Genomic DNA, 57,671 nt, shown 5'->3' with positions numbered 1-57,671 from the left:
TTGATACGTTGTCCCAAAGGGTTCTTCTTGTACCTTTCGCAATATCGCATGGCAAGCATCCTCGTGGCCAACTTCAAGCGCCCTTACTTTTTTCATTCCCGCCACCACTATGCGTTCCCTCAGACTGGAATCAGTCAAGAGCCTTTTGCAATGAAATGCACATTCGTCAACGTTCTCCCAAAAAACTGCCTCCTCTCCCTCCCGATAGAGAAAGGTATGTTCACTAGTACGTTCTGCACAGAGCAAACCGCCGGCGAACGGTATTTCCATAGTTCTGGTCGTATGCAGATCCCGGTTTCCTTTCGATAACATACCTAAGCAAACCTTGGCACCTTGAATGGCAGCCACGTAATCGCGTCCTCTGATGGCGCCACCACGATAAAATGGCCGCAATTCCTTCCAGACAGGTGATCGATGCCAGCGCGCTCCCCATATAGCGATATTTATTCCCTTGCTAGCTAAGTCGAGCAAGAATCGATCTCGCCCTTCGTGACGCATCCATGTTCCGATAAACGCGACATCTGATCGATAATCACTACCCAGTGATGCCAAATCTTCTAATGGTGCGTGCTCAATCTCGTCATAGCCCATCCAGATCTTGACGACATTTCTCGCGCCCCGCTCCAGGAATTCCTGTACGTTTGCCTCACGCACAACTGCACAAACGTCATATAGGCTGATGGAATTTAGTAAGGACGCAAATCGATTTCCATCCCGTTTTCCGGTGGGATCATCATGGTTATATAGCACAACCTTTCCGCCCTTCGAAGACATCAGACGCACACTTTCCTTCCCAAACAGCTCGCCATTGTCAACCCAGATGACGTCTGCGTGTTCGTTCTCTAAAATTATCTTAGAGATCCATTTAAGCATCACGGTTTGAAGAAGACGATACCCGGTCCGATAATGGAATACCCGTCCAAGCCTTCCAAAAATATGAAAGGAAGCCGCAACGTAGGGGTCCACCATGGTCACACCATGGCCGATACGTTGCAGTGCCCTCGCGCGCTGCAAGCTTGTACTTCCTTGTGCAAGAGATCCTAAATAGAGAATTTTTAACATGATCGATCACCCCCTCACGTACTTGACACGAGCACGCAACCGCTTACGTTTCACAACCACGTATAGACAATACAGAGACGCCACAACGAGTAACTGATTTCTAATCGCTGCCAAGTACGATGTCACGCTCGCCTCGACGTTGAGCAAGAGGAATAACACAGCAAACCATGCATATAGAATCATCCATTGAACGCGTAAAACCATCACGACTTTAAGAAAGAGTCGAAGCCCTGTAACTACTAAAAGTGGGTAGAAAATGGCACCGAATAACCCAAAGTCCGCCAGCCCTGTCGTGATAACGCTGTTCGCCTGATCGACAACAGGTAGGCCGAGGGCGGGATTAACGAGTTCTTCGTCAACCGGGAAATCCTTCTTTCCGACAATCAGGGATGGTAGAATCATCTTTATTGACGCCCATAGTGCCTCGCCATCCAGCCATCTATGTGACGACGCTCGCTCATTAATATCGGCAAGATACCCAATGACAAACGACCTTTGCGTAACATTATTCCCTAGATCAGTGACCAAGCCCCCCCCATTGTCCTGAGATAGTATTGCCATACCCCCAGTCAGGAGCTCACTTACACCGCTGCCAGCGGCACTGTCATAGGACGCGATGCGCATGGCGAAAAATAGAAATACTCCAATGCAGCCCACGGAAATAAGCAAAAAGTAAAAAATAACCATCTTATTTTTTACTCGCGCCCCTAAATTTCCAAAACGAAGGGCCAGTACACAGAGAATTACCATATAGACGATCATTCGTCTGCCTTGAGAGACCATTAACACAGCCATGACGATGGAGACGATATAGAGAACTATGCTACCCCGCTTGTTAAGTACACTTCTCGCAGCTATCAAATAGAAGCCGAGCGTCCCAGCCGGGGCTAGAAGTTGACTGGCTACCGCACCAAAAACGGATATCTCATTCGATTCATCACTCAGACGCAAATTAGCTTGAAATCCAATCGAGCCAGTAGCAAAGGCAAGGGAAACGAAGAAAAACGCAGCCAAAACAAAATATTCGGCATGGCTACGGTGCCGCAGCCCCCATGCCGACGGATTATCCAGTCGGAATGGAAAAAAAATTCCATACAACATCAAAACGGATGATGAGCACAAAACGACAGCGAGTGCCAGAGATAGAGAATCCTGGTCGTACCCGAAATATGATGCCGCTCCACCGATAAATCCATCTATAACGAGATTGCCCTCAGCAAGGAAAGTACTCATGCCGTAAGCCGACAGAATCGAAACCGCAAAAAAATCACTCAACTCCAATTTAGCCGGCTTCCGTAGATAGGTGATCCACTTTGCTGCTACAGCCGCGGCAACGCCGCCGGAGATGACAAAAAACAGAAGTTCACTTTCCGAGAATAAGGCTACCGTGCATGCGGCCGTAATCAGAGAAATAGGCCACATCAGATCAGCGAAAGTTGAATAACTCTTCTTTAATAATTTCATTCTGAGCGGCAGACTCAACGTCTGCGGAGAGGGCCATCCCCAGGTTATCGCGTCACACGCACCAGTTGGCGCGACGCTTCGAGCGAGCTAGAATTAGTTAGCAACTTCCAAAAGTCTTCTCCTTACCTCCCACAAACAAACGCACAACGAGGCGACTTCTCCCATTGCCATTGCCACAGCAAAGCCAACGGTTCCGTTGCTTTTTCCAAGCACCGTTGCAATAAATAGAGATCCAATGGTTATCAAAAGAACGCTTACCCCTAATTTCGAGTGGGAATTAATCGCCATCAAGGAAACGCGAGGAATGTGAGCCATACCCGCGATCGCAGCGTATGCCAAAAACGCTCCCATTAACGAATGAAAATAGAGCAAACGCCCTTTAGTCCATGCGTCAATAAGATATGGTGCGGATATGTACAGCATAATGCTGAGCGCGACCGAGCCTACGGCACTCAGGAGAGATGAGCGCACAAGGAGCTTCCGTAGTTTTATCCTTTCCCCACGTCCATATAGGCGGGTGAACTCAGGCCACAAAGCCCAACTCAAAACCGCTGTGGCCTGAACTGTTACTCTAGCTATCGTCCGATAGGAATTGAAAATTGCTACTGCCGCAGGGCCGAAAGTGTGAGCGGTCAGCAGTGTAAAGCCCTGCAAACTGAGCACATTCGATATCGGAAACATCATAAATCCGAAGGACGGTCGTATCATCTCTCTTATTTCCGCCCAATTAGCTTGAGTCATGCCCCATGACAGGTGACGTTGGCCCCTAGTACTAATGAATCCCATAACCACTACAGAAACCAGTTTTACGGCTATCATACCTATGGCCACCGCGGTATATGAACCTAGTAAGATCAGGCCAATTATTCCGCCGCTCCACTCCGCCAACCTAGCCGTAACCTCCAGAGCCATTCCCTTAGGATAACGCCCAGTGGCCTTGAAAACCGCGCCGGATAAGCCAGATGTAAATGAGACAAGGACGCCGGCGACCAAGATGATTAGAGCGCAAATCTGATCACTTCCAGAAATACCTGCCGTTGGGATAAAATAGACAACCGGCACAACTATTGCAAATAGCATTAAGCAAATTAGAAAGACGAATAGCTGAGCACTTTGAAACACCCGATTCGCGCTATGCTGCTCTCCGCTACTCATCATCATGTTCATCTTATTTCCTGCAACCGTAACCATGCCAACGTCCGCCATCGAAAAGTATGCCGGTATCGCTGAGATCATCAGCCAGATACCGTACTGCTCGAGTGACCAATGGCTCAAATAGAGAGGAAGCGAGCAAAGTTGTATCGCAACGTTAGCTACCTGGCCATATATATTGGCTCCCAATCCATTTATGATCCGTCCAACTAAGGGCGACGCTCGAGTCCGCCTTAGAATATCGGCTACAATCAGCATCGACTTCCCTCTTTCACGACGATTACTTCTATAAGAATGAAATACCGCGGTCCCTTTACGAACAGAAGAGAATCCGCGACGGTTCGAGAGCGAATGACTAGCCTATTCTTCGGCTTGCCTCACGAGAAATAAAATCATTGTAGGTGGCTTTGATCCCATCGATCAGACTCACCGACGCTGACCAGCCCATTCTTTCGAGCAGGGAAACATCCAGCAATTTTTGCGGCGCACCGTCGGGCTTAGACGAGTCATACGTCAGCTCACCCTTATAATCCACAACCTCCTTTAGGAGCTCAGCAAGTTCACCGATCGATATGTCACTGCCCGTCCCGACATTTATATGGCTTCCCATCTCGCCGGTATTCTGCTGGTAAACTGTCTTATCCAAATTCATTACGTGTATGCACGCATCCGCCATATCATCGACGTAAAGGAATTCACGGCGAGGCTTACCACTTCCCCAGATTGGTATGGACTGTGCATTATTATTTTTTGCCATATGCAGACGTCGAAGCAGAGCCGGTAGAACGTGACTGTAGTCTGGGTGGTAGTTATCGCCTGGCCCATAGAGATTGGTTGGCATCACGCTACGAAAATCTGTTCCATGTTGACGGTTATAACTTTCCGAGAGCTTTATGCCGGCAATCTTAGCTATTGCATAAGGCTCGTTCGTGGGTTCCAACCTGCCAGTTAAAAGTGAATCCTCTGCCATTGGTTGAGGCGCGTGCTTCGGATAGATACAACTACTTCCAAGAAAAAGTAGTTTCTTGACGCCAGCTCGCCAAGCCTCATGAATTATATTTGCCTGAATCATGAGGTTCTGGTATATAAAGTCAGCGGGATACTCGTTATTCGCATAAATTCCCCCGACTTTCGCGGCTGCGAGATATACCTCGTCGATCTTCTCCGTCGCAAAGAACTCCCTTACGGCACTCTGATCGGTAAGGTTCAGCTCATTGCGACTGCGCGTAATTAGATGCTCGAATCCTTTTTTTCGTAAAGCTCTTTGAATAGCGCTACCAACCATTCCTCGATGACCCGCAATATAGATCCTTGAGCTATTCGCCATGATTGAGTTACTCCAAACTGACCGCGACTTCGTAGCCGTGGTCCTTCAGCAGTGCATGGCGACGAGCCTGATCCAGATCTTGGGCGACCATCTCCTGGATCATCTCCTCAAGAGTGATTTCGGGCTCCCAGCCAAGCTTAAGCTTTGCCTTTGCTGGATCACCAAGAAGTGTGTCGACTTCTGCAGGTCTGAAATATCGCGGATCCACCTTGACGATAACATCGCCCACAGCCACAGCCGGGGCCATATCGCCATGGATTGACTCGACCATGGCGACTTCATCGACACCGGTACCTTCAAAGCGGAGCGCCATGCCCAGTTGATTGGCACTAGATTGGATGAACTCGCGGACACTGGCTTGCTTACCAGTCGCAATGACATAATCCTCCGCCTGCTCTTGCTGCAGCATTAACCATTGCATACGAACATAGTCGCGGGCGTGACCCCAGTCGCGCAGGGAATCCATATTACCCATGTAAAGGCAGTTTTCGAGGCCTTGTGCGATATTGGCAAGTCCTCGCGTAACCTTGCGTGTGACGAAGGTTTCGCCGCGACGGGGACTTTCGTGGTTGAAAAGTATCCCGTTGCAGGCATACATACCGTAGGATTCGCGATAGTTCACGGTAATCCAGTAAGCGTAGAGCTTGGCGGCAGCGTATGGACTGCGTGGATAAAACGGCGTGGTTTCCGTCTGGGGTATTTCTTGCACTAAGCCGTACAACTCAGAAGTGGACGCCTGGTAAAAGCGGGTCTTCTTTTCAAGACCAAGGATGCGAATGGCCTCCAGCAAGCGCAGCGTGCCAATTGCATCCACGTCTGCCGTGTATTCCGGAGATTCGAAGCTGACGGCCACGTGGCTTTGCGCGCCGAGGTTATAGATTTCATCCGGCTGCGTTTGCTGCACGATGCGGATCAGGTTGGTGCTATCGCTCAGGTCGCCGTAGTGCAGCACAAAGTTCCGGTGGCTAACATGGGGGTCCTGGTAGATGTGATCCACGCGCGAGGTATTGAACGAGCTGGCCCGGCGCTTGATGCCGTGGACGATATAGCCCTTCTCAAGCAGGAATTCAGCAAGGTAAGACCCGTCCTGGCCGGTAATGCCGGTGATAAGAGCGGTCTTTTGAGTCGTGTTGGTCATTGTCGGTACTCAGTTCCGAGATTCGGTCAATTAGGCCAGCTCAGCCTTGGATCCGGCAGCGGGCGCGCGGCCATAGGCATCGTCAAAGCGGACGATGTCGTCCTCGCCCAGATAGCTGCCGCTCTGCACTTCGATCAGCTCGAGGGGTACGCTGCCGGGGTTCTCGAGACGGTGGATGGTGCCCAGCGGGATATAGCTGGACTGGTTCTCGCTGAGCAGGAAGGTCTCATTGCCACAAGTCACGCGGGCGGTGCCCTTCACCACAATCCAGTGTTCCGCACGGTGATAGTGCATTTGCATGGAGAGCTTGGCACCCGGCTTGACCGTGATGCGCTTAACCTGGTAGCGCTGGCCTTCATCAACCGAGTCATAGCTGCCCCACGGGCGGTAGACCTTACGATGGTCCGCTGCTTCACTGCGGCCTTGCTTGCGGACCATGTCTACTAGCGCCTTGACATCCTGGCACTGGTCCTTGTGCACCACGAGTACCGCGTCGGGTGTTTCCACCACCATCACGTCCTCCACGCCAGCAATGGCAACGAGGCGATGCGACGCATGGACCAGGCAGTCCTTCGCGTTGTGCGTGAGAACATCGCCCGTCGTGACATTCCCGTCAGCCTGCTTGGTGCCGAGTTCCCATACAGCGTCCCATGCGCCAACGTCGCTCCACTCGGTGAAAAAGGGCACCATCTGCGCACGCGTGGTATGCTCCATGACGGCGTAGTCGATGGAATTGCTCGGGCAGCGCGCGAATGCGGCTTCATCGAGACGGAAGAAATCGAGGTCTTTCTGGCCGAGGCTGACGGACTCCTCGACCGCGCGCAGAATCTCAGGCGAGTACGCCTCCAGCTCGGCAATGAACGACGAGGCACGGAACAGGAAAATACCGCTGTTCCAGAAGTAGCCACCCTCCGCCAGGAACTGGTTCGCGCGCTGCAGCGATGGCTTTTCTTCGAAGCAGGCCACCTCGAAGCTCGATTCCGTGCAGCGCGCGCCGGCTTTGATATAGCCGTACCCGGTAGCGGGCGCGGTGGGCGCGATACCAAAGGTGACAAGTGCTCCGGCTTGTGCGGCTGCAACGCCTTGCGTCACGATGCTTGCGAACGCGGACGCGTCCCGGATCAGGTGATCCGACGGCAGCACCAGCATCAGCGGATCCTGCCCCGCGGCCAGCGCATGCAAAGCAGCCGCAGCCAAGGCAGGGGCAGTATTCCTGGCATGCGGTTCCAGCATGAATTCGGCGTCGCTGATGCCGATCTCGCGGGCTTGTTCCGCCACCATGAACCGATGCGCATGACTGGTGACGAGCAATGGTGCGCCAATGCCCGGGATCTCCTGCACACGCAGCAACGTATCCTGCAGCAGCGAGCGGTCACCCAAGAGCTTGAGGAACTGCTTCGGATAGCCCTCGCGTGACAGCGGCCACAGGCGTGTTCCGGAGCCACCACAAAGAACGACGGGAATAATCACGGCTGGCTCTTGCATCGGCTTCTCCTTTGCCAAATCAAATGTCAGTCAGCCTCTCAGCGTAAGCAAGACGTGAGAGGACGCGCCGCCAGGTGGCGACGGCTTTTCCCTGTAATGGAGAATTCCCTCCGGACAGCTCGATTGCCGCTTCAGCAGCCGATCCTGCTGTCCGGATGGTCGGTGGGAAGGCGGTAGCCAGATGCGCTCAACGACTGTGCTTACCACCCATCACTCAAACTCGCCCGCTTCCTTGAGCTGGCTGATATATGGCCGGTCTCAATGCCGGCTCAACCGTCGATACATGCGTCCGACGTGGACCCGATCCCTACCTGTGCTGTTCAACCGGTCACGGCCCTTCATTTGCTCTCGACCGTCAACGGCTTTGTCGTGGTATCCGCTGCATAGCCGTAGTACGCATACCGATACCGTCCATACTTCGATCCATATCCATATCGATACGCATTCGGATCCAGACCGTTGAACACGACGCCATTCACATCGGCATTTGTCTGGCGCAGTTGCTTGGCGGATTCAGTCACTTCGCCGATAGTGGTCTTCTCGAACCGCGTCACCAGGAGCACCGTGCCGCACCGGGCGGCGAGGATCGCGGTATCGGACACGGCAAGAACGGGCGGCGTATCGATCAGGACAAGGTCGTACTGGTGATCCAACTCATCAAGAAGCTTCACCATGCGCGAGTTGAGCAGCAACTCAGCCGGATTCGGAGGCAAGCCGCCGGTACTGAGAAAGTCCAGGTTCTCCAGTACTTCGCGATGTACCGCCTGGTCAAAACTCACTTTGCCGATCAGCACGTCCGCCAGCCCGTTATTTCGGGACTTGCCAAAATACTGGTTCAGGTGGCCCTTACGCATGTCGGCATCAATCAGCAGCACGCGCTTGCCGCCCGAGGCCATCACCGCGGCGAGGTTGGCCGAGATAAATGACTTGCCGACGCCCGGCGTGGGACCCGTGAGCAGCGCCCGCTTGTTGTCTGCGTCGAGCATGGCAAACTGCAGAGCCGTGCGCAGGCTGCGCAGACTTTCAATCGCTGGCTCATTAGGATTACGTTCCGCGAGCACGAAATTGCCACGCTTGCGCTGATGGATTTCTTCGGTAAGGAAAGCCTGGGCGGTCGACAAAGGTACGGTTGCATAGACGCTCAGACCGGTGTGCTGTTCAATATCCTGGGAATCCGTGATGCCGCCATACAACGCATTGCGCACGAAAGCCACCACCACACCAATCAGCACACCAAGAATAGCCGCAAGCGCGATGACCAGGCCCTTCTTGGGCTTAATGGGCTCCTCGGGAATCGGAGCACTGTCGAGCAGACGGACGTTGCCAACCTTACCCGCCTTGACGAGCCTGAGCTGCTGCATATTATTCAGTAGGCCTACGTACAGATCATTGTTGACCTGCACGTCGCGCATCAGGCGCAGGGTGTCCTGTTCTACATTGGGAAAGGCCTTCATGCGGGAAGCCATACCTGACACCTTCGCACTCAGCGTTGCAATCTGCTGATCGAGCGCCTGCACGCCTGGGTGACCCACCGCAAAGCGGGTCAGCAATTCTGTGCGTTTTTGCTTCAGCTCGAGGAGGCTGGTCTCGGCGGTCACGCTCTCCTGCAGGAATGCCTTTCCTTCTTCGCTGAGGTTGAACGTATTGCGCTTATTGCGCATGTCGTTGTACTTCACCTCGGCCCGTTCCAGTTCGCTCTTGAGCTGGGGCAACAAGTCACCCAGGAAGGTCAGCGATTTCTCAGCCTCAGCGGCTTTGCGCTTGATGTTCTGTGCGACGTACTCCTCACCAATCTCATTCAGAATACTTGCCGTAAGCTTCGGGTCGGTGCCGTCGAGCGAAGCACTGATGATGCCGCTCTGCTTCCCTTTTTCGGCGATCTTGAGTCGGTCCTGGAGCCTTTCTAGGGTCTGTAGGTGCGAGTTCCGTACGAGCTTGAAGACAATGCCCGGCTTTGCCTTCATTTCGCTTACTAGCAGGGTGAAGCTACCCACGCTCTGTTCTGCCGTCAGCGGCTGCCCCACCCGTCCCTCGATCGGCGCATCCAGACTGGAATTCTCCAGACGGTAGCGCCCCTCGCCCAAGGCAATCAGGTTGAATCTCTCGCCCTCCAAGGATTCGGGTACGCCAAATTTTTCGACGTCAATCGACTCCTTGGCCCATGCGAAACCACCGAACCCGAGCAGTCCTGGCTCGGACAAGCCCTTGGCGCGGCTGGCGATCCACGCGCCAACAAAAGGGAAATAGTTCGGCCCTGCGGAAATGTATAGTCGCAGGTTGTCTACCGCCTTTCCTACGACCATGCGAGAACGAAGAATTTCGATCTCGGCTGTGGCTTCCGCCTTGACGTCAAAGATGCTGGACACGTCCCCCAACAGGCTTTTTGCACTATTGGGACTGTCCTCCACCTGCACCAAAATATCTGCCTGATAAACCGGCCGCGCCAGGAATGCATAGGCAACCCCCAGCGCCAGCACCACGCCTGCAATGGATGCAATCAGCCAACGGCTGGCAATCAGCACATCAAGGTACCGGACGAGGTCAATCTCGTCGTCCGGAGGCGCAGCGACAACAACTGGAGGGGGAGTCTGGTTCATCTGCATTGCTGAATCGGTTATCGAAGCGCCTGGATGCGCGGCACCCAGGCTTCCACGCCGCGTTGGATCAACTGCAGCACGTTTTCGAAGGCGGGACGAGCCTCGCGATAGGGATCTGGCACGTCGAACCCGGCAAGCTCACCGATGCGGAAGACACGACCGGTGGTGGCCGGGTGCAAGTGCTGGATGTCTTGCCGCTGCGCGTTGTCCATCACGAGAATGAGGTCCGCACGCGTCGTCATGGCTCGACTCAGTTGCTGGGCCCGATGGCCGGTGATATCCACGCCAATCTCGTGCATGACTGCGATGGCGTGCGCGTCGGCCGGCTTGCCAGTGAGCGCACCAAGGCCCGCGGAGATGACGTTGGCATCCGGCAATGCCTGCTTGAGAAGCCCCTGCGCCATAGGACTCCTGCAAATATTGCCGATGCAGACCACGAGTACAGTCTTGATCATTTGACCGCGTTCGCCGTGGACGTGAAGAAGTTGCCGCTCGGCAGCAGTTGGTTGATCACGCGGCTCCAGCGGACCACACCTGCGGCGTCGACGTAGACGACGTCCCTCGGCTTCAGCTCGAACGATTCGGCCAGGGCAAAGGAGACAGGAGACTTGCCGTCGAGGTGGAACACCTCGGCTTCGCCATCGTTGCTCTTGCGGATAACGTAAAGTTCCTTGGCGTTGGCCGAGAGGGGGTTGACGCCGCCGGCTTCACCAATGGCCTCGCTGAGCGTCAGGCGGCCGTTGCGCGGCAGAACGGCAACAGGACGCACGACTTCGCCGGTCACGAATACCTTGCTGTCCTCGCGTTGTTCCACGCGAACGATGTCGCCGTTGCGCAGCAGAATCTGGGCGGGGTCGATGCCTTGCTGCAGAAGCGCAGGCAGGTTGACGACGTAGGTCTTGCCCTCGCGCGAAACGCGAATGCGGCTGTTGTCGCCCGTCAGGACGTTGATACCCCCGGCGCGGTTGAGCGCTTCGACCAGGGTCATGGGTACGTCGTCGACGTTCTGGGGGCCGGGCGTCTTGACTTCGCCGTCCATGTAGACGCGCTTGCTGCGGAAGGCGAGCACGCGTACGGTGACCTGCGGCATGTTGACGACAGGCTTGAGCTGGGTGCTCAACTGTCCGCGAATCTCGTCCGGCGTGCGACCGAGAACCTTGACCACACCGGCATAAGGAAACTGGATGGTGCCCGCGGGACTTACGACGTAGCCCGGCACGTTGGCCGCGCCGCTGTAGTTCGGGATCTCGTACGCAGTGCCAATCGAGTACGTTTGCGTGGGAAACACCAGTTCCGGGTGGTCCCACACAACGATCGAGAGAATGTCGCCCACGCCCACGGTATAGGGCCTCGGGTCTGCGAACAGCTCCTCCACCCCAGCGTTCGCTGGCTGTGTGGAGGCCTTCAGCGTGCGCACCAGCGCCGGCGTGATGAGCGTGATTTTGGGCACCGATTCCGGGTCCTCCGGATCGAGCGGTCGCTGCGGGTCGAAGCGCATCCCTGGTGCGAGTGCACAGGAAGCCAGCAACGGAACGATCCCCAGGTACATTACCGCCCTGCCAAACGTCAGCCTGCTTGAAAGCTTTAGCACGTCTCGATTATTCCCTTGTTACAAGAAGGCCCGCATTGTCCGCCGTCTCCTGAGCGGGCTGTGTTGCGGGGATTCCGCTTGTCCGACATGGCACACGCTGGTGCCTTTCCGCTTGTTTGCGCTGCCTGCGGATTTGAACCTGGCGGTGTTGGCTTCGTGTTGCCCGGCGCGGTGGCGCGCTCTTTTTGCACTGCGTCATTACGCGAATGACCGGCGAAGTGTATGGCTCCAGCGGCTACATCTTCAAGGCACAAATGGCGTTTTTAGCGAGTTATCTATCCCCACGTAAGAGTGGACCCGCAAAAAGGAGGGATGTGCGCGAAGCGATTTCGAGCAAGAATGCGTGCCTCGTCGAGCGTGGGAAATTCCGTCATGCCGCTGCGCATTTCGTCCCGGGCCAGCCAGCTTGCTGCTGTTCTTTCGGCAGTGTTCCTGGCCTGCAAGATCGTCTGATCCGGCGCATCTTGCCCACCGGATTTCCGGACGCCTCTATACTCGCGCCCTTCTTCCCGTAATTTGCCAAAGCGAAAAAAAAGAAGGGTGTAGGCACAGGGAGGCCTACACCCTAACGGGTCAGGCAAGGGGTCAGGCTTGCCGGGGTTGATTATTGATTGGGGGTGGGACCGGGTCTTACCCTGCTTTAGTGGGCCCCACGCTTAGGTGGGGAAAGTCATGAATTGGAGCATTGACGGTTGAAGATGGGGGAAGGAGACACTCAGACAAGCGAACTCCGAAAGACTGTCGTCGCAACGTCTCTCGTCAGTGGACTGGAAACGTTTGACTTCACCGTGTTCGGATTCTTCGCGGCGATGATCGGAGACCAGTTCTTCCCGGCGGAAGATCCTCTGACTTCGTTGCTGTTGGCAGTGGGCACGTTTGGCGTTGGCTTTCTCATCCGGCCGCTTGGCGCGATGATGATCGGTGCCTATGCCGACCGTTTCGGACGCCGCGCGGCAATGACGAGAACCATCGTCCTGATGACCATCGGGACGGCGGCCATCGCCCTCTGCCCGCCGTTTGCAATGATCGGTGCGGCTGCGCCGCTCATCGTCATCACCGGTCGGGCGCTGCAAGGTTTTGCCGTCGGCGGCGAAATCGGCGTTGCCGCGACATACGTGATGGAAGCTGGACCGGCTTCGAGCCGTGGCCGCGTGGTCAGCTGGCAGTTCGTGAGCCAGGGCGCGGCTGCGTTGCTGGGAGCATCCCTGGGCGCCCTTCTCACGAAGGTGATGTCGCCGGAGGATCTGGCTTCCTGGGGCTGGCGTGTTCCGTTCCTGATCGGACTTCTGATCGCGCCCGTCGGCATCTACGTTCGCCGCCAGCTTCGCGAGGCGCCGGTCGCCGACACAAGGGGCAGAGCTGCCGCCACGCCGCTCGTCGAGCTGTGGCGCGAGCATCGCAGCACCATGCTCCTGGCGATCCTGATCAGGATGGGGTCAACGATCCCGGTCTACGTCATCGTCTACTACATGCCAAGCTACCTGCATCGCGTGATGCACGTACCTGCCAGCACAGGATTTTTGGCAGCAACGTTGTCCGCGCTGCTACTGACTGTCATCCCGCCGCTGTCCGGCCTGCTCATCGACCGACTGCCCCGCCGCAAGCCACTGGCCCTCTTCACGGCGGGATGCAAAGTGCTTCTGGTCTTCCCGGTCTTCCTGATGATTGTGCGTGCAGACGGCACGCTGCCAGTCCTAGTTGGCGTCGGGCTTATCAGCGCAATGGTGGCACTTGGCGCTGCCGTTGGCACCCTGCTTGTGCTCGAAGCATTTCCTGCACGGGTGCGCGCCAGCGGCGCCGCGATTTCGCATGCGCTGAACGTTGCGCTGTTTGGCGGCACCGCGCAGTTCATCGTGACGGGCATGATTAAGTTGAGTGGCAATCCCATGTCGGCGGCCTGGTATATGGCAGCGACATGCCTGCTGAGTTTCGGTGCGGTCGTGCTGATCAAGGAGCAGTGTCCACAAGCCTGAACCGCCCTCTCGGGGCAGATCCAGTCAGAATTCCCCAACGCCTCAGGCAGGCCGAGCACTTCTTTACGCTGCACTCGTGCTTCCCATCGCTTGAGGGGTACCGCTGATGGTGCGATGCAGCACAATGCCAAGCGGCGACCCCGTTGCCAACTTAAGGGTGTAGGCGCATCCCTGTGGCGCCTACACCCTCTTTCTTTCGCCCTCAGCCCAAACGAGCTGTACACAGTCGTTCGCCATGGCAGGTTCCATGGGGGAACAGAAGGGCGGCAGGACCATGTGTCCTGCCGCCGCTCAAGCGCGCGTCTGCCCCCCGGCCCAGACGCGCGCCGCCATCCAACGTGCCTACTTGATGCAGGCGAGGTTGACGGCGAGGCCGCCCCAATCGGTGGCCTGGTTGTTGTCGACCTGTACCTGCAGCTTGTCGTTGTGGTTGACGATACCGGCCGGCACCTCCTCACTGCAGTTCTGCAGGCCGTTGGTGACTTTGCAGCTCAGATCATTGAGGGGCGTGATGGTCGCTGAAGCGCCGGACCCTGTCACCCTGTGCACCGAGATGTCCAGCGTTCCCTGCACCTTGCCGAGTGTGGTGGCAGTGAGCGTGACCTTGCTGCAATCGTAGGGGATCACGACACCGAAGTCCGTCGGCAACGGCACCGCCCCGCCGGCGCCGGTCATGGCATAGCTGCCGCGGCTGAGCGTGTCTGGCACGTTGAAGTTGCCGTTGTAGACGGTGCCTGTCCCTGCGGTCACGCCCGAGGTCGGCCACTTGCCGCCCGCCTTGGGACCGTACAGCGTCCCGGTCGTGGTGTCGAAATAGAAGTCGCCATCGACGCCGATGTCGTCGGTCGGCGCACCGCTGCCGTACAGGATGTGACCGCCATTGCCTGCAGTGCCGCCACCAGTGCCGCCGGTGCCGCCGCTGCCGCCCGGCTGAGTGACCAGCGTGACCCCTGCCGGCCACACGTCATTGGCCTTGGGCCCATACAGCGTCCAGGTGTTGGTGTCGAGGTAGTAGTCGCCATTGTTGCCGACACTGTTGGCTGGCGCCCCCGCGCCCGTCAGGACGACGCCGCCGCCGGTGCCCGACCCGGTGCCGCCACCCATCTGGACGCCCGGCGGCCACGTGCCGTTTGCCTTGGGCCCGAACAGGGTCGAGGTGGTGGTATTGATGTAGTAGTCGCCATTGTTGCCGACGCTGTCGGTCGGATCGACCGAGCCGGACAGGATGGTGTTCCCGGCCGTCCCGGTATTGCCGGTACCCGCTACCGAAACCCCTGCCGGCCACACGCCGTTTGCCTTGGGCCCGAACAGCATCCAGGTCACGGTATTCAGGTAGAAGTCCCCGTCTTTACCGATCTCGGGCCCGGGATCGGTAGTACCCGACAGCATGGCGCTGCTGGCCGCGGTCTGCGTTGTTGGCGACGTGGGTGACGTGGGTGACGTCGGCGTTGACGTTGACGTTCCGGTGCCTGGTGCTGTGGTGGCGGCAGTGGTAGACGTCGAGTCGCCTCCGCCTCCCCCGCAACCGGCGACCGTGATGACGAGACAGGCGAGCGGCAAGGCCGCCAGCTTCATATGGATGCGTTTCATGGATGAACCCCCTTTCCCCGGCTTTTAAGCACATAGAAGTCGATGGCTTTGGCGAGCGCCAACGCTGAGGTCAATCTAGCTGGCGGAATTGGAATGGAAAATCAGCTCTATGGACAAGGTGCGCACGTGCCGCGCCGCTGGTGCTCAGGAAGATGCCGGTAATCGCGTTTCGCTTTCGCCTCGGGGCTTCGGGACTCTCGCAAAGCCTTGAGGGACAAGGCATTGCCGACCATGGAGGGTAGTTTTTGGAGGCTCCGGCAGGCACTGCGGCCACCGGTATCCAGCGCCCTGAAAATGCTATCAATCCCCACTGGAGCGGGGTGCGGCGCGCTAAACAGCTAGTGAAAAAGTATTAGGCCAAAACGACCGGCAAAAGTATGTATAGCAAATGAAACGTCGTCGAGTATGCCGACTCACCGCGATTGAATCGCATATGCAGGTCGCGGCGAAGCTCCACGTTGCTGAAATAGCCGCACAGGCACAGCGGGCGCGACCGCTTGCCATGTTGTGCCGCCGCCGGATACTGAGGAATTGAGTCAGCCAGGGCTCGCCCGTGGCATAAGTTTGTTCCCGCCTGGCGGGACAGCCCCGACCGATGGTGGACCGGTAGAAACCAGAAATTCTGAAAACTGACGGCGTAGGTCGAGGCGCCAGTCACACCACCGCTGTGATGTGGTGCCAGGCGTTCAGATATTGAGCCACGCTTGCATGGATCGCAGAGCGCACTACGTTCAGGCGTCCGCATTTTTATCCCCTCCGTGGAGGGGATAAAAAGCAGGCAACCTCAGAAATATCGCAGCGCAGCAAAGCCACTTATGTCAGACCTTAAAAGATTGGAATTCCTATTTCCGGCAGGTTTGGTTAAATTGACCTCAATTGCAGAGGAATCGGGGATAAGAATGCAGCCGGGCTGGAATACCGCATGGTTGCGCGTTTCGAGAGATCTTGATTTTGCCTCCTTGGCGCGTGCTATCGATATGCGGGTAATGCTCAGGCAATACAAAAGTAGTATCAGTTTGCGTCAGTGACAACAATCACATAAGAACGGATATAGCCTGGACCCACGAAAGGGCCACCTTGCATTTTCTTATTCAGTCGACATTGCTTTTCATCATCGGAAGCGACGCGGCTGCATTTCTGGCAGCGCGGCATGCGGGTACTGGCCTGGCCCTGTGATTACGCAGGCGACCAGATATCGCCGGTATTAAGGAACGACTAGCAATTACCGGTGACATGGCAGCGGGCGGGCCATTATACCGAGATCCCGTCGGCACAAGGATGCCGCCCGCGAGGGCGCACTGATCCCGTTCGTACCCCGCCCGCAGAAAGAGTTTTTAAACGACCACAGTGGCACGCACGCCCCAGAGGCGGCGGCATGCTGCGGCATTGGATGTATGGGGTCCCACCAGGCAGCAAGGGATAATATGCGGCATTCAGGGGTATTCGCGCGTCAGGAACTGGATCGTTATTTTGCATCGTACGTGGGGATGGAAGGAGGCAACCCAGGAGCTCCCGTCTGGATATGCGACAGAAGCCCGCGCGCCTGGTCGGAGCCCCTTGTCGCGCCGCTGCAGCCGCGTGTGGCGCCGCCCGCCTGGGACGCCGTGTTCCGCCACCAGCAGCGGGAAAACATGGGCAAGTGGCTCAGCCATCAGTACATTGCCCGCATCATGGCCGCCGCGCGGGCTGAAGCACTGCGCGTTCGGCTCGCGGACAACGACTGGGAACAATACTACTGGCGCCATCTGTACGCGCCCGGGGGCGCCGAGTTCAGGCTCAGCTTGTTTCCACTGCCTGCCCAACTCGATGGACGAACGCCTTGGTCCAAAGCGTTCCGAGGCCAGCCCGAACTCGTCCCACAGACGCGCTACGAGGATCTGTGCCGGCATGGCGAACGCTTCCGGTTTCTCGCGAAGACCTGCGCCCGCTGGCGACCGAAGGTGGTCGTTTGCCTGGGCCATCGCCATACCGACGAATACCTCGAAGCCTTCTCGCTAGGCGGGCTCGCCGGCGAAGAGCTCGCAATCCAGCCGGCCGACCAAGTCAGGCGCTTGCGCATCTTCGCCAAGGACGGCACGACGTGGATCATCTGCCCAGCGCTCGGCGGCAGCGCAGGACTGATCTCGCAGGTCCAGCTCGATGCGTTTGGCAAGCTTCTAGGCACGCGCCTGGCAGCGAGCGACTTCAAACACTGCCTCGATCTCGATCCCGTCGACAACGCCCCGTGGGCGCAACTGGAGGTCTTGCCCGATCCATACCGGAGGAGCCAGCTGCCTGCCGACGCGGCTGGTTGCCATACGGAGGAACGTGCTCGGCCAGTGTTTCCCAGGAGCGAACACGCTCAGGCGGGCACTCGTGAATCCTTCGCCTAGTATGGGTGTATGCCAAGGGAATCCGCCATCACGAGTCGCGATAAAGGACCCCGTTATCGTGGCCTATCTTGGGCCCCGGCAACGCTGGCCTCACGCTCTTCCTGGTCTTACGTGCTGCCGGCATCCGTTGCTAGCCAAGCCTGGACGAAGGGCAACGGCGGTTGCCGGCCACGAAGTGTCGTTGGTCCCGGCGTTCCCTCGGACGTTCGAACGTCGGCTCCCGCCAAGCTAGCGGACTTTCATACCCCGATTGGCAAGCACGCTGTCCAACTTGTCCCCACATAGTCGCGGCTCCGCCTTTTCGTCGCGAAGCTCACGATGCTTAGCGGCTGCGAACGTGTAGTTCGCAGCCCCTAATATCGCGCACGCTAGTTCATGATCGGTGCCATCGCAGTTTCGATTCTGGATAGCTGGCTCCCGGTGATCATGCCACTGAGAGCCTGACTGAAGCGGGGCTCCTGCACTCCGGAAATGATGTATTGCCACCTGTATGCGGCAAGCAGGCCGATGCGCACGGAATCTTTGTCAGCCATCGACAGCGATCGTGGGCAGATCATCGCAAAGTAGTCTGCGTCCGCATTAGCCTGAGTTTGCAGAATGCCATCCACGGCGGCGACCAATTCGATCAGATCGTTGACAGCTGCGTCACGTTCTTCAGGCGAAAGCCTCGCATCTTCGCGTTGCCATTCCATTTCATCGAGAATCGCATGCTGTGATTCCTCGCGCCAGTGATAGAGAAAGACGTCTTTCCATAGTTCAGAGGAATTCATGTCGCCGTCGATGCTGCCTCGATAGTGCGCCAGCACGAAGAGTTCGATGTGACAGGTTAGAGCGAGCACTGCCCAGGTGGACTTTGCCAGGACGAACGAGGCCACACTATTTGCGTCCGGCAAGAACGAATAACCAGCTGGCATGCCTTCGGCGCACATGCGCTCGATGCGGCGGAATAGCTCCTGATGCTTGATTTCCTCATCACTGAACCGGATAAGTGCTTCAAGCGCGCTCTGATCGCCGAGTCGGTATGGGCCGCTCATCTCCAGTACCTTCGCCGCGATGAAGCGTTCGACGAGACCGAACATGTTCGAGTACGTACGGCCCTGAATCTGGCTGAGCAGACGCTGCTCGTCGTGACCGAGAAAGGCGAGAGAATCGACCTTTGATAGAGCGTCTGGCAAGAACTTCTTCGTGAAATCGAAGCTTCGGCCGCGAATTACGTCGCGGTCGATGTCCCAGCGGACACGCTTGGATGCTGCGATGCACTTGGCGTAGCGGTTGGTAGTAGTCACCCTATGCCCATCAGTCATGATTTCCATTGAAACGCTCCTTCAATACGTCACACGTCCCGTGGCCGCCGCGAGCGACGACTGTCCTTCCACCTTGCACGGTTCGAACGCCGGGCGGCGGTTTGAGGCACTGGGGTTCGTGATCTGCCGCCTGGCATACGTGATGGTGCCGCCTGGAATTCCCATCTTTTCGAACGGGTAAGCCACGTTTGGAGTACGGCAACATCACGATTCCAACTATCGTTGCCTGACGTCATCAATCCGTGAACTGCGGGCGGGGCCGCGTAAAAACGCCGTAAAAAAAATTTCTCATGAAAGCGGCCGCATCTTGCCGGGTAGCCTGCACATGAGGCCGGATTCGAGTCAGCAACCACGCTTATGCCTACCCCGACCCTTTTCAGGACGAGATGAACCTGAAGAAGTGACCTACAAAAGACGGGCTGGAGGGCAGTCTTCATTGATGCGTGAAAGTCGCGCCGGGCGGACTAGACTTTTGAGAGCGACGCTTCACCTCACGCACGACATGGCCCGGCTCAAGATAGAAGTCCTCGGAGGCTTTCAAGTCCGGCTTGCCGGGCAGCATGGATCGCTTGCTTTTCCCACCAGGAAGAGCAAGGCCATCCTGGCCTACCTTGCCCTGTCGCCGGGGATGCTGCGGTCGCGAGAGCAACTGGCAAGCGTGCTTTGGGAGCGCAGTGCGGAAGAGCAGGCAAGGGCCAGTTTGCGGCAGACTCTGTCGAGCTTGCGCCGGGTCCTGCCGAACGCGCCCCCAATCTTGAACGCGGAGCCGGATGCCATATGGCTTGACGGACAGTTCGTGGAAGTCGACGCGCTGCAATTCACGAGCCTCGCGACTGAACGATCTCCTGATTCCCTGTCGAAAGCCGTTGCACTCTATCGGGGCGCCCTACTCGATGGTTTCAGCCTTCGTGAAGAACCGTTCGAGCAGTGGATGATCATCGAGCGTCGCTGGTTTCATGAGCGCGCCGTGGAAGTGTTCACCGAACTCGTCGGCCATTACGAACAATCTGGCGAATTTGATCGTGCAATTGCGACGGCAAGCAGAGTATTGGCCTTGGACCCGTCACTCGAATGGGCCCATGCGCTGCTTATGAGGCTGTATGCGAGGACGGGACGCCGGAACGCTGCTGTCCGCCAGTACCAGGAATGCGTCCGAGTGCTCAATACCGAACTCGGCATTGCCCCGGCCGAGAGCACTCAACGTCTGGCTGCTCAAATCCAGCAGGATTCAGGCGGGGCTAGAGAGCCTGCAGGTCCGGCCGTGGCTGTCGGGGAACCGGCTAAGCAGTCCGGGATTGCGTCGCGCGCTGGTTACGCAGCGGATAGCGCAACGGCATTGCCGGCGGAGCGCAAGCATCTGAGTGTGCTCTGCGCCCGCGTGCGCGAACCCATCAGCGTCATCGATCACGAGACGGCACTTGAGCGCGTCGACGCTGTGTTGAAGGCAATGGTCGACTCTGTTCAGCGATTCGGCGGCCTCGTCACCCAACTCAGAAGCGATGGTGTCACAGCACTATTTGGAGCGCCCGTCGCACACGAAGAGCATGCGGTGGAAGCCTGTTATGCAGCGCTCGCGATGCGCGCACGCATTTCGGCACTCATTGAGCGATCCCTGGATGTGCGGATTGGCGTACATTCCGGCGAGGCTGTCGTCCGGACGATTGGCGACGAGGGGTCGCAGCACTATGACGCGCTCGGCTCCGTACCGCAGCTCGCGAATCAGATCGATGTCGCGCTCGCGGCCGGAGAGATCGGCGTGAGCGCAGACACGGCGAGATGTGCCGAAGGGTTCATCGAACTTTCAGATCTTCGCGCGAGATCGCTTCCTGGTGCGACGCCCCCCCTCGAGATCTTCACGCTGGGGACAAAGTCCGAGTTGCGTCTTCGCTGGAACGCTCGTACCGTACGCGGCCTCACGCATTTTGTCGGCCGCGACACGGAGATGGCTAGTTTGCAGGGGATGCTTGCGCGTGCCGGACGCAGCGCTGGCCAGGTATGCGCCGTCGTCGGGGAACCGGGCGTGGGAAAGTCTCGCCTCGTGCATGAGTTTGTCAACTCGGAACAGGCGGCCGGGTGGACAAAATTCGAAACGGGCGCGACATCGCGCGACACGAGCGCCATCTATCTTCCGCTGGCCAATCTGCTCCGGACGTGGTTCGGCATCGGGACGCATGACACACTGGATGAGGCCGCCGAGAAGCTTCGTCGCGGCGTCGACGCGGTCGACCCGGCGCTCGCCTGGACGTGTCCTGCGCTGGCTGCAATGCTGGACCTACCGCCGGATGATCCGCAATGGGACATGGCGACTCCGCCGCAAAGGCGCAAGCGCACACTCGAAGCGATTGCCTCTCTCATGATCCGAGCGAGTGAGCACAGCCCATCGATCCTCGTTGTCGAGGATCTGCACTGGATCGATGAGGGCACGCAGGCCGTGCTCGATCATCTCGTCGACTTCATCGGTGCGTCACGCGTGATGCTTCTCGTGACCCATCGACCCGAGTATCGGCACACATGGTCTGGCAAGAGCTATTTTGCCCAGCTGCACGTGGACAGTCTCGGCACCGAAGGCGCGAAGCAGCTGCTGCAGTCGCTGCTCGGCGACGGCAGCGAGCTTTCCGCCCTTAGGCGTCACCTGATCGAGCGCACGGGATGCACACCGTTTTTCCTGGAAGAGTCCGTTCGTGCGCTCGCAGATTCGGGCGCACTGGTTGGCCAAAAAGGCGCATACCAGATAGCGCGAACGATAGACACGTTCGATATTCCGTCAACTGTGCATGCAGTTCTCGCTTCGCGGATCGATCGCCTGTCCGCGCAGCAGAAGGCCCTTCTGCAGATGGCGGCCGTGATCGGTCATGAATTTCCCGTCGATCTTCTTGAGCCGATAGCCGATCTCGATCGCGAGCGGCTACTCGATCTGCTCGCCGATCTGCAAGCGGCTGAATTCCTCTATCAGACCCGCTTGTTGCCGCATCAGCAATATACCTTCAAGCATGCGCTCACGCATCGAGTCGCATATGCAAGCGTACTCAAGGAGCGAAGACGCCCTATTCACGTGCAGCTTGTGGGTGTCATCGAGCAACTTTACACGCAACGTCTTGACGAGCATGTCGAACTCCTCGCGCATCACGCGCTTGCTGGCGAACTTTGGGACAAGGCTGTTCACTATCTGTACCAATCCGCGGGCAAGGCGCTGCAGCGGTTCGCGTATCAGCAGGCCGTTGATCACCTGAACAGAGGACTCGAGATCATCCGGATGTTGCCTCGTTCTCCTGCGCTGCTCAGGCAAGAGCTCGAGTATCAAAAGGTCCTTGGCGTGACCATGATGGCAGCGAAGGGTTGGGCGGCAAAAGAAGTCCTTGACGCGTATACGCGAGCAAGGGCGCTCTGCGAGGAGCTTGGAGACGAGAGCGAACTGTTCACCGTACTGCGGGGAGAAGGACAGTATCGGATGATCCGTGGTGAGTCGGAACTCGCCCGTGAACTTGGCAACCGGTGCACAGCTCTGACCGCGGGCTCGCATGATCCCGGGATGCAAATCGAGACGCATCATCTTTTCTGGACGAACAGCTTTTTCATGGGGGAATATGCTGCTTCAGAGTTTCATAGCAGAAGCGGAATGGCCCTTTACGAGCGAGGGCGAGACCACGCGCTGACATTCAAATACTCAGGACATGATCCTGGTGTGTGCTGCCGGTGCTTCACCGCGCTGGTTCAGTGCCTGCGTGGGTACCCGGACAAATCACTGTCGATCTGCGACGAGGCGCTGGGGCTAGCGCAAGAACTCTGTCATCCACTGACGACCGCTTTGGCCTATTGGGCACGCAGCTTCGCACATATCTTGCGGGGCGAGCCAGAACTGGCGAAGCAGTGGGCTGCGCGGGAAATTGCAGTTTGCGATGAGTACATGTTGCCGTTGCTGCGGTCGCAAGGTAAGTTTCAGCTGGGTTGGTCGCTGGCGCAAATGGGCGATCTCGACGAAGGCATAGAAAGGATGCGGGAGGGAATTTCAGCAATCAGCGCAACCGGTGCGGAAATGGGGCTGCCATACTTCAATGCGCTGCTTGGCGAGGCGCTTGGCCGCGCGGGCAAACCAGAGGCAGGGCTCGTCGAGATCGATCGGGCGCTCGCCGCTGTCAATCGTCATGGCGGACGCTTCCAGCTATCGGAAATGCTGCGCCTGAAAGGCGAATTGCTTGCGACTCGGCACCCCATGCAACGAAACGAAGCACTAGCGACCCTTCACGAGGCAATCGCCGTTGCACAAAGACAGGGCGCGGGTCTTCCCGGGCTTCGGGCGGCGATCAGCCTTGCCCGTCAGTTGGCAGCGGCGGGCGACATGCAGCATGCATACGCCGTGCTACAGCCCGCCTGCGACAACATCAGGGAAGGAAGTGTCCTCACCGATGTGCGCACCGCCCAGACGCTCCTGGCTGAACTGAAGAATCGCTAGCGCAAGGCTACTTGCCGCTGCGAGCGCTGCCGCGCGCCGCGCAGACATCGACGGCCGAAGAGCTTCGGCATCGGCCTTTTGTTGGGCAGTCTTGCGAAAGGCCGCTCAGGGTCGGGAAGATCCAGTCGGCTCGCAACTGGCGGAGGTCGCTTGCCAGCCAGCACTGGTCGGTCGTCAAGCTCGTCAATTTTTGGCTCTGGCCCTCGCACCATTACTTCACTTCTCGTCGGGGCTCTTGTATGGCTGACGTTTCCCAAACACTTGCGCGACCAACGGCACTGTGGTGATGACCCCTACTGCGAGCAGCGTCCAGCCGACGGCGCGGCGTTGTTCCGGATTCAGTCGGTCGCTGAGCAACAGTGCGAGGCCCGCAGCGCCTGCCGCCCGTGTTCCGGCAATCAATCCAATTTCTGGAATGGTCAGTGATACCTGTTTCATCTGTGCCTCCTGGCGGGTTGGACAGATTCGAAGTAGTTTGCGGCGCGTGCGGCAGGCGGTCTGTGCGCAAGCCGACACTGCTGACGGTTAAAAACCAACGAAGACATGGGTGCGCACCTCGGCAACCGGCTCGACCTACGGTCGCTACGGGTCGCAAAGCGACGGTCGGCACGTCGTCGATGGCCGAGTCACGCACTACGTCGGAACTGGAAACGAGACTGTTGCCATAACAGGGCGTGCGCGGCTCCGCCGATTTAGCGCTCCGCTGCCCCCGGTCCACGGAACGGCGTATTATCGGTGGCATTCCGCCTGTGACTGCCGGAACGCCTGCGATGACCAACGATCCTCACCTGTCTCCCAAACTTCACCTGACCGCCGAGCATGGATTCGCCCTGCATGACAGCCGACAGCCTGCTTTTCGCCGAGCCTGGCACGTCCACGACTGCGGCATGCTGTTGTGGCCGCGCATGGGCAGGCTCAGGACGGTCTGGAACGATTCGTCCGGCGAGCCAGACGCACTGCATGCCGCTTCGCTGGTGCGCGGTACCGCTGTACTGCTGCATGCGTCGACGTCGCACCTGACGGCATCCGAGCACGGCCTTCAGCAGCACGGGGAACTCTATCTGCCGCCCGATCGCCTGCCCGCGTGCCTACGGTTCGGCGCCATGCACCTGGACACCGCGACGATCGCGATGCTTGAGGCGCTGCTCGCGCCTACGATCTCATTCACCAGCGCGTCCTGGCTCGTGCGCGCCATCGTGGCGCAGATCATGACGAGCCGGCCGCTGGCGATGCCCGAAGAGCCGGCGTCCGTCGCTCTGCGCATGGTCCAGCGCTTCCATGCGGCGCTCGAACGCGACATGCCCTTGCCATCGATCGATACCGTGGCCGGCGAACTGGGCATCTCGATCCGACATTTGCAGCGCGCCTGTCAGATCGAGTTCGGCGCGACGCCCGTGACCGTACGGCGTCGTATTCTGGCCGAGCACGCACGCAAGCTGATTGCAGGAGGCCGGTCCGCCGCCTGCGTCAGCATGGATCTCGGCTTTGCCTCCAGCGGGCATCTGCACCGGCTGCTGCGCGAGGTGCCGGCGCCGTCGTAGCCTAGCTGCCGACGCCTTCAGGCCGTCATCACAATGGCGTCGACCTCAATCTCCGTCCAAGCCCGGTCCGGTAAGCTGGCCACGCCAAGCGCGCTGCGTGCCGGCAGCGGCTGACCGGGGAATGCTGCGCGCATAACCGCCGAGGCCGCATCGAGCACTGCCGCATGTCGTGTAAAGTCCGGTGCCGCGCGGATGAAGCCACGCAGGCGAACGATCTGTATCACGCGCGACAACTCGCCGTCGCAAGCCAGCCGCAGTATGGCCAGTGCATTCAGCACCGATACTTCGGCGGCATGGCCGGCGAGTTCCAGATCATCGTCGCTCCGGCATTGGCCCGCCATGGCCACGCCGTTCCGCCGGCATACCTGACCGGCAATCGACACCCATTGCGATGTGCCGACCTGGATCGCGCAATACGGCGCATAGCTGCCACGTGGACTTGACACTTCGGGCAACGTGAATCCGGCTGCGGCAAGCCGCGCCTCGGGGGAGCTGTCCGTCACGCATCGCTCCAAGTCACGCTGCCGCTGAGCCAGCATCCGTCAGGCTCGCCCGAATCCGTATGGCGCGGCGCCACGAGGATTTCCGTGGGGCTGCCCATGGCATCGCCTTGCCAGACCGCGATGGAAGACACCTTTCCATCAGGGCCAGCCAGTTCACCCGCCTGGTTCAGAAAGCCCCATAAGGCAGCCGCGGCTATGCCGGTGGCGGCATCCTCGGGATAGCCGGACGACTTTGGAAATTGCCGCGCATGGATCACGGGTCGGCCGTCCGCTTTCGATACGCCAAATGCATAGGGATAGAGCCCGGTCGAGCCGATCGATGCGCAGAGCGACTCCATGGTCGAGAAGTCCGGTTGCAAGCCGTCGAGCACCGCCACGGAAGGCAAGGCGATGAGCGTCTTGACGCGACTCGTCGCGGCATTGGTGGCCGCATACGTACCGGCTGGAAAACCAAGTTGCGCCGCCACTCGGCCCGATGCCCCGGCGTCCAGCGCCTGGGTACGCACCGCCGGCTGCGAGATCCAAACGGATTGCAGCGCATCGTCCCAATACGCCAGCACGATGCCACTCAGCGTCTCGATGCGCACCGCCGGGGTCGTCCAGCGGCCCCATTGGCGCAACGCCCACAGCGTGCCCACGGTGGCGTGGCCGCACATCTCCATCTCGTGCTGCGGAACGAAGAATCGGAAACGCCAGTCGCAACCGATATCACTCGGCAATACAAAGGCGGACTCGTGCCCATATGCGGCAGCAACCCTTCGCATTTCCGCCGCGCTCATGCCTCGGGCATCGGAGACCAGCGGCACCGGATTGCCGCCTCGCCCATCGCGTACAAAAACCCGGATCAGACTGACATTACTCACCTGTAGCTCCCACGGAACTGGCAATCTTGCCCCAGTACGGGATGTCTGCTTGAACCGCGGCCTGCAGTGCGGCGGGTGTACCGGGGCGCGCCGTCACACCTTTGCTCGATAGATCGGCGACGACCGCATTGTCAGAGAGCACCTTGTTCAGTGCTGCATTGAAGCGATCGACGATCGCAGCGGGCGTTCCCTTGGGAAAGGCGATGCCATACCACAGTTGCTGCTCGAAGCCTGGCACGCCCTGGCTGGCGAACGTCGGTACATCGGGCAGCAGCGGTGTCGGAGCGGTCACGGCAATGGCGGCAATCTTGTGTGCCTTGATGTATGGCGCCAGTCCCACCGGATTGTCGAACATGATTTGCACCTGTCCACCAATCAGATCAGTGTACGCAGGCGCCGCACCGCGATACGGGACGTGAACCATCGGCACGGCGACGAGTTTCTGAAACTGCTCGCCCATCAGGTGCGACACGGTGCCGACACCAACCGAACCGAAGCTGTGCTGCGCCTTGTCGGCCTTCAGTCTGCTGACAAGCGCCTTGGCATCCGCCACCTGCAAGGTGTTGTTGACGGCCAGCACATAAGGCGACGTGCCAATGAATCCGGCATAGGCGAAGTCCTTCGCCGGGTTGTACGTCAGCTTTGGATATAGGGCGACGCTTACCGCGTGCGTGCTCGTCGTGACCACGCCGGCCGTATATCCATCGGCCGCAGCCCGCGCGACATAGGCAGACCCAAGCGTGCCGCCTGCGCCACTGCGATTGTCGATCACGATGGGGCGGCCGAGCTCGCGCTGCAACAGCGGCTGGATGGAGCGAACCACCAGATCGGTACCGCCGCCAGCCGGAAATGGCACGACCACGGTGATCGGCTTTGATGGCCAGGTTTCCGCATACGCGGCGACGCAACTTGCTGCGGCCGCGGCCGCCAGCACGGCGCAGCGGGCGTTGCGCGTTGAAATGGACAGGATGGACATGTGCACTCCGCTTGTTGGAATGCATGGAGTTTACGAACGTGTCGGGCGGGCTACGAACCGGAATGCGACTTTCAGCCATCCGAAATGCGCACGCGCCGGGGCGCTTGGAATGACGACCGGCGGTTGCCGGCCAGAAGCGGTCAATCGGCGCACGATCGGGAAAATCGAGGCCGGCAAGGAAGGACTCGTCGGAGAGATCGGCTACATTGGCGTAATTGCACCGGGGACGAGTGCCATCACCAGATTTGAGTCCACCATGAGTACTGCCGCACCTCAAGCCCACGCCTTCTATCGCGAAGTCGCAAATTCCGGCGTGGTCTGGTCTATCCGCGAATCTGGGGGTCTTGAGAACCCGCGGCGAACGCAAGGCCCGCCTGTTCATCAACGAGGATCAAGTCACAATCCGCGGGTTCGAGCAACGGTAGTTTGGACATGGGAGTTCTCCTGTTCATTTGAGACCGCGATCTTGCTTCAAGCCGCGGTCTGCCACCAATCCGCCCACCGCCAGCGAGCCGGCGAGGATGCCGAGAGAGGATGACGTATGGGCATGCCTCAAGAATCCGCTCGCATACGCAAATGCAGCGAGTTCCCACTTGCTGGCAAATTTCTTTACGCTCTTCATCGTCAGTCGGGATTGAAGTAGGCAGTTGGCCCGGTTTCTGAAATGACTGGACGTCCTATGGAACGTCCAGCCCGCGAATGCAGAATTACCGCTCGATCACCTGTGCATGGACCGGAGCCAGCGACTCGTGCTTCGTGGCGGTGCGCTGCTCGGCCTTGTGGACCATGGTGTAGGCGTAGTCCACGCCCATGCCGTAGGCACCCGAGTGTTCCTTGGCCACCTTCATTACCGCGTCGTACGTGTCGCGGTTCTTCCAGTCGCGCTGCCATTCAAGCAGCACCTGCTGCCAGGTCACCGGCACCACGCCGGCCTGCACCATGCGCTGCATCGCGTAGTCGTGCGCTTCCTTGGTGGTGCCGCCCGAGGCGTCGGCCACCATGTAGATCTCGTAGTTGCCTTCGAGCATCGCGCAGAGCGCGAACGTGGTGTTGCAGACCTCGGTCCACAGGCCGGCGACGATCACCTTCTTGCGGCCGTTGGCGGCCAGCGCGTCGCGCACCTTCTGGTCGTCCCACGAGTTCATCGAGGTGCGTTCGAGCGTCTGCTTACCCGGGAACACGTCGAGCAGTTCGGGGTAGGTATAGCCCGAGAACGAGTCAGACTCGACCGTGGTAATGGTGGTCGGGATGTCGAAGATCTTGGCCGCCTTGGCCAGGCCGACCACGTTGTTCTTCATGGTCTGGCGGTCCATCGACTGCACGCCAAAGGCCATCTGGGGCTGATGGTCGATGAAGATAATCTGGCTGTTGTGCGGGGTCAGGACTTCCAGTTTGGCGTTCGACATAATGTTCTCCGGTATATTTTGATTCAATGATTTTGAGCGTCTGTCTGGCGGCGCTGCTTTCGCTCTGTTGCGTTGTTGCGTCGTCCATGTGCTGAACTATAGCGGCGATAGCTTTGCTTAAAGTGATCGATTCGCTGACATGTTATTCAAATATTTTGAATTTTCGAGATTCACCAAACGGACACTCCGGAGGTGCGGTGAGGGATGGACAGTACTGATCGACATGTGCACACCTTCGTTGGAGTGGGCATGTATCGGTTTTAGCCGATTGAAAAAAATACCGGGGTCAGAAATTGTCCTACTTTCGTGCATCGCGAAAGCGGAGAGCGCTTTCAAAAGCACCCCTTGTATTACTCCGGGCATGGCACCGATTGCCGGTCACCGGCCGGAAAATTGGGCAGGTCTGCGCTCGAGGAAATGCGCAACCCCCTCCGTAAAGTCCTCGCTCTGGATGCTTTCGAACATCTCGGCATTGGCGACGCGCGTGGCCTCGGCCAATGACTGGAACGGCTGCTCCCACAGTTGCCGCTTCATCACGCGGATAGATCGGGGCGAAACGTTCTCGGCCAGGTCGTCGGCATAATCGAGCGTGGTCGCCATGAGGGCGTCCGCATCGACCACACGGTCGACCAGGCCGATCCGCAGCGCCTCGTCAGCCAGCACCTTGCGCGCCGAGTACAGCAGGTCGGCCGCATGACCGGGGCCGACCACGCGCGGCAGCAGCCAGGAGATACCGTGCTCGGCAATCAAGCCCCGACGCGCGAACGCGGTACTGAATGCGGCGTTGGCACTGGCGAAGCGCATGTCGCTGTACAGCGCGTACACCAGCCCCAGCCCCGCTGCCGCACCATTGATTGCCGCGATCACGGGCTTGCGCATGGCCGGAAAGTAGCCATAGCGCGTCTGGTAGTCGGCGCGCCGGTTCATGTCGAACGGGCGCATCCACTGGGCGGCGCGGATATCGCCCGGTGGCAGCACTTCGAGCTCGTTGATGTCCATGCCGGCGCAGAAGCCCTTGCCTGCCCCGGTCAGCACCACCACGCGCACGTTCTCGTCGCGATCGACGGCCTCCATGGCATCGCGCAGTTCGGTCTCCATGACCTTGGTCAGCGCATTGAGCTTGTCCGGCCGGTTCATGGTGACCACGGCGATCCGCTCGCTCTTCCCGGCGCGAGCAACGGTAACCTGACTGTACATATTGCGATTCCTTTCGATGTCGTGACTAAGGGAGCTGAACGGATCTCGGCTCCAGGAACTCCTCCAGCCCGTAGACGCCGCCTTCGCGCCCGACGCCGGACATGCCAAAGCCGCCAAACGGTGCCGCCGGGTTGAACCGGGCGCCGTTGACGTCCACCTGCCCTGCCCGCAGCGCGTTGGCGACCGCTTCACCGGCGCTGTCATCGGCAGCCCAGACCGTGGCGGCCAGCCCGTAGCGCGTGCCGTTGGCCAGGGCGATCGCCTCGTCGACGCTGTCGTAGCACAGCACCGCCAGCACCGGCCCGAAGACCTCATCATGCGCAAGCCGGCTGTCGGGTGCGACGTTGCCGTAGATAGTCGGCGCGACGAAGTAGCCGGTCGCTGGCACGGGTGCATCGGCACCGCCGGCGATCCGGTCGAAACCAGCCTGCTCCGCTTGCGCGATATGCGCCTGCACGCGCTGACGCTGCAGCGCCGACAGCAAGGGGCCGATCCGCGTCTCCCCATCGGCGGGATCGCCGAGTTTCATTGCTGCCGCGGCCTCCGCCAGCAGTTGCCGGCACTGCGGATAGTCCTCACGCGCGACGATCAGCCGGGTGGTGGCGCTGCAGGTCTGCCCCGAATTGAGGAAACTTGAGCTGACCGTCGCCTTGACCGCCCTGGCGAGATCCGCGCCCGGCAGCACGACTGCCGCCGACTTGCCACCCAGTTCCATTGACACACGCTTCATGTCGCCGGCCGCCTGCGCGGCGACCTTGCGACCGACCGCCGTGGAGCCGGTGAACGACACCATCTGGATGTCTGGATGCGATACCAGCGCCTCGCCGACCGCCGCGCCACCCAACACAAGATTGAGGACGCCTGGCGGCAGCTTCGCCTGCTCGCACGCGGCCATGAGCCGTTCGGTCACGGCCGGGGCCAGCTCTGACGGCTTTAGGACCACCGTGCAGCCGGCCAGCAGCGCCGGCGCCAGCTTGGCCGTTATCTGGTGCAACGGGTAGTTCCACGGCGTAATGGCGGCCACCACCCCGACTGGCTCCAGCGTCACGCGGGAATTGCCGATCATGCGGACGAAGGCGAACGTGTCGGCCAGTGCCGCCGTGGCGCGCCACGCCGCGATCGGTGCATCGACCTGGATGCGGCGCGACAGCTTCAGCGGCATGCCGACTTCGCGCGAGATCTCATTGGCCAGCTCCGCGGCGCAGCCTTCCAGCGCGTCGGCCAGCGCGTGCAGATACGGCGCCCGTCCGGCTGCGCCCAGCCCCTGCCAGCCAGGCTGCGCCCGCACGGCCGCCGCCACGGCTTCGGCCACATCGTCTGCGGTGCCGAGACAGACATCGGCCAACGGGACTTCGGTCGCCGAATCGTAGACGCGAATTGACTCCCCGGCTCGAATCGGGCGACGTGCGCCGTCTATGAAATGTTGGGTCAATTGCTTCACTGCGACTCCCTTGTGTTGCGTTTGTCGAGGAACGCAGCCATCACGCGCTGCGGTTCGCCGTCGGCATAGCATTCGAGTTGCGCCCGGATTCCGGCGACACAGGCGTCATCGAATCCCGGCTGCGTCATGGCGCGAAAGCGCTGCTTGGACAGGCGCACGGCGGTCAGCGGCAGCGCCGCGAGCGATCTGGCCTGCGTGAGCGCCTGCGCCATCAGTTCGGTCTCGCCGCAGAGTGCCGTCACCAGACCGATATCGAAGGCGCGCTGGCCACTAACCAGATCGCCCGAGAGCGACATCTGCACGTTATGGGTGTGCCCCACGTGGAGCGTCATCAGATAGGATCCGACGATGCTCGCCAGGCCTGCCTTGACCTCCGGCTGCCCCCAGCGGCTGTCTGCTGTGGCCAGCCGCCAGTCCGCACACAGCGCGAGCTGGAAACCCGCGCCTGCCGCCACACCCCGCACGGCGGCCACGCAGGGCTTGTCCAGGTCGCGGACGGCCTGGTACATCGCCCGTTGCCGGTTCAGCCAGGGCACGAGCTGCCGCCAGGTAACCGTGGCCGCCTCCTCAAGATCCTGTCCGGCACAAAACGCCCGCTCGCCGGCACCGGCCAGCACGACGGCGCGCACCGAAGCTTCGGCGTTGAGCCGGCCCAGGGCTTCGATCAACTCGCCGCGCAAGGCGTCGTTGACCGCGTTCATTCTGGTCGGGCGGTTCAGCGTGACGATGGCAATGTCGTTATCCCGTTCGACGCGTACAGCTTCCATGTTCAATTCCCCTTGAGTTCCACCACGGCATCGACAGCCATGACCCCTTCGCCGGCAGCCATCATCATCAGCGGGTTGATATCCACCGATGCCAGCGCAGTACGGTGACACAATGCCCAGTCGCCGAGCGCCACTGCGGACGCTGCCAGCGCGTCGAGATCGAGCGCCGGGATGTCGCGATAGCCATCGAACAGCGGCGCCAGGCGCAGCCTTGCGCAGGCCGCCTTGACGTCTTCGGCCGTGAACGGCGCCAGCAAGGTCACGACGTCCTTGCGTAGTTCGAGCAGTGTGCCGCCCTCCCCGATCATCACCAGCGGCCCGAACACAGGATCGACCGAGACCCCCAGCGCAAACTCATGACGGCCCTTGACCATCGTCGCCACGATTACCCGTGGCGATGCCACGCCCAGCCGCTGCAGCGTGTCGAGGCAGTCCTGCGCCGCCCGGGCCACGCTTGAGGCATCGGTCATTCGAAGCTGCACGAGGCCGTGCTCGCTCTTGTGCGGGACATCCGCCGCACAGCCCTTGACCACCACCGGCACCCTGCCGAGCGCGTCAAACGCCGCCACCGCCGCATCCACGCTGTCACAGAGCCGGTGCGCCACGATCGGTACGCCGGCGTCGGCGAGCAAGGCCAGGCTATGGGCTTCGTCCTGCAAGCCGCTGCCGTTGAGCTGCTGTGCGTCAGGCCAGGCCGGCGTGGTCGCGGTTGCGGCCAGCCGATGGTGCGCGGCGTATTGCGCCAGCGCTGCAATGGCATCGGCCTCGGTGACGAAGGCCGGCACGCCGTGTCGCACGAAGACCTCGCGGACCGATTGTTGCGGCGCGCTGGCCACCAGCGGCTTGGCTTGGTGCGCGCTGAAGGCGGCGGCGTCGCGCGCCAATGCCTCGACGTCATAGCCGGGACCGGCCACCGGAATGCCGACCATCACCATGTCGGCCTGCGGATCGGCGCCCAGCGCCTGGAGCACGCGCGGGAACATGTCGCCCTTGCCCAGCAGCGCCGCCGTCATGTCGAGCGGATTGCTGGCCGTGCCGAACGCGGGCAGGATCGCGCCCAGTTCGCGCAGCGTTGCCGGCTGGAGTTCGGTCAGCGGGAGGTCGTGCCGTTCGGCCAGGTCGGCCGCCATGACGCCCACCGCGCCGCTATGGCTCATCACGACCGTGCGGCCCTGCCCCGGGGGGCGCTGCTGCAAGTACAACGGCACCGCACGGACCAGTTCGCCGATGTCGCGCGCACGCCAGATGCCGTGACGGGCCAGGAAGGCATCGATCGCGGCGTCGTTGCCGACCAGCGCACCGGTATGCGAGGCTGCCGCCTTTGCACCGCGCTGGCTGTTGCCGGCCTTGATCGCCACGATGCTCGCGCCACGCGCTCGGGCCACCTCCGCCGCGCGGGCAAGCTGCGCAGGGTCGGACACCGATTCGAGGTAGACCAGGATCAGCCGCACCTCGGGGTCCGCCGCCACGGCCGCGGTCATCGCGCAGGCGTCGAGATCGGCGTCGTTGCCCGTCGCCACCAGGTAGCGCACACCGTAGCCGGCCTGGCGCAGCAACGCATAGGGCATGACGCTCGCCGCGCCGCTCTGGCTGATGATTGCGAGCGGGCCGTCCTGGGGCGCGACCTCCATGAACATGGTCGAGAAATTGAGCACCGCGCCGCTGGCGAAGTTGGCCGTGCCTTGCGCGTTCGGGCCCACCAGCCGCATGCCGTTCGCATTGGCCACCGCGACCAGTTCCTGCTGCCGTTGGCGTCCCGCCTCGCCCGTTTCGGCAAAACCCGACGCCATGATGACGGCAGCCTTGACGCCTGCGACGCCGCACTGGCGCACCTGCTCGAGCGTGGCATCGCCGGACACGGCAATCACGACGGCGTCCGGCGCCTTGCCGATCGCATCAAGATCGGGGTACGCACGATAGCCCTGGATGACCTCGCGCCCGGGGTTGACGGGAAACACCTCTCCCATATAGCCGAAGGTGCGCATGTAGTGGATCGGCCGTCCACCCACCTTGTTCGGGTTGTCCGAGGCGCCGATCACGGCCACCGTGGCCGGCGAGAACAGGGCGTCGAAGGTTGCAGCGGTCTCAGTCAAGGGTCGCTCCCGATGCCTTGACCACCGGCGACCACTTGCCCGCGTCATGCTGGATCAGTCTGGAGAAGTCGGCCGGCGTGCCCGGCAGCGGCCGGGCGCCCAGCGCGGCGAGCTGGCTCTGCACATCGGCCTGCGCGAGTACGGTCTGCAGTTCGCTGTTCAGGCGGCGGATCACGTCTGGCGTGGTGCCCTTTGGCGCCGACAGGCCGAACCAGATCGTCACGTCGAAGCCCGGCAGGCCGGCCTCGGCAATCGTCGGCACCTTGGGCAGCGCGTCCGAACGCGTCGCGCCGGTCACGCCGAGCGCCTTGACCTTGCCTGCGCTGATGTACTGCACCTGGCTCGATACCGTGTCGAACATCATCGAGATGCGTCCGCCAAGCAGGTCGGTGAACGCTGCCGCCGAGCCCTTGTACGGCACATGGACGATGTCGATGCCCGCCATCGACTTGAACAGTTCACCAGACAGATGGTTGGAGCTGCCGTTGCCGGCCGAGCCGAAAGTCATCGTGCCCGGTTTCTGCTTTGCCAGCGCCACCAGTTCCCTGACGTTGCCGACCGGCAGGTTGCTCGACACCACCAGCACGTTGACCGTGGACGCCACCGAGCCCACGGCATCGAACGACTTGAGGGGGTCCACCTTCAGCGAGCGGTAGAGCCACGGGTTGATGGCCATGGTACCGGTGGTGGAAAAGAAGAGCGTATAGCCGTCGGGTGCCGCCTGCGCGGCGGCCTCGGTGGCGATGGTGCCGCCGGCGCCGCCGCGGTTGTCGACCAACACAGGCTGTCCAAGCTGTTGCGACAGGTGCTGGCCGATCAGTCGCGCCATCGCGTCAGTGGGTCCGCCGGCCGGAAACGGCACGACCAGGCGGATCGGTTTGGCGGGATAGCCGGTCGAGGCGGCAGCGGCGGCACTGAAAGCGGCCGGGGTGGCAGCGACCAGCAAGGCGCATAACGGTCGCCGGAATGCGCGAAGCACAGCGGAAAAACACGGCATGTTGTCTCCAAATGTTGCTTAAGCCCTCTCTGCAGGGAGGGATGTCTTCAGTGTATGGAGTCCTGAGCCAACTCAAAAGAGTAGAATCATCGATATCTGATATCGACTTTTTGGATGGAGTACCAGTGTGAACCTGAAACAGCTCGAAACCGTGGCGCTGGTGGCCGAAGTGGGATCGCTGTCACGTGCGGCACGCTCGCAGGGGATTGCCCAGTCACTGGTGAGCCGTGCGATTGCGCAGATCGAGGCGGAATGGGGCGACCGGCTGTTCGAACGAACCGGCCGAGGCGTGGTGCTGTCGGAATTCGGCCAGCGGATCTTCCCGCATGTCCAGTTGCTGCTGGCCCAGTCGGCACGGCTGCGCGATGAGGTCAAGGACGCGGCGGGCGTCCCGTTCGGACAGGTGAGGATCGGCGTGCTGCCGTCAATGGCGCCGCGCCTGATACCGGCGCTGTTCGAGAATCTGCGCGCCTCGGCGCCCGGTGTCCGGCTGCGCGTGGCCGAAGGCTTCAGCGGACAACTCGACGAGGAACTGGAATCGGGCCATCTGGACCTGGCGGTCATCAACCGCTATGGTCCCGGGCCCCGCCAGGGAGAAGACGTGCTTGCTGAGGTCGCCACTTACCTGATCTGCGCGCCCGGGCATCCGCTCGCCGGGGCGCCGACGGTGCCGTTCCGCAAGCTCGATGGCCTTCCGCTTGTCCTGCCACCGGCCCCCAACGGGCTGCGATCGATTCTCGACCAGCACGCGCGTCAGCTCGGCATCTCGCTGGATGTGGCGCTGGAAGTCGAATCGCTGAATACGATGAAGGAGGTTGCGCTTTCGGGTGGCGCTTTGACAATACTTCCAATCCTCGCGGTGGATCACGAAGTTGCCACCGGGCACTTGTCCGCCGTCGAGATTGTCGAGCCGCGCTTGCCACGGATCATTGCCATGGGCGTCACGCGACATCATCCGTTGTCCCGGGCGGCACGACTCGTTCTTTCTCGACTTCATGAGTTGGTGCCTGAAGTCGCAAGGAGCACGAGTGCCTAGTTGGAACACGGACACAGCGCTCAAAACGCCAATACTTACGGCGATCGTCTGAAAGGATGATGAACGCATCAATTCGCCGGCGTTGCCGCGAGAGCATCTGCTAGGCTTAACCCCCGGTTCGGGCCGCACCGCTCGGCGAAAGCATGTCGATCAGGGCTTGCATATAGCCCCGTACGAACTGATCAGCACGTAGGCTGATGACCGCCATCGATTGTGGAAATATGCCGTCGGTCTCGATCGTCGCCAAGTCAGTGTCCCTGTCTGGCTCCAGCGCCATCTGCTGGAGTACGGCAACGCCCAGGCCGGCAGCAACATAGGCCTTGATGACATTGGCATCGGTGGCCCTGACCACTACACGTGGGGAGAGCCCATGGCGCTCGAACTCGCGCAGCACCTTCCAGCCTGAATTGAAGCGCTCGTCATAAGCCACCAGCGGGTATTGCGCGATGTCCTCGAGCGTGACCTTCTTCAGCCGCAGCAGAGGATGACCGCGGGGAACGATCAGGCAGCGGCGGATCGGATAGGCATCGAGCGTGACAATGCCCTCGGGCGTGCTTTCCGGCAGTGTGGAGATGCCAAGGTCTACGGCGCCTTCGCTGACCCATCGCAGGATTTCCGTGGGTGTGCCCTGCGCCAGTTCCAGATCGACCTCCTGAAAGGCACATCGGAACCTCTTGATAACGTCGAGCAGCGCATACCGGGCATGGATGTGCGTAGTGCCGATACGCAGCGTTCCACGGTTCATCGTCTGGGTCGTACGCGCGAGGTTTGACAACGCGCGCGTGTCGTTCAAGACGCGCCTGGCAAGCGCTGCCGCTTCCTGCCCTGCATCGGTGAGGCCCACCAGCCGGTTTCCGCGACGCACGAACAACTCTATACAGATCTCGTTCTCGAGCGCACGGATCAGCTTACTGACCGCAGGCTGCGTGGTGTGCAGTGCTTCCGCCGCGCCCGAAACGCTCAGATTGCTGTCGATCACGGCCTGGATGCAGCGAAGTTGTTGTAGCGTCATATCATTCCATTTTGGTAATGAATGTCTCCAAACATGTCATTTTACAGAATGGTTTGATCGACCCAGAATGACTGCTATCCCCTTTCCACGATAGAAGGCATCAGCAATGACAAGCAGTGTTTTCGACCAGGCCCTTCAGCAGCATATGTGGAGCACGGACGAGATGCGCGCCGTGTTCTCAGAAGAGAACCGGGTGCAGAAGTGGTTGGATTTCGAGGCGGCGCTGGCGCTGGAACAGGGAGAGCTGGAGATCATCCCAAGGGCCGCGGCACGGGAAATTGCCGCGTGGGCGCGGGTCGCAAACTTCGACTTGGACCAACTTGCCATGGAGGTTCGCCGCGTCAAACACCCGCTGGTGCCGGCGGTGCGCGCCCTGCAGCGCCAGTGCGGCATCGAAGCGGGGGAGTTCGTGCATTTCGGCCCGACGTCTCAGGACGTATACGACACAGGCATGATGTTGCAGGTCCGGGAAGCGCACCACCTCCTGACGCGAGACCTGGCTGCGGTGGCGCGGGTGCTGTACCGGCTTGCCGACACGCACAAGCATACCCCGATGACCGGCCGCACACATTCGGTACAGGCTTTGCCCATCACCTTTGGCCATAAATGCGCGATATGGTTGGCGGAACTTGGCCGCCACAATGAACGACTGGTCGCGCTGGAGACGCGCACCTTTGTCGGCCAGATGGTTGGGGCGGTTGGCACTAAGGCGTCTTTCGGCCCGCACGCCATCGAGCTGGAAAAGCGGGTCATGGCGCGCCTGGGATTGAATGTGGCAGAGATAAGCTGGCAGCCTGCGAGGGACCGGCTTGGCGAGTATGTGGGGGTGCTGGGACTGCTTGGCGCGACGCTGGGCAAGATCGCCAATGAGATCATGAACCTGGAGTCCGACGAGGTTGGCGAAGTGGCTGAGCCTTTCAACGAAGGCAAGGTGGGCTCATCCACCATGCCCCATAAGCGGAACCCCGCAGTTGTGGAGACGGTCGTCACCCTGAGTCGCGCCATCCGCTACAGCGTGGCGATGATGCACGATGCACAGATGGTCGAGCACGAGCGCGATGTAGCCGCTGTGCGGATGGAGTGGAAAGCGGTTCCCGAGGCCTGCATGATGACGGCGGCCATGCTGGAAATGATGCATCAGGCGCTGTCCGGCCTGACGGTAAACACTGACAGGATGCGGGCCAACCTGGACCTGCTCGGTGGCTTCCTGATGTCGGAGCGCGTGATGTTCGCACTCGCTGAGAAAGTCGGCAAGCAAAGCGCGCATGAGCTGGTCTACGCCGCCGCCATGCAAGGGATGGAGGCTGGCATCACCTTCGAGCAAGCCCTGTTGCTCGACGCCGCGGTCCGCGACGCACTGGATCCCTCATCACTCAGGCAGCTCCTGGACCCGTCCACTTATGTTGGGCTGGCGCCAGCAATCGTCGAAGCGGTCCTCGAAAGAATCCGGGCAAGCGGCTGGCTCAACTGACCGCATCAAAATCATACATAAACGGAGACCATGCAATGTTCCAAGCCGCCAAACAACTGGGAAGACTTGTCGCAATGACGCTGCTATATGCAGCCGCTGCGGCAGCGCATGGCGCGCAAGCCGACTCCTATCCAAACAAGCCCGTTCGCGTGATCGTGCCATATGCCGTTGGCGGCGGCGGGGATATCGTCGGACGGCCGCTGGCTCAGTATCTTTCACAGCGTACCGGACAGCGTTTCATCATGGATAACCACGGCGGCGCCAACGGCAATATCGGTATGGACATGGTGGCGAAGGCACCCAACGATGGCTATACACTGGTACTCGCGCTGACTGCGCAACTCGCCGTCAACCAGAGCTTGTACCGCAAACTTCCCTATGACCCCGTCAACGATTTCGAGCCAGTATCCTTGCTGGCTTCGGCGCCGTACTTCCTGGTGGTCCATCCGTCGGTGCCGGCGCGTAATCTGGCCGAATTCATCAAGCTGGCCAAGGCCAATCCGGGCAAGTACACGTATGGATCGTCGGGCAACGGCAGCGGTCCGCACCTGTCAATGGAATTGCTGAAATCGAAGGCCGGCATCGACCTTGTGCACGTTCCCTTCAAGGGCGCCGGGCCGGCTATGCCAGCGCTGCTGGCCGGCCAGGTGAGCGCCATGTTTGCCAGCTACGGGCTCGCGGCCCAGCAGATCAAGGCAGGCAAGCTGCGAGTACTGGCCGTATCGACCGCAAATCGAGCGGTGTCGATGCCTGACGTTCCCACCCTCGCCGAAGCCGGCGTGCCCGGCTACGACTCCAATGTGTGGTACGCGCTATTGGCGCCGCGCGGCACTCCGAAGCCGATCGTTGCGCGCCTGAGCAGCGAAATCGCCGCGCTGATCAAGAGTTCGGATCTGCGCCAGCGCTTTCTGACCGACGGCATCGTGCCGGTCGGTTCTACACCGGAAGAACTGGGCGCCTATATCAAGACGGAGAGCGCCAAGTGGGGGGCTGTGGTGAAGCAGTCGGGCGCAACCATCGACTGATTTGCGGACGCGCAGGGCATTTTCGAACCGTCCGGACCACTATTCAGACGCTGCCCCCCCCGCAAGGCCAGCGTCTGCCCTACAAGGGGTTGTCGCGCCAGGTTACTACGGGAGCGAGCTTGGCCAACCCGGATCTTCTCGATCGCGACCAAATGACCGCGCACGTCGTCGCTGCACAAGCAAGCCCGTGCGACGAACTCGTCATCCGCACGCAGCCCACCGCGGTCGACCGCCCGTGCCGGCGCAAGCGTCTGGCACTCGCCGCGACGATCCTCGGCTCAAGCATGGCGTTCATCGACGGCTCCGTCGTCAATGTCGCGCTACCCGCCATTCAGAGCGAACTCGGCGCGAGCGTCGCGGCAATGCAGTGGATCGTTAACGCCTACCTGCTCTTTCTCGGGTCCCTCGTGCTGGTGGGCGGATCGATGGGCGACAAGCTCGGCCGCCGCACGGTGTTCATTGCGGGCATCGGGGTCTTCACACTGGCGTCGGCCGCTTGCGGGTTCGCTCCGGACGCGAATTCGCTGATCGCCGCGCGCGCAGTTCAGGGCATTGGTGCAGCACTCTTCGTACCCAGTAGTCTCGCGATCATCGGCGCCGTGTACGAAGGCGAAGCGCGCGGACGGGCAATCGGCACCTGGGCGGCCGTCGGGGCGATCACGTCCGCGGCGGCGCCGGTGGCGGGCGGCTGGCTCGTCGACGTGTTGTCGTGGCGCGCGATATTCTTCCTCAACGTCCCGCTTGCAGCGGTGACGATCGCGCTCGCGATTTTGTCGGTGCCGAACAGCCACAAGCTCGATGCGCCTCAACGGTTGGACTGGCCCGGCGCGCTTAGCGTCGCAGCGGGGCTCGCTGCCCTCACCTATGGTCTGACCGAGGCGTCTGCGCGCGGTTTCGCGGATCCGCTTGTACTGTGCGCGATCGGCGCCGGCGCGCTCGTGCTGGTCGCATTCGTGAGGATCGAAGCGAACAGCCGTCACCCCATGATGCCGCTCGACGTGTTCCGCTCGCGCGATTTCACCGGCGCCAACCTCGTCACACTGCTGCTCTACTTCGGCCTGAGCGGCGCACTGTTCTTCCTGCCGTTCACGCTGATCCGCGCACATGCCTACACCGCAACAGAAGCGGGCGCGGCGCTGCTGCCGGTGCCGGTCATCATCGGCTTGTTGTCGCGCTTCACCGGCGGCCTGACGAGCCGCTTCGGTTCGCGGATCCTGTTGAGCGCTGGCCCGGGTATCGCGGGAATCGGATTCGTGATGCTGGCGTTGCCGTTCGTGCGCGGCAGCTATTGGGCCGGATTCTTCCCTGCGCTCACCGTGCTTGGGCTTGGCATGACGATCACCGTCGCGCCACTCACGACGATTGTGATGGACTCGGTGCCGGCTGACCACGCAGGCGTTGCATCCGGCATCAACAATGCGGTTGCACGTGTGGCGAGCCTGCTGGCGATTGCGGTGCTCGGCATCGTGTTCGTGTGGTCGCACCAAGCGGCGCTGTCGGCGCGGCTCGATGAACTGGACGTTCCCAGGGACGCACGCCGGACCGGGCAGTTGCTGGAGCCGGGCGCGCAAGCCGGGGCGGCAGGGGGCGACGCCCATTTGCCGACTCTGACACCCGTGGCGCTGGTGGAAGCCGAAGCTATCACCGACGCGCTGCGCGCCGTTGCGCTGGTGTCCGCCGTGTGCGCGTTCGCCGGAGCGGGTCTCGCGGTAGCGACCATCCAACCCCGCAGGTGATATGCCTCGTGTCGCCGGACGCGTCCGTTGCCTGTCGGCGCCCTCCCCGCGGCGAAGGCAGATGGGTCAAGAAACCGGGGGAGGTCGTGCCGCTGGCGCCATTCCTGGCGTCGCAGCCGGATGCCAGTCCAGGCGCAGGAGCAGCCGGTCGCCGCTTACAGCGGCCCGGGCAGCGTCTTCAGGCCGATCCAGAGCACCACGATGACAACATTGACCGGCACGCAGAGCGCGCCGGGCACGTAGAAGAGCGCGGACAGCGCAGGCGCGGACAGCACCAGTTCCACCACGCTACCCAGCCCATAGAAGCAGATACCGCACCAGAGCCAGCGCCGCATGTACGTTAGCAGCCAATGCGCGTGCGCCTTGTTGAAATGCCAGGCGAGGGCTCGTTCAACGCGGTTGCCCTTGCTGGCGTCCCGGAACAGCCAGCCGAAGAAGAAGTAGCGGTACAGCAGGGCGCGAAAAATCTGCTCTTGCATCATCACTCATCTGGTCTCTGCCAGCCCATGGAGTGCAAAGATCCTTCAAGCCCACGCCGCATGAAGGAATGCCAGCGGCACAGGCCAATTTCCGTTCTGTTCAATGTCATTGGTAGAAACGCCCGGCATGGAAGTCAAGCGTGACGCACCCCTGAGGGCATAACCCGCCCGCGCCGAACCGGATTTTCCCCTATTTGGAGTAATGGGCCGGTCGTGCTACGCTCCTCAGCGAGCGATACCCGTCCCGACGTCGTGCCCCGGTGGGGCCGCGCATCTGCAGGGCAATCCGCAGGGCGTTTCGGGCTCATTCTCATCGCTTATCCAAATTAATTTGCATTCGAACCTGAGCGGCATTTCTCCGCTCGTGGAGCCGTGCGCGCGGAAATCCGCCACGGGATGACGTCGCGTCGTGACTGGCGACGCGACGTCATTTGTGGTTGGTCATCCTCTTGCGCATGCGCCTCAGGGACGTGCCGGACGGGGCATCTGCGTGATCGATCGCGATCCGGGCGCCCCGGGGATACGTGCGCCCGAATGAAGCTGCGGGTCTCGAATGCGATCGCCCCCACCCCTGGCAGCAGGGATGGGCGGAAGAAGAAATGACGATGAGACCACGATGACTTACACCACCAATATCGGACGTCGACAGTTCCTCAAGATACTTGGCTTTGGATCTGTTGCCGTCTCGGCCTCGGCCCTGGGCCTGGGTACAGCCTGGGCGCAGGCGCCTGCCGGCGTGCGCCCCTACAAGCTGCTGCGTGCGAAAGAGACGCGCAACAACTGCACCTATTGCTCGGTCGGGTGCGGCCTCCTGATGTATTCGCTGGGTGACGGCGCCAGGAATGCGAAGCCCCGCATCTTCCACATCGAGGGGGATCCCGATCACCCGGTCAGCCGTGGTTCGCTCTGCCCCAAGGGCGCGGGGCTGCTGGACATCGTCCATTCAAAAAACCGGTTGCAGTATCCGGAATACCGCGCGCCAGGGTCGAAGGAGTGGGTGCGCATCAGTTGGGACGATGCGACCAGGCGCATCGCCCGCCTGCTGAAAGACGACCGCGACAAGAACTTCATCGCGCGCAACGAGAAGGGCCAGCTGGTGAACCGCTGGCTGAGTTCGGGCATGCTCGCCTCATCGGCGGCGTCCAACGAAACCGGGGTTCTCGACTTCAAGTTTGCCCGCTCGCTCGGCATGCTGGCGCTGGACTGCCAGGCGCGCCTGTGCCATGGGCCAACGGTTTCGGCACTGGGACCATCCTTCGGCCGCGGCGCGATGACGAACCACTGGGTCGACATCAAGAACGCCAATGTCGTCATCGTCATGGGCGGCAACCCGGCCGAGGCCCATCCGGTCGGCTTCAAATGGGTGATCGAGGCCAAGATCAGGAACAAGGCCAAGGTCATCGTCATCGATCCGCGCTTCAACCGCACCGCCTCGGTTGCCGATATCTTCTCGCCGATCCGGGCGGGGTCGGACACGGCCTTCCTGATGGGCATGGTCAACTGGCTTCTGCAGCACGACAAGATCCAGCACGACTATGTGCGCGCCTACACCAACGCGTCGCTGATCGTACGCGAGGATTTCGGCTTCGACGAAGGGCTGTTCTCGGGCTTCGATCCGCAGAAGCTCGTCTACGACAAATCCTCCTGGAACTATGAACTCGACGGGGCGGGAAATGCGAAGCGCGATCCCTCGATGCGCCATCCGCGCTGCGTGCTGAGCCTGCTGAAGCAGCACGTGTCACGCTACACGCCCGAGAAGGTCGAGGAGATCACCGGCGTCCGGAAGGCCGACTTCCTGCAGATCGCCGAGATCGTCGGCTCGTGCTCGGCCAAGGACAAGACGCTGACCTGGCTTTACGCGCTCGGCTGGACGCACCACACCGGCGGCGCGCAGATCATCCGCGGCGCCGCGATGATCCAGCTGCTGCTGGGCAATGTCGGCATGTCCGGCGGCGGCGTGAATGCGCTGCGCGGACATTCCAACATCCAGGGCTATACCGACCTTGGCCTGCTGTCGGTGCGGCTGCCGGGCTACATGGACCTGCCCACCGACAGGCAGCAGACGCTCAAGCAATACCTGGCCGATGCCACGCCCAAAGCCGTGCTGCCCGATCAGGTGAACTACTGGAAGAACCTGCCCAAGTTCTTCGTCTCATTGCAGAAGAACCTGTTCGGCAAGAATGCCACTGCGGAAAACAACTGGGCCTTTGACCTGCTGCCGAAATGGGACCGCAGCTACGACATGCTGGCGTATTTCGACCTGATGTACGAGGGCAAGGTCAACGGCTATGTCGTCCAGGGGTTCAACCCGCTGGCGGCGATGCCAGACAAGAACAAGACCTCGGCCGCGCTGTCGAAACTGAAGTTCCTCGTGGTCATCGACCCGCTGGTGACCGAGACCTCCAACTTCTGGCGCAACGAAGGCAAGTTCAACGACGTCAAGTCCGAAGAGATCATGACCGAAGTCTTCCGGCTGCCGTCGAGCTGCTTTGCCGAGGAAGACGGGACGGTCGTGAACTCCGGCCGTTGGCTGCAATGGCACTACGCGGGCCAGCAGCCGCCGGGCGAGGCGCGGCATGATCCGGCCATCCTCGGCGGCATCATGATGGAGCTGCGGCGGCTTTACGAGAAGGAAGGCGGCGCCTGCCCGGAACAGGTGCTGCACATGACCTGGGACGAGGCGACCTATCACGATCCCCACAGCCCCCATCCCGAGGAAATGGCCAAGGAGGCCAACGGCTACGCGTTGGCAGACGTGTTCGACGAGACCGGGAAGAAGATCCTGCGCAAGGGCCAGCTGCTGGATTCGTTCGCACAGCTGCGCGATGACGGCACGACCTCGAGCTACTGCTGGATCTTCGCCGGTTCCTGGACCGAGGCGGGCAACCAGATGGCCAGGCGCGACAACACCGACACCGGCCTGGGGAACACGCCGGGCTGGGCCTGGTCCTGGCCTGCGAACCGCCGCATCCTCTACAACCGCGCCTCGATGGACGAAATGGGGAACCCCTGGGACCCCAAGCGCCAGATCCTGCGTTGGAACGGCGAGAAATGGGTGGGCGCGGACGTGCCCGACTTTCCGCTCACTGCGGCGCCCGGCACGCCCGTCGGCCCCTTCATCATGCTGCCCGAAGGCGTGGGCCGCCTGTTCTCCGTCGGCGGCATGATCGACGGCCCCTTCCCCGAGCATTACGAGCCGGTCGAGAGCCCGATCGCGAAAAACCCGATGCACGACAAGGTCACCCACAACCCGACCGCCCGCATCTTCCAGAACGATGCGCAGCGGATGGGCAACCGCACCGAGTTCCCCTATGTCGCCACGACCTATTCCATCACGGAACTGTTCCGCCACTGGACCAAGCACTCGCACCTGAACGCCATGCTCCAGCCCGAGCAATTCGTCGAGATTGGCGAGAAGCTGGCCGCGGACAAGGGCATCGCCCATGGCGACACGGTGAAGATCACGACCAAGCGCGGCCATATCACTGCCAAGGCCGTGGTGACCAAGCGCATGCGCACGCTCCAGGTGGCCGGGCAGGCGGTCGATCAGATCGGCATTCCCTGCCATTGGGGCTTCGAGGGGGCGACTCGCAAGGGCTATCTCGCCAACACGCTTGCGCCCGGTGTCGGCGACGCCAATTCGCAAACGCCGGAATTCAAGGCATTCCTCGTGAACATTGAAAAAATCGCGGGAGCACAGGCATGAACTCGCAGAACATTATCCGTCGCTCAGCCTCGTCGGAGCTGACACCCGCCCCTCGCATCCGCGACCATCAGATGGAAGTGGCCAAGCTGATCGACGTGTCGATCTGCATCGGCTGCAAGGCGTGCCAGGTCGCCTGCAATGAATGGAACGACCTGCGCGGCGACGTGCAGGAGAATGTCGGCGTCTACGACAATCCGCGCGACCTGTCGCCCAACACCTGGACCCTGATGCGCTTCACCGAGCATGAGGACCAGGCGGGCAAGCTGGAATGGCTGATCCGCAAGGACGGCTGCATGCATTGCGAGGATCCCGGCTGCCTGAAAGCCTGCCCGGCGCCGGGCGCCATCGTGCAATATGCCAACGGCATCGTCGACTTCCAGTCCGACCTGTGCATCGGCTGCGGCTATTGCGTCGCGGGCTGCCCCTTCGACGTGCCGCGTATTTCCAAGATGGACAACAAGGCCTACAAGTGCACGCTGTGCTCGGACCGCGTCTCGGTCGGGCAGGAGCCGGCCTGCGTCAAGACCTGCCCGACCGGCGCCATCGCCTTCGGCTCGAAGGCAGAGATGCAATCCCTTGCCGCCGAGCGCGTGGCCGAGTTGAACGAGCGCGGCTATGCCAAGGCCGGCCTGTATGACCCGGCGGGGGTCGGCGGTACCCACGTGATGTATGTGCTGCAACATGCCGACGACCCGAAGCGTTACGCGGGCTTGCCGAAGGACCCGGGGATCAGCTCGGTGGTCTCGGGCTGGAAGGATGGCCTGAAACCCGTCGCCGGCTTCGTCGGCGCGGCGGCGGTCGTGGGCATGGCGGCGCATTTCATGGCGGTCGGCCCCAACACCACCGAAACCGACGATCACGACGCCCCGACTGACGGCGCGGCATAAGCGGAGACCGGAAATGGCGACCAACAACGACATGATCCTGCGCACCAAATTCGCCGAGCGGCTGTGTCACTGGGCGATCGTGCTCTGCTTCTTCCTCGCGGCGGTTTCGGGAATCTCGTGGTTCTTCCCGACGGTGAGCTGGCTGAGCGGCTTCCTTGGCACGCCGCAGATGGCGCGGCTGCTGCACCCGTTCCTGGGCATCGCGGTTTTCGCGGGGCTTTGCTACATGTTCTGGCGCTTCGTGGGCTACAACATGCCCGCGCGCACCGACGCGATCTGGTTCCGCCGCGCCAGGGAAGTGCTACTGAACCAGCATGGCGGCGAACCGCTGCAGATCGGCAAATACAACGCCGGCCAGAAGGTGCTGTTCTGGCTCATCATGGCTTCGATCCTGGCCCTGCTGATCTCCGGGTTGATCATGTGGCGCGCCTATTTCGCCGAGTATTTCCCGATTCCCGTGCTCCGTCTGGCGATCCTGGCCCATTCCGTCGCGGGGATCGGCCTGATCCTGCTGATCGTGGGCCACATCTATCTGGCAATCTGGGTCCGCGGCTCGATCACGGGCATGGTGACGGGCTACGTCTCGCGCGCCTGGGCCAGGCAGCACCATGACCGCTGGTATGGCGAGTTGAAGGCAAAGGAGGCGAATCAGCCGAAAGCGGCGGAAGCGAAGGGGCACGAAGCATGAACCAGCATCAGACAACGCCGACAACACTGCCGTCGGACGAGGCCTCCCGCCATTTCACGCCGCTGATCCAGCCAGACCTTGCCGGTCTTTACAGCCGCCGCGCTGCGCGCCTGCGCGCGCTGGCCGACGGCCACGATCTTGCCGATTACCTGCGTCTGGCCGCCCGCGTGGCCGAGATACAGGCGTCGCTTGTGCCCGAGGCCGGTGGGTCCGGCCCGGCAGACGCCAGGGCCATCCCGCAGGAGGGGCATTGGGGCGCCCTGCTTGATCGGTTGATTGAGCAGCTCGCGCACGATGTTCCGGCTCCGGTCGCCCCGCATCTTGCGGCGCTGCGCGCCCTCCCTGCGGATGCGCGCCTTGGCGCCGCCCAGGCGCTGACCGAGGGTCGTTTTGATGCGGTGCCGGCGGCAATCGCGCCCTTCCTCTGGGCTGCGCTCTCGCTGCAATGTGCCAGCGCCGCGCGGGCGGCGCCCGTGCCCGACAGCGGCCCGGCCGAGCACGCGTCCTGCCCGGTCTGCGGCACTGCCCCCGTGGCAAGCCTGATCCTGATCGGCGACCGCCAGGGCATGCGCTATCTGCATTGCGCGCTCTGCGAGAGCCAGTGGCACATGGTGCGGGCGAAATGCACCAACTGCAGCGCCGCCTCGGAGCTTGACTACCTCAGCTTCGACACCCCCGAAGCCACGGTGCGCGCCGAAAGCTGCGGCGTGTGCCACGGTTACCTGAAGGTCATCTCACTGGAACGGGACCCGCAGGCCGAGGCCGTGGCCGATGACCTTGCCACCCTGGCCCTGGACGATGCAGTGACGGCGGAGGGCTATCAGCGCACCGGGTTCAATCCCTTCGCGCTGCCGGGATGAGGCGCTGCCCGACATATCCAGGCTAACCGCCAGATTTTTCGCTTACCCGAACGCCCGGACGCCGGTCATCCATTCATGAAGCGCGAATCCGAACAGCACCCAGCCTGCCAGCCCGACCACCGCCACCATCGCATCGCGCGCAGGTGTCCCGGTCGGGTAGCTGGTTCCTGCTTCCCGGTCCCGCCGGCGCGCTGACACGAAGTCCGCCACCGCCCACGCCAGGAACGCGCCAAACAGCACCACTGCGGCGAGTGTTCCGTTGGCAAGCAGGTGCCCCAGGGCCCAGGCCTGCACGCCTGCCAGCATCGGATGACCAAGCGCAGCCTTAATGCGGTTGCGAGGCACATATGCCGCCGCAATCAGCACAAAGGCCGGGATCGTGAGAAATGCGGCAACGTACCGCCCCCACACCGGCGGCGTCCAGACTACCACCGGATGCGCGCTGGCCAGGCCGTAGCCCCAGACAACCAGCGCCAGGCCGGCAATCGAAACCAGGGTGTACAAGCCTTTCCAGCGACCGGGGCCGAGCCTGGCAATCTGCGCGGTGCGCCATGGATCAGCAACCATGCGTACCGAGTGCGCACCCAGAAAAATGAGCAATCCCAAAGCCAGTACCGTCATGCTGCTACCCCTTTCTTTAGCGCCCGCCGCGCGCCTATGCTAGACACATTGCGTTGCAGCGGTCCAGCCATATTCAGGAGGGTTTCCCATGCTTCAGAACAGTGACGTCGCGGCCAGGATTCCTGCGCAAGACCTCGCACGAGCGAGATCCTTCTACTCGAGCAAGCTCGGTCTTGAGCCAGTCGAGGAACGGCCCGGCGGCCTGCGCTACAAGTGCGGCAACAGCTACTTCGTACTTTTCGAGTCGGCTGGCTCGGCTTCTGGCAGTCACACACAAATGGCCTGGGAGGTCGATGACATCCAGGCAACCGTTAGCGAGCTGCGGCAGCTGGGAGTCGTGTTCGAAGAATACGATCTTCCCGGCCTCAAGACCATCAATAGGATCGCCGAGGTCCAGGGGAACTACCCCTCCAAGGGTGGCATAGGCGAGAAAGGTGCCTGGTTCAGAGACAGCGAGGGCAACCTCCTTGCCATCGGGCAACCGATCAGGTGAGTCCATCGGCCTGATCGAACTACCCGCGGCTGTACAAAGCTGTTTTGTCTCTTGCCTGCAACCCCGGTAGGAGATAAAAGGACCGTTCGAGGACGAGCTGTCATCACCGGAAGCAGGAGGCAGTCCATGTGGATGAATTTGCTTCTGATCTTTGTGCCGATCGCAGTCGCCCTGGAATTCCTTGCTTCCGATCACCACCTCCTGATCTTTATCGCTTCCTCCCTGGCCATCCTGCCGCTTGCCGGGCGGATGAGCCATGCCACCGAGCAACTCGCGGAGCGCATGGGCGAGGCGGTCGGGGGCCTGCTCAATGCGACATTCGGCAATGCGGCTGAACTTATCATCGCACTTGTCGCCTTGCGTGCCGGCCTCCATCAGGTGGTGGAAGCCTCCATCGTCGGTTCCATTGTCGGGAATATGCTGCTGGTGTTTGGCGCCGCGATGCTCGCAGGCGGCATTCGCTATCCCGAGCAAAGCTTCAACCCGCGCGGCGCGCGTTCCCAGGCGACCATGCTCATACTGTCGGCGATCGCGCTGATCCTGCCTGCCAGCTTTGAAGCGGTAGAGGGCACGACAGCCGTGCTGTACCGGCTCAGCGCCTGGATTTCCATCGCGCTTCTGGTCGTCTATGCGCTGTACCTGGTGTTCTCGCTGGTCACTCACCCCGCGCTGTTCCGCAGTGCATACGAAGCGGAGCCGGTTGCTCCGGAAGGCGTGGAGGACCAGCCCTCCTCATCCGCAGCGCGGGCGATAGCGATACTGGCAGCAGCCACCGTAGGGACGGCGTGGATGAGCGAGATCATGGTGGGTGCGCTCGGCCCCATGATGCGCGACTACGCCCTCAGCGACATATTCGTCGGTGCCTTTGTGGTGGCGATCCTCGGAAATGCGGCCGAGCATGCATCGGCCATTACCGCAGCCATGAGAAATCGCATGGACCTGTCGTTTTCCATTGCGGTCGGCTCGAGCGTCCAGGTGGCACTGTTTGTCGCGCCAGTGCTGGTACTGACGAGCCATTTTCTCGGCCCGGCCCCGATGGACCTGGCCTTTCGTCCCGCCCTGGTCCTGATGGTGGTCCTGTCCGTGCTGGTCACGGCGCAAATGGCGAGCGACGGGCACGCCGACTGGTTCAAGGGCACGCAGCTCCTGGTCGTCTATTTTGCCCTCGCCCTCACCTTCTTCTTCCTGCCGCGCTAAAGACTGCCGTCGGCGACTTTGGCATCAGGGCACGCCCGCTACCGCCGCTGCGGCGCAGCATGCCGCGGCGGATAGAGTTTCTGGAACTGTGCCGTCGTGATCCCCATTGCGCCCCTGTCATCGATGATCGTCATCTCGCGCCACGCGCTCGGCGCGCCTTCCAGTCCGGGGAATTCCCTCAACTGCCAGATGCGACCCGTCTGCGTGTCGAGCAAGAAGGGGCCTGCGCGGACCTGGGGTTGACTCACAATCTGATAGCGGCCAGGTCCAGCCTGCTGCGGCATATCATCGGCTCGCTGGGGCGGCGGTATGGCAACCGCTTCACTGCCAGCGGCGACGGGTGTTTTACCGCTTGCCGGGGCTGGCGGCTGCTCGCGGTTGCCGCATGCCCCGACTAAAGCCATCGACAAGCACAACGAATAAGGTGCAATGTAGTGCATGGTTGGCTCCGTGATCTCGCCCATCGCATCCATTGGAAAACCGCCTGGCCGCCGTTCGGCGAACCCACAAGACGATAAGACATCGCTGCGCGCGGCAGCGCGCTCGCATGGCGCGACGCCTCGCAAACCGGACGTTCGATGCTGGCCCTATGCCATCAGGAGCGCCTCGTATTCTTCCCGGAACTGATGGAGGGAACTGTCCACCACCGTCACGGCGCCGTCGATCAGGCCGCAGCGCCCGCTGCCGGGAAGGATGCGGCACAGGTTTTCCAATGATTCCAGGTCCGCGCGCACGCCGCGGCCCGTATCGATCCGGTTGAGCAGGCGCATCAGCTGGAAGGTCCCGCCCTTGCACGGCGGGCACTGGCCGCACGAGCCCTGGGCGAAGAAGCTGACGTACTCTGCCACCTTGCGGACGATGCTGGTCCCTTCCGACACTACGATCATCGCACCGGTTCCCAGCCGCGAACGCCGTTGCCGCACGGAGTCGAAGTCAAGCGCCACATCGAGATCGCGCTTGGTCAGCAGCGTATTGGAGGGACCACCCGTGAAGACCGCCTTGAACTCCTTGCCCTGGAGCATCCCGCCGCCATGCCGGAACACCAGGGTCTCAAGGCTCGTGCCCATCGGCAGCTCATACAGGCCAGGCCGCAAGACATCGCCCGAGAGCGAATACAGCTTGGTTCCCGCGGCATGGCCGATGCCCAGGCCGCGATACCACTGGGCACCGTTGCGCAAGATGCCCGGTACGTGAGCCAGCGTCTCGGTGTTGTTGACGACGGTCGGTGCGCCATGCACGCCGTGTTCGGCGGGAAATGGCGGCTTGCGGCGCGGAAACGGGAACCCGCCCTCGACGCTCGCGATGACCGCGGTCTCCTCGCCGCCGATATACAAGCCAGAGCTGGGCAGGACGCGAAGCGACACCGGTCCGCCGACCAGCCCGGCCAGCTCGGCGAACTGCGGGTGTGCCTGCCATTGCTGCACCGCCTCGCGCGTCCTCGCCAGCGACAGCGGCTGATGGGGATTGACGTACAGCACCACATGGTTGGCGCGGGTGGCGGCCGCGGCGATCAGCGCGCCCTCGATCACCTGGTGCGGCGTGTGCTCAAGCAGGAAGCGGTCCTTGAACGTCCCCGGCTCGTCTTCGTTGCCATTGCAGATGATGTACTTGTCGCCAGCCGCCGCGGCAGCCACCGGTGCCCATTTGCGATGCGTCGCGAAGCCGGCGCCACCCATCCCGCGCAGGTCCGCCTGCTCGATCTCGGCAATGACCGCGGCCGGCTCGCGCAGCGCCCGGGCCAGCCCCTCTCCGCCGCCGCGTGCCAGCCAGGCATCCAGGTCGGCGCCGACCCGGATGTCCTCGTTGAGCAGAACCTGATTGAGCTGTTCCATCGCGCGCTCCGTGCCCCGCTTACCGGGTGCCGCCGACCGCCCGCCCCACGCGCCGGTGCGCAACCCTGCGTCGACGCGCAGATCGAAGTTCGCGTAGCCAGGGAAGAGCTGCGGTGCCTTGACATGCAGGGGCAGCCCGGCCAGCGTCAATTCCCGCTGCCAGGCGTGCACGTGGCCGATGCCGGCGCGGGCGGCCATGACGCTGCGCCCGGCTTGCGCCGCGCTGGCACCGGCGCGCCGGCCCATGCTCAGGATATCGAGCAGCGCGTTGCCCATCAGCCGGTTGCGCCCATGAATGCCGCCCGTGACCTCGCCAACGCAGTACAGCCCAGGCACGCTGGTCGCGCCCTCCTTGTCGATGGCGACGCCGCCGTTCTGATAGTGCAGGGTCGGGTAGACAAGGAACGGCTCCTGGGCCGGATCCTGGCCGCACTTGTCGGCAAGATGGCGCAGCGTCACGAGCCGCTTGGCCAGGATGCCGGGGTTTTCCATTTCCAGCGTCGGCGTGTCGAGGAATACCCCGACCTGGCCGCCCCGCTCGATGCCGCGCCCCTGCGCGCATTCGCGCAGGATGGCCGAGGCCACGATGTCCCGGGGCTTGAGTTCATCGACGAAACGCTCGCCCTCCCCATTGATCAGTTTCGCCCCGGCCGAGCGAGCGGCTTCCGAGATCAGGCCGCCCGCCAAGTGCGGCGGGTAGGCAATGCCGGTGGGATGGTACTGGAACGAGTCCAGCTCGCGCAGGCGCGCCCCGATCCGATAGGCCAGCACCAGGCCGTCTGCGGTAGCCCCGTAGTGGTTGGACGTCGGGAAGGCATTCAGGTGCAGGCGCCCCGCCCCGCCGGTGGCGAGAATCACGGCGCGCGCGCGCACCAGCACGAAGGTTCGCCATTCGAGGTTGTAGATCACCGCCCCGGCGCATTGGCCACGCTCGTCGGACAGCAGCTCGACTGCGGGGCAGCGGTTCCACACCGCGATGCCCGGCTCCAGGTCCACCGCCTCGCGCAGCACGCGCATCATTTCCAGCCCCGTGTAGTCGCGGTAGGAGAGAATGCGCGCGGCCGACGCGCCGCCTGGCTTCTTGCGCAGAAGATTGCCGCCGAGGGGCCGGTCCTCCTCCTGGTCGAACGTCATCCCCAGCCGGATCAGCCAGCGGATCACGTCGGGTCCATCCATCACCATCTGCGCGACCAGCTCGGGCTCGCCGCAGAAGTGCCCGGCGCGCAAGGTGTCCTCGAAGTGCAATTGGGGACTGTCGTCCTCGCCGATAGCCGCCTGGATCCCGCCTTCGGCCATCACGGTGTTGCTGTCGCCGAGGCGCAGCTTGGTGGCGAGAATCACCTGCGCGCCTTGCCTGGCCGCGGTCAGTGCTGCCGCGCAGCCACCACCGCCCCCGCCGATGATCAGCACATCGGTGGAGACGAGTTGCGCCCCGGCAATGTCGACGTCGTCGATCAGCGCATTGGCTTGCAGATAGCGGGCGAGATCCGGCTGACAAGGCTCGCCGCGGTTGACGCCGACGGCCAGCGCGACGCGCGCATTGGGCCCGTGGTCGGGGTGATAGGCCTTTAGCAGTGCTTCGACGGAGATGTCATCGCCGCGCACCGCTGGCGCCACACCGGGATGGTAGCGCTTGCGCGCCTCTTCGTAGGGGATGCCAGCCGGCATGATGGTTCGTTCCGTCAGCGCGGCGGCTGCGCGCCGGGTGCGTCGAAGTCGATCTTCATCGCGCCGCTCTCGATCTGCTGCAGGCGCAGCATGAGATTGGCCGGCCGCAGCGTCTGCGCCGCGATCATCCGCCGCACGAACAGGCCAAGATGGTTGGGCCGGATATGCTCGGGGCAGGCCAGCGTGCAGAGGTTGCACATGACGCATTCGTCGAACACCTGGCCCGAGGCGGTCAGCTTGCCCTCCACCGCGAACTTCACGCCCTCCTGAACGTCGAGTCCCTTCGGACAGGCCCGATCGCATCCGCTGCAGTGACGGCAATGGGCGGCCTCCGGGAATACTTCAGAGATTGTTTGCAAGGCGTCCCAGCTGTCGCCGATCTCCTCGATGCGATAGACGTGCCGCTCCGACGCCGTGAAGTAATCCAGAAACGCCACCTGCATGCCATCTTCGACCAGCGTTTCGCAGGCGAGCGCGGTCTTGACATCCTGCTCGCCGTTGCGCCGCACCATGACGCGGCATGAGCCGCACACCCCCTGGCCCATGCAGCCGACGCCTTCGACAAGCGTTTCCCCCGCGTGCAGGAAGGCCTGCAGGATGGAGCAGTTTGCCGGTGCTTCGACCGAGCGTCCTTCGATGCTCAAGCGTACCAGTCCCATCGCGTCGCCTCTATCGCCCGGCGTCGTCAGCGCCACACTGGCATTTCCACAGAAAAGGTCATATAAACCTTAGCACAAGGGAGGTCATTGCGAAGGGGGCGCCGCATGCAGGCTTGCTGGACATCGCTCGCCCCACTGCTTGCGGCAATCGCGACCGCGGCGTCATCTACATCGCCAATATTCTTTATGACCGGCGTGCCGCTCTTGCTTTGAATCGGAGCCCCGACCCATGCTGCACCGCACTTTCCACCGCCGCGATCAGGCCGCATGCGTCGATCCGCCTGCGTGCCCGAACGCGACCCGCAGCCCGGGGCTGACCATTTACGCCAGATGGCGCCTTCCCATGCGACCAGCGCGCTGGCAAATCATGACGCTCAGGGACTGGGCCATGACAAGACTGCCGAAATCTTCTTGCGGGCTCCTCGCCGCGCTGAGCTGCATCTGCCTGTTTGGTGCGACGCATGCCTTCGCGCGCCAGGCTTTCGACTCGCCGGATGCAGCCATGGCGGCCTTTGGCCAGGCGGTCCTCAATGACGACGAGACGGCCATGCGAGCCATGCTGGGCGCCAGCTTCCGCGACATCATCCCCCCGGTCGGCGCCGAAGCGCGGAACAAGTTCAACACGGCCTGGGCACAAGCGCACCGCGTGCAACAAAGGGGCAAGCACGCGTCCATCGTCGCGGGCGACGACGGATGGACTCTGCCCGTGCCGCTGGTCAAGTCAGCCAAAGGCTGGCAGTTCGACACACTGGCCGGCGCCCGGGAAATGCGCCTGCGCCGCATCGGGCGCAACGAACTCGCGGTGATCCAGACCATGCGGGCCATCTGCGATGCGCAGACCGAATACGCCCAGACGACCCACGATAGCGAGAAACGGCTCGTCTACGCCGGCAGGCTGTCCAGTTCACCGGGCAAGCACGACGGGCTCTACTGGCCGAGCGGACCGAATGAGCCACAAAGCCCGCTCGGGCTGGCTTTCCGTGACGCCGGCACGCGCAATGCAAGCAAGGAGGGCTACCACGGCTACCATTACAAGCTCCTCACCGCGCAAGGGGCGCAAGGCGATGGCGGCAGCGTGAACTATGTCGTCGACGGCGAGCTGTTCGGCGGCTTCGCGGTCATGGCCTGGCCCGTGCGCTACGGCGACACCGGCGTGATGAGCTTTATCGTCAGCCACAAGGGCCAGGTCTATGAGCGCGACCTCGGGACCAACAGCGCCGCCAAGGCAGCGATAACGAAATCCTTTGATCCGGCTCCCGGCTGGCGGAAGGTGTCGCCATGAACCCGCGCGCCCTGAGCACCGCTTGCTGTGTCCTGCTTGTGCTCGGCGGGTGCCAAAGCGCCGCTCCGCCCGCAGCGGGTACGGCCACGCCGGCGATGTCCCGCGAGGGCACGGTGCAGGCCCAGAAGGAACCCGCGCCTTACAAGGCGGAAGAAATCGAGGCGCTGGTCGCGCCGATCGCGCTCTATCCCGATCCGCTGCTGTCACAGGTCTTGATGGCCTCCACCTACCCGCTGGAAGTCGCCCTCGCCGCGCGCTGGAGCAAGGCCCACCTGAACCTCAAGGGTGACGACGCAGTCAAGGCGGTGCAGAACGAGTCCTGGGACGTCAGCGTGAAATCGCTGGTGGCGTTTCCGCAGATCCTTGCGCCAATGGGCGACAAGCTGGACTGGACCCAGAAACTGGGGGATGCATTCCTGGCCCAGCAGAAGGAGGTGTTCAGTGCCGTGCAACGCCTGCGGGTGCGCGCCCAGCAAGCCGGCCACCTCAAGTCGGGGCCGCAGCAGACCGTGACCGTGGAAACCGCAACCTCCGGCGAAGCCACGCAGCAGACCATCGTGCGCATCGAGCCGGCAGATCCCCAGGTGATCTATGTGCCGGTGTACGACCCGGCGATCGTCTACGGCGGCTGGGGCTATGCGGGGTACCCGTACTACTACTGGCCACCCTACGCGCCCTACTACCCCGGCGATGCCTTCGTGGGAGGCATCGCATGGGGCATCGGCCTGGCCGGGGCCATTGCCATATTTGGCGACTGCGACTGGAACAATGGCGGTGTACACGTGGAGCACCACAAGGCCCGGAACATCGATCGCAATTTCGACGCCAGCAAGTTCGAGGGAGGCCGCTGGCAGCACGACGTGCGGCACCGCCAGGGCGTTGCCTATCGCGACAATGCCACACGGGAGAGATACGGCAGGAGCATGGCCGATGCGGCGGGCCGCAACAACTTTCGCGGGCGCGATGCTACGGGGGGCCGGGACAATGGCTTCCAGGGCGTGGGCAGTGGCGGCAAGGCGGTGCAGCGTGATGCCAGTCGCGGCAACGCGAGCCTGCAATCAGGCTCCGGCCGCGCCGGCGGTTTCGGCGGTGGCTTTGGCGGCGGACGAGGTGGCGGTGGACGACGTTAGGGAAGCAATGCCCGTTTCGGGCGGTGCAGGTCGCGTTCCTCTGGTCGGCGGTTGGGCTGCCCTGTCTGCATCCGGAACTCCATCAGCTCTTCTGGGAAGGATCGCAAGATGCTCACCAAACTGAAAGCGGCGTTCCTCTACTTCAATAGCGTGGTCCCGTTCCGGCTGGGCCCCGCCCTGATCACGACGGTCGTGCTGATCACCCTGCTGCTGCTGCCTGTGCCAGAGGGGCTCACGCCCAAGGCTTGGGGCCTGGTTGCCATCTTCCTGACCACAATCGTTGCGATCATCCTGAAGGTCATGCCGATCGGGGTGATGGCGTTGATGGCCATCGTGGTCCTCTCGTTGTCGCAGGTGACCTCGACCTCATCCAAGGGGGCGATCGCCGATGCGCTGACCGCCTTCGACAGTCCGTTGATCTGGTTGATCGTGGTGGCCATCCTGATCTCCCGCGGCGTGAAGAAGACCGGCCTGGGCACCCGTATCGGCCTGATGTTCATCTCCCTGATGGGGAAACGAACGATCGGCATCGGCTATGGCCTGGCCACCTGTGAACTGGTGCTGGCGCCCTTCACACCGAGCAATACCGCGCGCGGTGGC

At 61.8% G+C, this 57,671-nt stretch carries 46 protein-coding genes and 1 pseudogene (3 of these 47 running past the window's edge); 18 read left to right on the top strand and 29 right to left on the bottom strand.

What is annotated here, in order from left to right:
- Positions 1-17: the start of a glycosyltransferase gene (locus tag ACW4E8_RS20960; RefSeq protein WP_456806286.1), read on the bottom strand. 1,210 nt of this gene lie to the left of the window's left edge; the window shows 17 of its 1,227 coding nt (coding positions 1-17); the start codon lies at positions 15-17; its stop codon lies off the left edge, out of view.
- Positions 1-1,062, bottom strand: the 5' portion of a protein-coding gene (locus tag ACW4E8_RS20955) for a CgeB family protein (protein WP_456806285.1). Its footprint begins 24 nt before the window's first position; only the first 1,062 of its 1,086 coding nucleotides appear in the window; it begins with the start codon at positions 1,060-1,062; the stop codon falls past the left edge of the window. Before ACW4E8_RS20955 ends, ACW4E8_RS20960 begins: the two co-directional genes overlap by 41 nt.
- A 6-nt stretch (positions 1,063-1,068) precedes the next feature.
- Positions 1,069-2,526 (bottom strand): hypothetical protein, encoded by a 1,458-nt coding sequence (locus ACW4E8_RS20950; RefSeq protein WP_456806284.1) that lies wholly within the window; start codon positions 2,524-2,526, stop codon positions 1,069-1,071.
- A gap of 93 nt (positions 2,527-2,619) precedes the next feature.
- Positions 2,620-3,693: a lipopolysaccharide biosynthesis protein gene (locus ACW4E8_RS20945; RefSeq protein ID WP_456806283.1), complete on the bottom strand. Its 1,074-nt coding sequence runs from the start codon at positions 3,691-3,693 to the stop codon at positions 2,620-2,622.
- Between the two features lie 340 nt (positions 3,694-4,033).
- Positions 4,034-5,005: a GDP-L-fucose synthase gene (gene fcl, locus ACW4E8_RS20940; RefSeq protein ID WP_456806282.1), complete on the bottom strand. Its 972-nt coding sequence runs from the start codon at positions 5,003-5,005 to the stop codon at positions 4,034-4,036.
- A gap of 7 nt (positions 5,006-5,012) precedes the next feature.
- Positions 5,013-6,143, bottom strand: a complete 1,131-nt coding sequence (gene gmd, locus ACW4E8_RS20935; RefSeq protein ID WP_456806281.1) for a GDP-mannose 4,6-dehydratase — start codon at positions 6,141-6,143, stop codon at positions 5,013-5,015.
- A 30-nt stretch (positions 6,144-6,173) separates the two neighbouring features.
- Complete coding sequence (locus ACW4E8_RS20930) at positions 6,174-7,628, bottom strand: mannose-1-phosphate guanylyltransferase/mannose-6-phosphate isomerase (protein ID WP_456806280.1); 1,455 nt, start codon at positions 7,626-7,628, stop codon at positions 6,174-6,176.
- A 338-nt stretch (positions 7,629-7,966) separates the two neighbouring features.
- On the bottom strand, positions 7,967-10,231 hold the full coding sequence (locus tag ACW4E8_RS20925) for a polysaccharide biosynthesis tyrosine autokinase (RefSeq protein ID WP_456806279.1): 2,265 nt from the start codon (positions 10,229-10,231) through the stop codon (positions 7,967-7,969).
- A gap of 11 nt (positions 10,232-10,242) precedes the next feature.
- Positions 10,243-10,680, bottom strand: a complete 438-nt coding sequence (locus tag ACW4E8_RS20920; RefSeq protein ID WP_456806278.1) for a low molecular weight protein-tyrosine-phosphatase — start codon at positions 10,678-10,680, stop codon at positions 10,243-10,245.
- Complete coding sequence (locus ACW4E8_RS20915; RefSeq protein WP_456806277.1) at positions 10,677-11,816, bottom strand: polysaccharide biosynthesis/export family protein; 1,140 nt, start codon at positions 11,814-11,816, stop codon at positions 10,677-10,679. The genes ACW4E8_RS20920 and ACW4E8_RS20915 overlap by 4 nt, the downstream gene beginning before the upstream one ends.
- Before the next feature lie 698 nt (positions 11,817-12,514).
- On the opposite strand from ACW4E8_RS20915, the gene ACW4E8_RS20910 reads away from it, so the two are divergent.
- Positions 12,515-13,789: an MFS transporter gene (locus tag ACW4E8_RS20910; protein WP_456806312.1), complete on the top strand. Its 1,275-nt coding sequence runs from the start codon at positions 12,515-12,517 to the stop codon at positions 13,787-13,789.
- A gap of 342 nt (positions 13,790-14,131) precedes the next feature.
- Here ACW4E8_RS20910 and ACW4E8_RS20905 read toward each other — a convergent pair whose 3' ends face one another.
- On the bottom strand, positions 14,132-15,379 hold the full coding sequence (locus tag ACW4E8_RS20905) for a hypothetical protein (RefSeq protein WP_456806276.1): 1,248 nt from the start codon (positions 15,377-15,379) through the stop codon (positions 14,132-14,134).
- An 815-nt stretch (positions 15,380-16,194) separates the two neighbouring features.
- Between ACW4E8_RS20905 and ACW4E8_RS20900 the strand changes: the two genes are divergently transcribed.
- Positions 16,195-16,407, top strand: a complete 213-nt coding sequence (locus tag ACW4E8_RS20900) for a hypothetical protein (RefSeq protein WP_456806275.1) — start codon at positions 16,195-16,197, stop codon at positions 16,405-16,407.
- 552 nt (positions 16,408-16,959) lie between these two features.
- The gene (locus tag ACW4E8_RS20895; protein WP_456806274.1) at positions 16,960-17,751 is read left to right on the top strand and encodes a transcriptional regulator; all 792 of its coding nucleotides are present in this window, start codon (positions 16,960-16,962) and stop codon (positions 17,749-17,751) included.
- A gap of 368 nt (positions 17,752-18,119) precedes the next feature.
- On the opposite strand, the gene ACW4E8_RS20890 is transcribed toward ACW4E8_RS20895, so the two are convergent.
- Complete coding sequence (locus tag ACW4E8_RS20890) at positions 18,120-19,064, bottom strand: hypothetical protein (RefSeq protein WP_456806273.1); 945 nt, start codon at positions 19,062-19,064, stop codon at positions 18,120-18,122.
- 391 nt (positions 19,065-19,455) lie between these two features.
- On the opposite strand from ACW4E8_RS20890, the gene ACW4E8_RS20885 reads away from it, so the two are divergent.
- Positions 19,456-23,505, top strand: a complete 4,050-nt coding sequence (locus ACW4E8_RS20885; protein WP_456806272.1) for a BTAD domain-containing putative transcriptional regulator — start codon at positions 19,456-19,458, stop codon at positions 23,503-23,505.
- 216 nt (positions 23,506-23,721) lie between these two features.
- Here the strand turns inward: ACW4E8_RS20885 and ACW4E8_RS20880 are convergent, their stop codons facing one another.
- Positions 23,722-23,943 (bottom strand): hypothetical protein, encoded by a 222-nt coding sequence (locus ACW4E8_RS20880; protein WP_456806271.1) that lies wholly within the window; start codon positions 23,941-23,943, stop codon positions 23,722-23,724.
- A 332-nt stretch (positions 23,944-24,275) separates the two neighbouring features.
- Here ACW4E8_RS20880 and ACW4E8_RS20875 point away from each other — a divergent pair, with 332 nt between their 5' ends.
- Positions 24,276-25,046, top strand: coding sequence for a helix-turn-helix domain-containing protein (locus ACW4E8_RS20875; protein WP_456806270.1), 771 nt, complete (start codon positions 24,276-24,278; stop codon positions 25,044-25,046).
- A 17-nt stretch (positions 25,047-25,063) separates the two neighbouring features.
- On the opposite strand, the gene ACW4E8_RS20870 is transcribed toward ACW4E8_RS20875, so the two are convergent.
- From ACW4E8_RS20870 to ACW4E8_RS20830, 9 genes are all read right to left on the bottom strand, one after another.
- Entirely contained in the window at positions 25,064-25,549 is a 486-nt protein-coding gene (locus ACW4E8_RS20870; RefSeq protein ID WP_456806269.1) for a RidA family protein, read from the bottom strand.
- Positions 25,546-26,412 carry a PhzF family phenazine biosynthesis protein gene (locus ACW4E8_RS20865; RefSeq protein ID WP_456806311.1) on the bottom strand — a complete coding sequence of 289 codons (867 nt, stop codon included), beginning with the start codon at positions 26,410-26,412 and terminating at the stop codon, positions 25,546-25,548. The genes ACW4E8_RS20870 and ACW4E8_RS20865 overlap by 4 nt, the downstream gene beginning before the upstream one ends.
- On the bottom strand, positions 26,405-27,388 hold the full coding sequence (locus ACW4E8_RS20860) for a Bug family tripartite tricarboxylate transporter substrate binding protein (protein ID WP_456806268.1): 984 nt from the start codon (positions 27,386-27,388) through the stop codon (positions 26,405-26,407). The genes ACW4E8_RS20865 and ACW4E8_RS20860 overlap by 8 nt, the downstream gene beginning before the upstream one ends.
- A gap of 707 nt (positions 27,389-28,095) precedes the next feature.
- Positions 28,096-28,794: a hydrolase gene (locus ACW4E8_RS20855; RefSeq protein WP_013953087.1), complete on the bottom strand. Its 699-nt coding sequence runs from the start codon at positions 28,792-28,794 to the stop codon at positions 28,096-28,098.
- Positions 28,795-29,172: 378 nt separating this feature from the next.
- A complete protein-coding gene (locus tag ACW4E8_RS20850) occupies positions 29,173-29,991 on the bottom strand; it encodes an enoyl-CoA hydratase (RefSeq protein WP_456806267.1) in 819 nt (272 codons plus the stop codon).
- Between the two features lie 25 nt (positions 29,992-30,016).
- Positions 30,017-31,432: an aldehyde dehydrogenase family protein gene (locus ACW4E8_RS20845; RefSeq protein WP_456806266.1), complete on the bottom strand. Its 1,416-nt coding sequence runs from the start codon at positions 31,430-31,432 to the stop codon at positions 30,017-30,019.
- Positions 31,429-32,199, bottom strand: a complete 771-nt coding sequence (locus tag ACW4E8_RS20840) for an enoyl-CoA hydratase/isomerase family protein (protein WP_456806265.1) — start codon at positions 32,197-32,199, stop codon at positions 31,429-31,431. Before ACW4E8_RS20840 ends, ACW4E8_RS20845 begins: the two co-directional genes overlap by 4 nt.
- 2 nt (positions 32,200-32,201) lie before the next feature.
- The gene (locus ACW4E8_RS20835) at positions 32,202-34,292 is read right to left on the bottom strand and encodes an acetate--CoA ligase family protein (protein ID WP_456806264.1); all 2,091 of its coding nucleotides are present in this window, start codon (positions 34,290-34,292) and stop codon (positions 32,202-32,204) included.
- Positions 34,285-35,289 (bottom strand): Bug family tripartite tricarboxylate transporter substrate binding protein, encoded by a 1,005-nt coding sequence (locus ACW4E8_RS20830; protein WP_456806263.1) that lies wholly within the window; start codon positions 35,287-35,289, stop codon positions 34,285-34,287. The genes ACW4E8_RS20835 and ACW4E8_RS20830 overlap by 8 nt, the downstream gene beginning before the upstream one ends.
- A gap of 127 nt (positions 35,290-35,416) precedes the next feature.
- On the opposite strand from ACW4E8_RS20830, the gene ACW4E8_RS20825 reads away from it, so the two are divergent.
- The gene (locus ACW4E8_RS20825; RefSeq protein ID WP_456806262.1) at positions 35,417-36,325 is read left to right on the top strand and encodes a LysR family transcriptional regulator; all 909 of its coding nucleotides are present in this window, start codon (positions 35,417-35,419) and stop codon (positions 36,323-36,325) included.
- Positions 36,326-36,431: 106 nt separating this feature from the next.
- On the opposite strand, the gene ACW4E8_RS20820 is transcribed toward ACW4E8_RS20825, so the two are convergent.
- Entirely contained in the window at positions 36,432-37,337 is a 906-nt protein-coding gene (locus tag ACW4E8_RS20820) for a LysR substrate-binding domain-containing protein (RefSeq protein ID WP_456806261.1), read from the bottom strand.
- Positions 37,338-37,443: 106 nt separating this feature from the next.
- On the opposite strand from ACW4E8_RS20820, the gene purB reads away from it, so the two are divergent.
- The 3 genes from purB to ACW4E8_RS20805 all read left to right on the top strand — a co-directional run bounded on the left by purB (position 37,444) and on the right by ACW4E8_RS20805 (position 41,569).
- Positions 37,444-38,808 carry an adenylosuccinate lyase gene (gene purB / locus ACW4E8_RS20815; RefSeq protein ID WP_456806260.1) on the top strand — a complete coding sequence of 455 codons (1,365 nt, stop codon included), beginning with the start codon at positions 37,444-37,446 and terminating at the stop codon, positions 38,806-38,808.
- A gap of 35 nt (positions 38,809-38,843) precedes the next feature.
- Entirely contained in the window at positions 38,844-39,833 is a 990-nt protein-coding gene (locus ACW4E8_RS20810; protein WP_456806259.1) for a tripartite tricarboxylate transporter substrate binding protein, read from the top strand.
- 152 nt (positions 39,834-39,985) lie between these two features.
- On the top strand, positions 39,986-41,569 hold the full coding sequence (locus ACW4E8_RS20805; RefSeq protein ID WP_456806310.1) for an MFS transporter: 1,584 nt from the start codon (positions 39,986-39,988) through the stop codon (positions 41,567-41,569).
- A 155-nt stretch (positions 41,570-41,724) separates the two neighbouring features.
- On the opposite strand, the gene ACW4E8_RS20800 is transcribed toward ACW4E8_RS20805, so the two are convergent.
- Positions 41,725-42,048, bottom strand: coding sequence for a hypothetical protein (locus tag ACW4E8_RS20800; protein WP_456806258.1), 324 nt, complete (start codon positions 42,046-42,048; stop codon positions 41,725-41,727).
- 616 nt (positions 42,049-42,664) lie between these two features.
- Between ACW4E8_RS20800 and fdnG the strand changes: the two genes are divergently transcribed.
- The 4 genes from fdnG to fdhE are packed head-to-tail and all read left to right on the top strand — an operon-like array spanning position 42,665 to position 48,189.
- Positions 42,665-45,754, top strand: a complete 3,090-nt coding sequence (gene fdnG / locus ACW4E8_RS20795; RefSeq protein WP_456806257.1) for a formate dehydrogenase-N subunit alpha — start codon at positions 42,665-42,667, stop codon at positions 45,752-45,754.
- A complete protein-coding gene (gene fdxH / locus ACW4E8_RS20790; protein ID WP_456806256.1) occupies positions 45,751-46,641 on the top strand; it encodes a formate dehydrogenase subunit beta in 891 nt (296 codons plus the stop codon). The genes fdnG and fdxH overlap by 4 nt, the downstream gene beginning before the upstream one ends.
- A 13-nt stretch (positions 46,642-46,654) precedes the next feature.
- The gene (locus ACW4E8_RS20785; protein WP_456806255.1) at positions 46,655-47,329 is read left to right on the top strand and encodes a formate dehydrogenase subunit gamma; all 675 of its coding nucleotides are present in this window, start codon (positions 46,655-46,657) and stop codon (positions 47,327-47,329) included.
- Positions 47,326-48,189 (top strand): formate dehydrogenase accessory protein FdhE, encoded by an 864-nt coding sequence (gene fdhE, locus ACW4E8_RS20780; protein ID WP_456806254.1) that lies wholly within the window; start codon positions 47,326-47,328, stop codon positions 48,187-48,189. The genes ACW4E8_RS20785 and fdhE overlap by 4 nt, the downstream gene beginning before the upstream one ends.
- Positions 48,190-48,231: 42 nt before the next feature.
- On the opposite strand, the gene ACW4E8_RS20775 is transcribed toward fdhE, so the two are convergent.
- Entirely contained in the window at positions 48,232-48,810 is a 579-nt protein-coding gene (locus tag ACW4E8_RS20775; protein ID WP_456806253.1) for an NnrU family protein, read from the bottom strand.
- A gap of 88 nt (positions 48,811-48,898) precedes the next feature.
- Here ACW4E8_RS20775 and ACW4E8_RS20770 point away from each other — a divergent pair, with 88 nt between their 5' ends.
- On the top strand, positions 48,899-49,303 hold the full coding sequence (locus tag ACW4E8_RS20770) for a VOC family protein (protein WP_456806252.1): 405 nt from the start codon (positions 48,899-48,901) through the stop codon (positions 49,301-49,303).
- Positions 49,304-49,429: 126 nt separating this feature from the next.
- The gene (gene cax, locus ACW4E8_RS20765) at positions 49,430-50,500 is read left to right on the top strand and encodes a calcium/proton exchanger (RefSeq protein ID WP_456806251.1); all 1,071 of its coding nucleotides are present in this window, start codon (positions 49,430-49,432) and stop codon (positions 50,498-50,500) included.
- Positions 50,501-50,538: 38 nt separating this feature from the next.
- Here cax and ACW4E8_RS20760 read toward each other — a convergent pair whose 3' ends face one another.
- The 4 genes and pseudogenes from ACW4E8_RS20760 to ACW4E8_RS20745 form a co-directional block, all read right to left on the bottom strand.
- The gene (locus ACW4E8_RS20760) at positions 50,539-50,940 is read right to left on the bottom strand and encodes a hypothetical protein (protein WP_456806250.1); all 402 of its coding nucleotides are present in this window, start codon (positions 50,938-50,940) and stop codon (positions 50,539-50,541) included.
- A gap of 147 nt (positions 50,941-51,087) precedes the next feature.
- Entirely contained in the window at positions 51,088-52,332 is a 1,245-nt protein-coding gene (locus ACW4E8_RS20755; protein ID WP_456806249.1) for a complex I 51 kDa subunit family protein, read from the bottom strand.
- Positions 52,333-52,351: 19 nt separating this feature from the next.
- Positions 52,352-54,000, bottom strand: a pseudogene (locus ACW4E8_RS20750) (FAD-binding protein).
- A 14-nt stretch (positions 54,001-54,014) separates the two neighbouring features.
- Positions 54,015-54,653, bottom strand: a complete 639-nt coding sequence (locus ACW4E8_RS20745; RefSeq protein ID WP_456806309.1) for a 2Fe-2S iron-sulfur cluster-binding protein — start codon at positions 54,651-54,653, stop codon at positions 54,015-54,017.
- A 373-nt stretch (positions 54,654-55,026) separates the two neighbouring features.
- On the opposite strand from ACW4E8_RS20745, the gene ACW4E8_RS20740 reads away from it, so the two are divergent.
- From ACW4E8_RS20740 to ACW4E8_RS20730, 3 genes are all read left to right on the top strand, one after another.
- Positions 55,027-55,941 (top strand): DUF2950 domain-containing protein, encoded by a 915-nt coding sequence (locus ACW4E8_RS20740; RefSeq protein WP_456806308.1) that lies wholly within the window; start codon positions 55,027-55,029, stop codon positions 55,939-55,941.
- Positions 55,942-56,036: 95 nt separating this feature from the next.
- Positions 56,037-57,071: a DUF3300 domain-containing protein gene (locus ACW4E8_RS20735; protein WP_456806248.1), complete on the top strand. Its 1,035-nt coding sequence runs from the start codon at positions 56,037-56,039 to the stop codon at positions 57,069-57,071.
- Between the two features lie 108 nt (positions 57,072-57,179).
- Positions 57,180-57,671: the beginning of a DASS family sodium-coupled anion symporter gene (locus tag ACW4E8_RS20730; protein ID WP_456806307.1), read on the top strand. Its footprint extends 1,014 nt past the window's final position; only the first 492 of its 1,506 coding nucleotides appear in the window; its start codon is at positions 57,180-57,182; the stop codon falls past the right edge of the window.

This window comes from Cupriavidus sp. CP313 (genome assembly GCF_054072015.1).
The sequence above is the reverse complement of the archived record's forward strand: the minus strand, read 5'-3'. Positions and strand labels throughout refer to the sequence as shown.

Bases quoted from the DNA above. Each gene is read 5' to 3' on its own strand.
- gmd (WP_456806281.1), bottom strand. From the start codon at position 6,143: ATGACCAACACGACTCAAAAGACCGCTCTTATCACCGGCATTACCGGC.
- ACW4E8_RS20875 (WP_456806270.1), top strand. From the start codon at position 24,276: ATGACCAACGATCCTCACCTGTCTCCCAAACTTCACCTGACCGCCGAG.
- fdxH (WP_456806256.1), top strand. From the start codon at position 45,751: ATGAACTCGCAGAACATTATCCGTCGCTCAGCCTCGTCGGAGCTGACA.
- ACW4E8_RS20785 (WP_456806255.1), top strand. From the start codon at position 46,655: ATGGCGACCAACAACGACATGATCCTGCGCACCAAATTCGCCGAGCGG.
- ACW4E8_RS20910 (WP_456806312.1), top strand. From the start codon at position 12,515: ATGGGGGAAGGAGACACTCAGACAAGCGAACTCCGAAAGACTGTCGTC.
- ACW4E8_RS20805 (WP_456806310.1), top strand. From the start codon at position 39,986: ATGACCGCGCACGTCGTCGCTGCACAAGCAAGCCCGTGCGACGAACTC.
- fdnG (WP_456806257.1), top strand. From the start codon at position 42,665: ATGACTTACACCACCAATATCGGACGTCGACAGTTCCTCAAGATACTT.
- ACW4E8_RS20880 (WP_456806271.1), bottom strand. From the start codon at position 23,943: ATGAAACAGGTATCACTGACCATTCCAGAAATTGGATTGATTGCCGGA.
- ACW4E8_RS20775 (WP_456806253.1), bottom strand. From the start codon at position 48,810: ATGACGGTACTGGCTTTGGGATTGCTCATTTTTCTGGGTGCGCACTCG.
- ACW4E8_RS20830 (WP_456806263.1), bottom strand. From the start codon at position 35,289: ATGCCGTGTTTTTCCGCTGTGCTTCGCGCATTCCGGCGACCGTTATGC.
- ACW4E8_RS20840 (WP_456806265.1), bottom strand. From the start codon at position 32,199: ATGGAAGCTGTACGCGTCGAACGGGATAACGACATTGCCATCGTCACG.
- fdhE (WP_456806254.1), top strand. From the start codon at position 47,326: ATGAACCAGCATCAGACAACGCCGACAACACTGCCGTCGGACGAGGCC.
- ACW4E8_RS20755 (WP_456806249.1), bottom strand. From the start codon at position 52,332: ATGGAACAGCTCAATCAGGTTCTGCTCAACGAGGACATCCGGGTCGGC.
- purB (WP_456806260.1), top strand. From the start codon at position 37,444: ATGACAAGCAGTGTTTTCGACCAGGCCCTTCAGCAGCATATGTGGAGC.
- ACW4E8_RS20860 (WP_456806268.1), bottom strand. From the start codon at position 27,388: ATGTCCATCCTGTCCATTTCAACGCGCAACGCCCGCTGCGCCGTGCTG.
- ACW4E8_RS20770 (WP_456806252.1), top strand. From the start codon at position 48,899: ATGCTTCAGAACAGTGACGTCGCGGCCAGGATTCCTGCGCAAGACCTC.
- ACW4E8_RS20950 (WP_456806284.1), bottom strand. From the start codon at position 2,526: ATGAAATTATTAAAGAAGAGTTATTCAACTTTCGCTGATCTGATGTGG.
- ACW4E8_RS20760 (WP_456806250.1), bottom strand. From the start codon at position 50,940: ATGCACTACATTGCACCTTATTCGTTGTGCTTGTCGATGGCTTTAGTC.
- ACW4E8_RS20925 (WP_456806279.1), bottom strand. From the start codon at position 10,231: ATGCAGATGAACCAGACTCCCCCTCCAGTTGTTGTCGCTGCGCCTCCG.
- cax (WP_456806251.1), top strand. From the start codon at position 49,430: ATGTGGATGAATTTGCTTCTGATCTTTGTGCCGATCGCAGTCGCCCTG.
- ACW4E8_RS20735 (WP_456806248.1), top strand. From the start codon at position 56,037: ATGTCCCGCGAGGGCACGGTGCAGGCCCAGAAGGAACCCGCGCCTTAC.
- ACW4E8_RS20810 (WP_456806259.1), top strand. From the start codon at position 38,844: ATGTTCCAAGCCGCCAAACAACTGGGAAGACTTGTCGCAATGACGCTG.
- fcl (WP_456806282.1), bottom strand. From the start codon at position 5,005: ATGGCGAATAGCTCAAGGATCTATATTGCGGGTCATCGAGGAATGGTT.
- ACW4E8_RS20820 (WP_456806261.1), bottom strand. From the start codon at position 37,337: ATGACGCTACAACAACTTCGCTGCATCCAGGCCGTGATCGACAGCAAT.
- ACW4E8_RS20945 (WP_456806283.1), bottom strand. From the start codon at position 3,693: ATGAACATGATGATGAGTAGCGGAGAGCAGCATAGCGCGAATCGGGTG.
- ACW4E8_RS20930 (WP_456806280.1), bottom strand. From the start codon at position 7,628: ATGCAAGAGCCAGCCGTGATTATTCCCGTCGTTCTTTGTGGTGGCTCC.
- ACW4E8_RS20800 (WP_456806258.1), bottom strand. From the start codon at position 42,048: ATGCAAGAGCAGATTTTTCGCGCCCTGCTGTACCGCTACTTCTTCTTC.
- ACW4E8_RS20920 (WP_456806278.1), bottom strand. From the start codon at position 10,680: ATGATCAAGACTGTACTCGTGGTCTGCATCGGCAATATTTGCAGGAGT.
- ACW4E8_RS20855 (WP_013953087.1), bottom strand. From the start codon at position 28,794: ATGTCGAACGCCAAACTGGAAGTCCTGACCCCGCACAACAGCCAGATT.
- ACW4E8_RS20900 (WP_456806275.1), top strand. From the start codon at position 16,195: ATGTCAGACCTTAAAAGATTGGAATTCCTATTTCCGGCAGGTTTGGTT.
- ACW4E8_RS20905 (WP_456806276.1), bottom strand. From the start codon at position 15,379: ATGAAACGCATCCATATGAAGCTGGCGGCCTTGCCGCTCGCCTGTCTC.
- ACW4E8_RS20850 (WP_456806267.1), bottom strand. From the start codon at position 29,991: ATGTACAGTCAGGTTACCGTTGCTCGCGCCGGGAAGAGCGAGCGGATC.
- ACW4E8_RS20890 (WP_456806273.1), bottom strand. From the start codon at position 19,064: ATGGAAATCATGACTGATGGGCATAGGGTGACTACTACCAACCGCTAC.
- ACW4E8_RS20740 (WP_456806308.1), top strand. From the start codon at position 55,027: ATGACGCTCAGGGACTGGGCCATGACAAGACTGCCGAAATCTTCTTGC.